Origin of the sequence: Achromobacter sp. SIMBA_011 (genome assembly GCF_046535435.1) — a bacterium.
GTDB lineage: Bacteria > Pseudomonadota > Gammaproteobacteria > Burkholderiales > Burkholderiaceae_B > Achromobacter > Achromobacter dolens.
Genome location: NZ_JAWRWN010000011.1, coordinates 113,809 through 170,170 on the forward strand (window position 1 = coordinate 113,809; position 56,362 = coordinate 170,170).

General features: G+C 69.0%; 51 protein-coding genes and 1 tRNA gene (2 of these 52 running past the window's edge). 17 read left to right on the plus strand and 35 right to left on the minus strand.

What is annotated here, in order from left to right; all coding sequences use genetic code 11:
* The 3 genes in view from SB816_RS27130 to apaG are tightly spaced (at most 39 nt apart) and all read right to left on the minus strand, a layout consistent with a single transcriptional unit that may run on beyond the window.
* A protein-coding gene (locus SB816_RS27130) for a UbiH/UbiF family hydroxylase (RefSeq protein ID WP_054503623.1) crosses the window boundary here: on the minus strand, window positions 1-1,033 show its 5' portion. Its footprint begins 137 nt before the window's first position; 1,033 of the gene's 1,170 nt are visible here — the first part of the coding sequence; it begins with the start codon at window positions 1,031-1,033; its stop codon lies beyond the left edge, outside the window.
* Window positions 1,030-2,331 (minus strand): murein transglycosylase A, encoded by a 1,302-nt coding sequence (locus SB816_RS27135; RefSeq protein WP_054503624.1) that lies wholly within the window; start codon window positions 2,329-2,331, stop codon window positions 1,030-1,032. The genes SB816_RS27130 and SB816_RS27135 overlap by 4 nt, the downstream gene beginning before the upstream one ends.
* Before the next feature lie 39 nt (window positions 2,332-2,370).
* On the minus strand, window positions 2,371-2,745 hold the full coding sequence (gene apaG, locus SB816_RS27140; RefSeq protein ID WP_054503625.1) for a Co2+/Mg2+ efflux protein ApaG: 375 nt from the start codon (window positions 2,743-2,745) through the stop codon (window positions 2,371-2,373).
* Between the two features lie 45 nt (window positions 2,746-2,790).
* On the opposite strand from apaG, the gene rpe reads away from it, so the two are divergent.
* From rpe to trpC, 6 genes are all read left to right on the plus strand, one after another.
* Window positions 2,791-3,510, plus strand: coding sequence for a ribulose-phosphate 3-epimerase (gene rpe, locus SB816_RS27145; RefSeq protein WP_049070804.1), 720 nt, complete (start codon window positions 2,791-2,793; stop codon window positions 3,508-3,510).
* A gap of 11 nt (window positions 3,511-3,521) precedes the next feature.
* Complete coding sequence (locus SB816_RS27150; RefSeq protein WP_026385137.1) at window positions 3,522-4,229, plus strand: phosphoglycolate phosphatase; 708 nt, start codon at window positions 3,522-3,524, stop codon at window positions 4,227-4,229.
* 276 nt (window positions 4,230-4,505) lie between these two features.
* Window positions 4,506-6,026, plus strand: a complete 1,521-nt coding sequence (gene trpE, locus SB816_RS27155) for an anthranilate synthase component I (RefSeq protein WP_395757298.1) — start codon at window positions 4,506-4,508, stop codon at window positions 6,024-6,026.
* A 58-nt stretch (window positions 6,027-6,084) separates the two neighbouring features.
* The gene (locus SB816_RS27160) at window positions 6,085-6,651 is read left to right on the plus strand and encodes an aminodeoxychorismate/anthranilate synthase component II (RefSeq protein ID WP_049077392.1); all 567 of its coding nucleotides are present in this window, start codon (window positions 6,085-6,087) and stop codon (window positions 6,649-6,651) included.
* A 12-nt stretch (window positions 6,652-6,663) separates the two neighbouring features.
* Complete coding sequence (trpD, locus tag SB816_RS27165; protein ID WP_049070803.1) at window positions 6,664-7,695, plus strand: anthranilate phosphoribosyltransferase; 1,032 nt, start codon at window positions 6,664-6,666, stop codon at window positions 7,693-7,695.
* Window positions 7,692-8,480 carry an indole-3-glycerol phosphate synthase TrpC gene (gene trpC, locus SB816_RS27170; protein WP_410547791.1) on the plus strand — a complete coding sequence of 263 codons (789 nt, stop codon included), beginning with the start codon at window positions 7,692-7,694 and terminating at the stop codon, window positions 8,478-8,480. Before trpD ends, trpC begins: the two co-directional genes overlap by 4 nt.
* Before the next feature lie 119 nt (window positions 8,481-8,599).
* Here trpC and SB816_RS27175 read toward each other — a convergent pair whose 3' ends face one another.
* A complete protein-coding gene (locus SB816_RS27175) occupies window positions 8,600-10,483 on the minus strand; it encodes a sigma-54-dependent Fis family transcriptional regulator (protein WP_410547792.1) in 1,884 nt (627 codons plus the stop codon).
* Between the two features lie 226 nt (window positions 10,484-10,709).
* Here SB816_RS27175 and adh point away from each other — a divergent pair, with 226 nt between their 5' ends.
* Window positions 10,710-12,239, plus strand: coding sequence for an aldehyde dehydrogenase (gene adh / locus SB816_RS27180; RefSeq protein WP_054503629.1), 1,530 nt, complete (start codon window positions 10,710-10,712; stop codon window positions 12,237-12,239).
* 89 nt (window positions 12,240-12,328) lie between these two features.
* Window positions 12,329-12,706 carry a DUF779 domain-containing protein gene (locus SB816_RS27185; protein WP_269874348.1) on the plus strand — a complete coding sequence of 126 codons (378 nt, stop codon included), beginning with the start codon at window positions 12,329-12,331 and terminating at the stop codon, window positions 12,704-12,706.
* A gap of 36 nt (window positions 12,707-12,742) precedes the next feature.
* Here the strand turns inward: SB816_RS27185 and SB816_RS27190 are convergent, their stop codons facing one another.
* The 3 genes from SB816_RS27190 to SB816_RS27200 form a co-directional block, all read right to left on the minus strand.
* Complete coding sequence (locus SB816_RS27190) at window positions 12,743-12,871, minus strand: hypothetical protein (RefSeq protein ID WP_410547793.1); 129 nt, start codon at window positions 12,869-12,871, stop codon at window positions 12,743-12,745.
* Window positions 12,872-12,986: 115 nt separating this feature from the next.
* Complete coding sequence (locus SB816_RS27195; RefSeq protein WP_054503631.1) at window positions 12,987-13,631, minus strand: 2-hydroxychromene-2-carboxylate isomerase; 645 nt, start codon at window positions 13,629-13,631, stop codon at window positions 12,987-12,989.
* On the minus strand, window positions 13,628-13,885 hold the full coding sequence (locus tag SB816_RS27200) for a DUF2917 domain-containing protein (protein ID WP_054503632.1): 258 nt from the start codon (window positions 13,883-13,885) through the stop codon (window positions 13,628-13,630). The genes SB816_RS27195 and SB816_RS27200 overlap by 4 nt, the downstream gene beginning before the upstream one ends.
* A 144-nt stretch (window positions 13,886-14,029) precedes the next feature.
* On the opposite strand from SB816_RS27200, the gene SB816_RS27205 reads away from it, so the two are divergent.
* On the plus strand, window positions 14,030-14,956 hold the full coding sequence (locus tag SB816_RS27205) for a LysR substrate-binding domain-containing protein (RefSeq protein ID WP_116792723.1): 927 nt from the start codon (window positions 14,030-14,032) through the stop codon (window positions 14,954-14,956).
* 240 nt (window positions 14,957-15,196) lie between these two features.
* Window positions 15,197-17,269 (plus strand): LTA synthase family protein, encoded by a 2,073-nt coding sequence (locus tag SB816_RS27210; protein ID WP_240317371.1) that lies wholly within the window; start codon window positions 15,197-15,199, stop codon window positions 17,267-17,269.
* 67 nt (window positions 17,270-17,336) lie between these two features.
* Here SB816_RS27210 and selD read toward each other — a convergent pair whose 3' ends face one another.
* Window positions 17,337-18,398: a selenide, water dikinase SelD gene (selD, locus tag SB816_RS27215; RefSeq protein WP_410547794.1), complete on the minus strand. Its 1,062-nt coding sequence runs from the start codon at window positions 18,396-18,398 to the stop codon at window positions 17,337-17,339.
* 141 nt (window positions 18,399-18,539) lie between these two features.
* On the opposite strand from selD, the gene SB816_RS27220 reads away from it, so the two are divergent.
* Together SB816_RS27220 and SB816_RS27225 are read left to right on the plus strand one after the other, a co-directional pair.
* Window positions 18,540-19,637 carry a transglutaminase-like domain-containing protein gene (locus tag SB816_RS27220; protein WP_054503635.1) on the plus strand — a complete coding sequence of 366 codons (1,098 nt, stop codon included), beginning with the start codon at window positions 18,540-18,542 and terminating at the stop codon, window positions 19,635-19,637.
* A gap of 12 nt (window positions 19,638-19,649) precedes the next feature.
* The gene (locus tag SB816_RS27225) at window positions 19,650-20,189 is read left to right on the plus strand and encodes a TlpA disulfide reductase family protein (RefSeq protein ID WP_054503636.1); all 540 of its coding nucleotides are present in this window, start codon (window positions 19,650-19,652) and stop codon (window positions 20,187-20,189) included.
* A 7-nt stretch (window positions 20,190-20,196) separates the two neighbouring features.
* On the opposite strand, the gene SB816_RS27230 is transcribed toward SB816_RS27225, so the two are convergent.
* From SB816_RS27230 to fdnG, 8 genes are all read right to left on the minus strand, one after another.
* Window positions 20,197-21,231, minus strand: a complete 1,035-nt coding sequence (locus SB816_RS27230; RefSeq protein WP_144656679.1) for a glycosyltransferase — start codon at window positions 21,229-21,231, stop codon at window positions 20,197-20,199.
* 195 nt (window positions 21,232-21,426) lie between these two features.
* Window positions 21,427-21,522 (minus strand) — tRNA-Sec (locus tag SB816_RS27235).
* A gap of 12 nt (window positions 21,523-21,534) precedes the next feature.
* Window positions 21,535-23,472: a selenocysteine-specific translation elongation factor gene (gene selB, locus SB816_RS27240; protein WP_410547795.1), complete on the minus strand. Its 1,938-nt coding sequence runs from the start codon at window positions 23,470-23,472 to the stop codon at window positions 21,535-21,537.
* The gene (gene selA, locus SB816_RS27245; RefSeq protein ID WP_144656673.1) at window positions 23,469-24,929 is read right to left on the minus strand and encodes an L-seryl-tRNA(Sec) selenium transferase; all 1,461 of its coding nucleotides are present in this window, start codon (window positions 24,927-24,929) and stop codon (window positions 23,469-23,471) included. Before selA ends, selB begins: the two co-directional genes overlap by 4 nt.
* Window positions 24,930-24,931: 2 nt before the next feature.
* Window positions 24,932-25,867 carry a formate dehydrogenase accessory protein FdhE gene (gene fdhE / locus SB816_RS27250; protein WP_116792717.1) on the minus strand — a complete coding sequence of 312 codons (936 nt, stop codon included), beginning with the start codon at window positions 25,865-25,867 and terminating at the stop codon, window positions 24,932-24,934.
* Between the two features lie 126 nt (window positions 25,868-25,993).
* Complete coding sequence (locus SB816_RS27255; RefSeq protein ID WP_049070779.1) at window positions 25,994-26,641, minus strand: formate dehydrogenase subunit gamma; 648 nt, start codon at window positions 26,639-26,641, stop codon at window positions 25,994-25,996.
* Window positions 26,634-27,533, minus strand: coding sequence for a formate dehydrogenase subunit beta (gene fdxH, locus SB816_RS27260; RefSeq protein WP_054503641.1), 900 nt, complete (start codon window positions 27,531-27,533; stop codon window positions 26,634-26,636). Before fdxH ends, SB816_RS27255 begins: the two co-directional genes overlap by 8 nt.
* Window positions 27,534-27,543: 10 nt before the next feature.
* Complete coding sequence (gene fdnG, locus SB816_RS27265; protein WP_144656670.1) at window positions 27,544-30,612, minus strand: formate dehydrogenase-N subunit alpha; 3,069 nt, start codon at window positions 30,610-30,612, stop codon at window positions 27,544-27,546.
* Between the two features lie 271 nt (window positions 30,613-30,883).
* On the opposite strand from fdnG, the gene SB816_RS27270 reads away from it, so the two are divergent.
* Both SB816_RS27270 and SB816_RS27275 read left to right on the plus strand, forming a co-directional pair.
* Window positions 30,884-32,377, plus strand: a complete 1,494-nt coding sequence (locus SB816_RS27270; protein WP_336236081.1) for a DUF1254 domain-containing protein — start codon at window positions 30,884-30,886, stop codon at window positions 32,375-32,377.
* Between the two features lie 77 nt (window positions 32,378-32,454).
* Entirely contained in the window at window positions 32,455-32,952 is a 498-nt protein-coding gene (locus tag SB816_RS27275; protein ID WP_054503644.1) for an acyl-CoA thioesterase, read from the plus strand.
* 269 nt (window positions 32,953-33,221) lie between these two features.
* On the opposite strand, the gene SB816_RS27280 is transcribed toward SB816_RS27275, so the two are convergent.
* The 19 genes from SB816_RS27280 to SB816_RS27370 all read right to left on the minus strand — a co-directional run bounded on the left by SB816_RS27280 (window position 33,222) and on the right by SB816_RS27370 (window position 52,727).
* Complete coding sequence (locus tag SB816_RS27280; RefSeq protein ID WP_116792715.1) at window positions 33,222-34,235, minus strand: sterol desaturase family protein; 1,014 nt, start codon at window positions 34,233-34,235, stop codon at window positions 33,222-33,224.
* A gap of 2 nt (window positions 34,236-34,237) precedes the next feature.
* A complete protein-coding gene (locus SB816_RS27285; protein WP_410547796.1) occupies window positions 34,238-35,032 on the minus strand; it encodes a polysaccharide deacetylase family protein in 795 nt (264 codons plus the stop codon).
* Window positions 35,016-35,960 carry a YncE family protein gene (locus tag SB816_RS27290; protein ID WP_410547808.1) on the minus strand — a complete coding sequence of 315 codons (945 nt, stop codon included), beginning with the start codon at window positions 35,958-35,960 and terminating at the stop codon, window positions 35,016-35,018. Before SB816_RS27290 ends, SB816_RS27285 begins: the two co-directional genes overlap by 17 nt.
* Window positions 35,961-36,170: 210 nt before the next feature.
* Complete coding sequence (locus SB816_RS27295) at window positions 36,171-37,046, minus strand: DUF2950 family protein (RefSeq protein WP_144656663.1); 876 nt, start codon at window positions 37,044-37,046, stop codon at window positions 36,171-36,173.
* Between the two features lie 23 nt (window positions 37,047-37,069).
* Window positions 37,070-38,371 carry a DUF3300 domain-containing protein gene (locus SB816_RS27300; RefSeq protein ID WP_410547797.1) on the minus strand — a complete coding sequence of 434 codons (1,302 nt, stop codon included), beginning with the start codon at window positions 38,369-38,371 and terminating at the stop codon, window positions 37,070-37,072.
* A gap of 120 nt (window positions 38,372-38,491) precedes the next feature.
* Window positions 38,492-38,707, minus strand: a complete 216-nt coding sequence (locus SB816_RS27305) for a molybdopterin-binding protein (protein WP_006227327.1) — start codon at window positions 38,705-38,707, stop codon at window positions 38,492-38,494.
* A gap of 92 nt (window positions 38,708-38,799) precedes the next feature.
* Window positions 38,800-39,705 carry an ATP-binding cassette domain-containing protein gene (locus SB816_RS27310; RefSeq protein ID WP_100503793.1) on the minus strand — a complete coding sequence of 302 codons (906 nt, stop codon included), beginning with the start codon at window positions 39,703-39,705 and terminating at the stop codon, window positions 38,800-38,802.
* 25 nt (window positions 39,706-39,730) lie between these two features.
* A complete protein-coding gene (locus SB816_RS27315; protein ID WP_020925496.1) occupies window positions 39,731-40,564 on the minus strand; it encodes a MetQ/NlpA family ABC transporter substrate-binding protein in 834 nt (277 codons plus the stop codon).
* A gap of 16 nt (window positions 40,565-40,580) precedes the next feature.
* Entirely contained in the window at window positions 40,581-41,243 is a 663-nt protein-coding gene (locus SB816_RS27320) for a methionine ABC transporter permease (protein ID WP_410547798.1), read from the minus strand.
* Window positions 41,243-42,052, minus strand: a complete 810-nt coding sequence (locus tag SB816_RS27325) for a methionine ABC transporter ATP-binding protein (RefSeq protein ID WP_175143681.1) — start codon at window positions 42,050-42,052, stop codon at window positions 41,243-41,245. The genes SB816_RS27320 and SB816_RS27325 overlap by 1 nt, the downstream gene beginning before the upstream one ends.
* A gap of 28 nt (window positions 42,053-42,080) precedes the next feature.
* Complete coding sequence (locus SB816_RS27330) at window positions 42,081-43,310, minus strand: acyl-CoA dehydrogenase family protein (RefSeq protein ID WP_064525974.1); 1,230 nt, start codon at window positions 43,308-43,310, stop codon at window positions 42,081-42,083.
* 25 nt (window positions 43,311-43,335) lie between these two features.
* Window positions 43,336-44,121, minus strand: coding sequence for an aliphatic sulfonate ABC transporter permease SsuC (gene ssuC / locus SB816_RS27335; RefSeq protein WP_144656654.1), 786 nt, complete (start codon window positions 44,119-44,121; stop codon window positions 43,336-43,338).
* Complete coding sequence (ssuD, locus tag SB816_RS27340) at window positions 44,121-45,293, minus strand: FMNH2-dependent alkanesulfonate monooxygenase (protein ID WP_054434985.1); 1,173 nt, start codon at window positions 45,291-45,293, stop codon at window positions 44,121-44,123. The genes ssuC and ssuD overlap by 1 nt, the downstream gene beginning before the upstream one ends.
* A 17-nt stretch (window positions 45,294-45,310) precedes the next feature.
* Entirely contained in the window at window positions 45,311-46,276 is a 966-nt protein-coding gene (locus tag SB816_RS27345; protein ID WP_410547799.1) for a sulfonate ABC transporter substrate-binding protein, read from the minus strand.
* 17 nt (window positions 46,277-46,293) lie between these two features.
* Entirely contained in the window at window positions 46,294-46,887 is a 594-nt protein-coding gene (gene ssuE, locus SB816_RS27350; RefSeq protein ID WP_054419216.1) for an NADPH-dependent FMN reductase, read from the minus strand.
* A gap of 48 nt (window positions 46,888-46,935) precedes the next feature.
* Entirely contained in the window at window positions 46,936-47,742 is an 807-nt protein-coding gene (locus SB816_RS27355; protein ID WP_054517921.1) for a MetQ/NlpA family ABC transporter substrate-binding protein, read from the minus strand.
* A 1,130-nt stretch (window positions 47,743-48,872) separates the two neighbouring features.
* Window positions 48,873-50,243, minus strand: coding sequence for an LLM class flavin-dependent oxidoreductase (locus tag SB816_RS27360; protein WP_020925504.1), 1,371 nt, complete (start codon window positions 50,241-50,243; stop codon window positions 48,873-48,875).
* A 20-nt stretch (window positions 50,244-50,263) separates the two neighbouring features.
* Window positions 50,264-51,481: an SfnB family sulfur acquisition oxidoreductase gene (locus SB816_RS27365; protein ID WP_410547800.1), complete on the minus strand. Its 1,218-nt coding sequence runs from the start codon at window positions 51,479-51,481 to the stop codon at window positions 50,264-50,266.
* 4 nt (window positions 51,482-51,485) lie between these two features.
* Window positions 51,486-52,727, minus strand: coding sequence for an SfnB family sulfur acquisition oxidoreductase (locus tag SB816_RS27370; RefSeq protein ID WP_410547801.1), 1,242 nt, complete (start codon window positions 52,725-52,727; stop codon window positions 51,486-51,488).
* Between the two features lie 226 nt (window positions 52,728-52,953).
* On the opposite strand from SB816_RS27370, the gene SB816_RS27375 reads away from it, so the two are divergent.
* The 3 genes in view from SB816_RS27375 to SB816_RS27385 are tightly spaced (at most 34 nt apart) and all read left to right on the plus strand, a layout consistent with a single transcriptional unit that may run on beyond the window.
* On the plus strand, window positions 52,954-53,781 hold the full coding sequence (locus SB816_RS27375; RefSeq protein WP_410547802.1) for a hypothetical protein: 828 nt from the start codon (window positions 52,954-52,956) through the stop codon (window positions 53,779-53,781).
* 34 nt (window positions 53,782-53,815) lie between these two features.
* Complete coding sequence (locus SB816_RS27380) at window positions 53,816-55,504, plus strand: ABC transporter substrate-binding protein (RefSeq protein WP_175143676.1); 1,689 nt, start codon at window positions 53,816-53,818, stop codon at window positions 55,502-55,504.
* 12 nt (window positions 55,505-55,516) lie between these two features.
* A protein-coding gene (locus SB816_RS27385; RefSeq protein WP_020925509.1) for an ABC transporter permease crosses the window boundary here: on the plus strand, window positions 55,517-56,362 show its 5' portion. 132 nt of this gene lie beyond the right edge of the window; the window shows 846 of its 978 coding nt (coding positions 1-846); the start codon lies at window positions 55,517-55,519; the stop codon falls past the right edge of the window.

Consider the following 56,362-nt stretch of genomic DNA (forward strand, 5'->3'; position numbering starts at 1 on the left):
GCCGCAACGCCAGCACCGGCTCGGCGCGGGCGCGCTGGTAACGGTGCAGCACGCGCAGGTCGCCGGCCTGGCGGTAGGGTTCGCGTCCGGCCACGGTGCGGGCCAGCGCCTCGACGTCGCCCAGGCCCAGGTTCAGGCCCTGCCCGGCCAGCGGGTGCAGGCGATGCGCCGCGTCGCCGGCCAGCGCGATGCCGGGCGCCACCATCTGGGCGCGCTCCAGCGTCAGCGGGAAACCGTGCAGCGTGCTGCGCACCTTCAGGCGGCCCAGGCGGCCCTGCGCCGCGTGTTCCAGCATCGATTCGAGCCGCGCGGCCTGCTCCTCGGCCGGCAGCGCCAGCAATTCCCGGGCCTGCGCGTCGCGCATCGACCAGACCATCGACACCTGCGGGCCGTCGGCCGTGTCCGGCAGCGGCAGCAGCGCCAGCACGCCGTCGTCGCGGAACCACTGGAAGGCGGTGCCCTGGTGGGCGCGCTCGGCGTCCAGGTTCACCACCAGCCCGGTGTCGTGGTAGGACACGGCCTCGTGCTTGAGGCCGGCGGCGGTGCGCAGCGGCGAAGCGGCGCCATCGGCGCCGACGAACAATTCGGCCTGGATGCGGGCGCCGCTCTCGGTTTCCACCGTGCCAGCCTGGTAGCCGGTGCAGCGGTCTTCCAGCCAGGGGATGCCGAACATGCGCACGGCCTGGATCAGCACCCGCTCGATCTCGCCGGACTCGACGATCCAGGCCAGTTGCGGCAGGGCCGCCTGCCAGGCGTTCAGGTGTACCAGGCCATCGGCGTCGCCATGGATCTCCATGGCCTGCACCGGCGTCAGGCGGGCCGACGGCAGCGCGTCCCACACGCCCAGCTCGGCCAGGAAACGCTGGCTGGCGGGCGAAATGGCGTAGACGCGCGCGTGGTAATGGTTGGGATCGGCCGGCGGCACGCTCATGCGCGGCGCCAGCAGGGCCACGCGCTGGCCGCGGCGGGCCAGCGCCAGGGCCGAGGACAGGCCGACGATGCCGGCCCCGCAAACCACGATCTGGTGTGTCATCTTGCGCTCGGCTCCCCGGCCTGTTTCGGCCACAGCAGCCACATCTGGCCGCGCTGCTTCATGCGCCCGGCCTGCTGGCCGGCCTCGTCGCCGTAGCCCCAGTAGAAGTCGGCGCGCGCCGCGCCGCGGATGGCGGTGCCGGTGTCCTGCGCGAACACCAGGCGCTGCAACGGCCGGTCGGAGGCCGGGAAGGTGGTGGCCAGGAACACCGGCGTGCCCAGCGGCACGAAGCCGGCGTCCACCGCGATCGCGCGTTTCGGCGCCAGGTTGACGCCATAGGCGCCCTTGGGGCCGAGTTCGGGGTCGATCACCGGCTCTTCGCGGAAGAACACCACCGCCGGGTTGGCGTTGAGCATCTCGGGCACGCGCTTGGGATTGCGCTGCGCCCACGCGCGGATGTTCTGCATCGAGGCCTGGTCGGCCGACAGCTCGCCGCGGTCCGCCAGCCAGCGGCCGATGGACACGTAGGGCTGGCCGTTATGGTCGGCGTAGGCCACGCGGATGGTCTTGCCGCTGTCGGGGCCGTCGGTCAGCAGCACGCGGCCCGAGCCCTGCACCTGCAGGAAGAAGTTGTCGACCGGGTCGTCGACCCACACCACCACCGGCGGGCGGCGGCCGGTCGACTCGATGGCCGCGCGGGTGTCATAGGGCACCACGCGCTTGCCGTCGAGCTTGCCGCGCACGCGCTTGCCGGCCAGTTCCGGATAGACCGACCCCAGGTCGATGGTCAGCAGGTCGGCCGGCACCGCGTACAGGGGCCATTGGTAGTTGCCGCCCTGGCGGCGCGAACCGCGCACCAGCGGCTCGTAATAGCCGGTGACGGTGTTGGTGGCCGGCTTGCCGTCGGCCGCGTTCAGGCGCCAGGGTTGCAGGTAGGTCTGCAGGAAGCGGCGCACGCCCTCGGGGTCGTTGGCGGCCGGCGCCCGCGAAGGATCAGCCGCCGCGGCGCACACCGGCTGCCAGGCGCGCGGTGTGGCGCGCGCCGGCGCGGCCAGGTTGCCGCTGGTCGGGCGCATCAGCCCCTTGCAATTGCGCAGAAACAGGGGCCAGATCTGTGCCAGATCGTCATTGGTCCAGCCCGGCATCTCGGCCCAGGTGCCGGCCTTGTACTTGCCGGCCAGGGCGCGCGGCGGCGTATCGGGAAGGGACGACAGCGCCGGCACCACCAGCGGGCCGTCGACGGAGGCCGGGCGGGCGCCGGACGCGCCGGGTTCGCCGGATTCGGGCGGAATCTCGGAAGGGGTGGTACATGCCGCCAGCAGGACCGACAGCACGGACAGGCTAAGAATGCGCTTCATGAGCAGATGGAAAACCGTACAACGTATGACCGCGCCCCGTCAGTGCAGCGTGCGCGGCATGGCCAGGACGAATTCGGATATCGGCACTTCGAACGGAATGCCGTTCTCGCCGACGCAATGGTAGGTGCCGCGCATCGTCCCGACCGGCGTGGGCAGGGGACAGCCGCTGGTGTACTCGAAGGTCTCGCCGGGCGCCAGCAGGGGCTGCTGGCCCACGACGCCCAGCCCGCGCACTTCCTGCACGCGCTGGTTGCCATCGGTGATAATCCAGTGGCGGCTGATCACCTGGGCCGGATGTTCCCCGGTGTTGGTGATGCGCACGGTATAGGCGAACACGAATTGCTGCTCGCCGGGATCGGACTGTTCAGGCACGAAGCGCGGAGTGACAGAGACGCTCAGGTCGTAGGGTTTCACAGTCCTTTCCTGTGTGGCACGAGCAAGCTGCAATAATGGCACATTATGCCTTCACCCACCCCGAACACCATGTCTACCACCACCCGCATCACCCCCAGCATCCTGTCCGCCGACTTCGCCCGCCTGGGCGAGGAAGTGCGTGACGTGGTCGCCGCCGGCGCCGACTGGATCCATTTCGATGTGATGGACAATCACTACGTGCCCAACCTGACCATCGGCCCGATGGTCTGCGCGGCGATCCGTCCCCATGTTTCCGTGCCGATCGACGTGCACCTCATGGTCGAGCCGGTGGACGCCCTGGTGCCGATGTTCGCCAAGGCCGGCGCCAACTACATCAGCTTCCACCCGGAAGCCAGCCGCCACGTCGACCGCACCCTGTCGCTGATCCGCGAGAACGGCTGTAAGGCCGGCCTGGTGTTCAACCCCGCCACGCCCCTGTCGTACCTGGACCACGTCATGGACAAGGTCGACCTGGTGCTGATCATGTCGGTCAACCCCGGCTTCGGCGGCCAGAGCTTCATCCCCGGCGCGCTGACCAAGCTGCGCGAGGCCCGCGCCCGCATCGACGCCTGGACCCAGGCTGGCGGCCACGAAATCGTGCTGCAGGTGGACGGCGGCGTGAAGATCGACAACATCGCCGAAATCCGCCGCGCCGGCGCCGACACCTTCGTGGCCGGCTCGGCCATCTTCGGCAAGCCCGACTACCCCGGCATCATCAAGTCCATGCGCGAGCAGATCGCCATCGGCGAAACCACCGCCGTCTGAGGAACCCCGCCATGACTCCCTTCCGCGCCGCGCTGCTGGACCTGGACGGCACCCTGCTCGACTCCATCCCCGACCTGGCCTTCGCGGCCAACGCCATGCGCGTGGAACTCGGCATGATCGCGCTGCGCGAGGATGTCGTGGCCACCTTCGTCGGCAAGGGGGTGGACAATCTGGTGCGCCGCAGCCTGGCCGGCAGCCTGGACGCCGCCGACCCCTCGCCCGAGGACTTCGCCCGGGCGCGCGAGGCCTTCTACCGCCACTATCACCTGGTCAACGGCGAACGCGCCCAGGTCTACCCGGGCGTCATGGAAGGGCTCAAGCACATGCGCGACCAGGGCCTGAAACTGGCCGTGGTCACCAACAAGCCCACCGAATTCACCCTGCCGCTGCTGCAACGCACCGGCCTGGCCGGGTTCTTCGACGCGGTGGTGTGCGGCGACACCTGCGCCCGCCGCAAGCCCGACCCCGACCAGGTGCTGCACGCCTGCGAGCTGCTGGGCGTGACGGTGGCCGAGGCCGTCACCATCGGCGATTCCATCAACGACGCCCAGGCCGGCCGCAGCGCCGGCACCCAGGTGCTGGTGGTGCCGTATGGTTACAACGAAGGCCGTGACGTGCGCGAGCTCGATGTCGATGGTATAGTGGACACGCTCGTCAACGCCGCCCAGTGGGTGGAGCTCTGGAATCAGAACCAGAACGCCGCGAAAGCCCAGGCCTGAAGCCGGGGTCCGCGCCCTTGACGGCATACCTGACTATCGAACCGATATCCTCCTGATGAACGTTTCCATCCAGAACCAAATGCTCGGCGCCTCGTGGCGCTGGTGGCGTTTGTCTTCCGGGTGGCGATGATTCCCTTCCCGGCCCTGGACGCGTCCCCGCCTCCCAGCGCCGATACTGTGTAGAACACAGAGCCAAGCCCGGAACCAGTAACCTGGACCGGGCTTTTTGTTGTGCGCCCGGTCCCAAGCAGATACCCATCGCCCACGAGACCCGCCATGACCGAAATCGAATTCAAAGCCCTCGCCGCCCAAGGCTACAACCGCATCCCGCTGGTGGCCGAGACCTACGCCGACCTGGACACCCCGCTGGGCATCTACCTGAAGCTGGCCCATGCCGGCCCGCAGGCCGGCCGCATGACCTGCCTGATGGAGTCGGTGGTGGGCGGCGAGCGCTTCGGCCGCTACTCGTTCATCGGCCTGCCGGCCCGCACGGTGATCCGCGCCAGCGGCACCCGCACCGAAGTGCTGCACGACGGCAAGGTCGTGGAAACCCATGACGGCGACCCGCTGGCCTTCATCGAGCAGTACCAGGCCCGCTTCAAGGTGGCCCTGCGCCCCGGCATGCCGCGCTTCTGCGGCGGCCTGGCCGGCTACTTCGGCTACGACACCGTGCGCCACATCGAACCGTGCCTGGGTCCCGCCGTGAAGCCGTTCCCGGCCGGCATGGAAGGCGGCACGCCCGACCTGATGCTGATGCACGTGGACGAACTGGTCATCGTCGACAACCTGGCCGGCCGCATCTACCTGATGGTCTACGCCGACCCGGGCCAGCCCGAAAGCTACAGCCGCGCCCAGCAGCGCCTGCACGACCTGCGCGCGCGCCTGCGACGCCCGGTGGAAATTCCCTACAGCCACGCCAGCATGCAGACCGAGGAGCGGCGCGACTTCAAGAAGGAAGACTACCTGGCGGCCGTGCACCGCGCCAAGGAACACATCGCCGCCGGCGACCTGATGCAGGTGCAGATCGGCCAGGTCATCGCCAAGCCGTTCCGCGACTCCCCCCTCTCGCTGTACCGCGCCCTGCGGTCGCTCAATCCCTCCCCCTACATGTACTTCTGGAACTTCGGTGATTTCCAGGTGGTGGGCGCCTCGCCCGAAATCCTGGTGCGCCAGGAGCGCGTGGTGGTGAACGGCGCGCCCAAGTCGCAGGTCACCATCCGCCCGCTGGCCGGCACCCGCAAGCGCGGCGCCACGCCCGAGGAAGACGCCGCCCTGGCCGCCGAGCTCAAGGCCGACCCCAAGGAAGTGGCCGAGCACGTGATGCTGATCGACCTGGCCCGCAACGACGTCGGCCGCGTCGCCGAGGTGGGTTCGGTCAAGGTCAGCGACACCATGGTGATCGAGCGCTATTCGCACGTGATGCACCTGGTGTCCAACGTCACCGGCAACCTGAACCCGGGCATGAGCAGCATGGACGTGCTGCGCGCCTCGTTCCCTGCCGGCACCCTGACCGGCGCGCCCAAGGTCGAGGCCATGAAGATCATCGACGAGCTCGAGCCCGTGCGCCGCGGCATCTACGGCGGCGCGGCCGGCTACCTCAGCTACGGCGGCGAAATGGACGTGGCCATCGCCATCCGCACCGGCGTCATCAAGGACGGCACGCTGTACGTGCAGGCCGCCGCCGGCATCGTCGCCGACTCCAACCCCGAAGCCGAATGGGCCGAGACCGAGGCCAAGGCCCGCGCCGTGCTGCGCGCCGCCGAGCAGGTCCAGCACGGCCTGGACGAGCCCATCTGAGACGCCCGCCGCCCCAATGACCGCCCCGGGCCGCGAATCGGCCCGCCTGGAGAAAAAAATGCTGCTGATGATCGACAACTACGACTCGTTTACCTACAACCTGGTCCAGTACTTCGGTGAACTGGGCGAGGACGTGCGCGTGGCGCGCAACGACCAGATCACCCTGGAAGAGATCGCCGCGCTCAACCCCGACCGCATCTGCGTGTCGCCCGGCCCGTGCTCGCCGGCCGAGGCCGGCATCTCGGTGCCCGTCATCCAGGCCTTCGCCGGCAAAAAGCCGATCCTGGGCGTATGCCTGGGCCACCAGGCCATCGGCGCCGCCTACGGCGGCAACATCGTCCGCGCCCAGCAGATCATGCACGGCAAGACCGTGCGCATCTCGCATACCGGGACGGACATCTTCACCGACCTGCCGACGCCGTACACTGTCATCCGCTACAACTCGCTGACCATCGACCCGGCGACGCTGCCCGAGTGCCTGGCCGTGACCGCCACGGCGCCGGACGGCGACATCATGGGCGTGCGCCACAAGACGCTGCCCCTGTACGGAGTACAGTTCCACCCCGAATCCGTGCTCAGCGAACACGGCCACGCCCTGCTGCGCAATTTCCTGAACCTCGCCTAAGAAGGACGCACCGTGACGATCTCCCCCTCCGAAGCGCTGACGCGCTGTATCGAACACCGCGAAATTTTCCACGACGAAATGCTGCATCTGATGCGCATGCTGATGCGCGGCGAGATGTCGCCGCAGATCGCAAGCGCCCTGCTGATGGGCCTGCGCGTGAAAAAGGAAACGGTGGGTGAAATCACCGCGGCCGCACAGGTCATGCGCGAGTTCGCCACGCCGGTGGTCACGCCCAACCCCGAAGACCTGCTCGACATGTGCGGCACCGGCGGCGACGGCAGCCACACCTTCAACATCTCCACCACCGCCATGTTCGTGGCGGCGGCGGCCGGCGTGCCGATCGCCAAGCACGGCAACCGTAGCGCGTCCTCGTCGAGCGGCAGCGCCGACGTGCTGGAAGCGCTGGGCGCCAACCTGGTGCTGACGCCCGAGCAGGTGGCCGAGTGCATCCAGGCCACCGGCATCGGCTTCATGTTCGCGCCCGCCCATCACGGCGCCATGAAGAACGTGGCCGCGGTGCGCAAGGAACTGGCGGTGCGCACCATCTTCAACATCCTCGGCCCGCTGACCAACCCGGCCGGCGCCGCCAACCAGTTGATGGGCGTGTTCCACCCCGACCTGGTCGGCATCCAGGTGCGCGTGCTGGAACGACTGGGCTCGCGCCACGTGCTGGTGGTGCATGGCAAGGACGGCATGGACGAGGCCTCGCTGGGCGGCGCCACCATGGTGGGCGAACTCAAGGACGGCAAGGTCAGCGAGTACGAGATCCACCCCGAGGACTACGGGCTATCCATGATGTCCAACCGCAGCATCAAGGTGTCCAATCGCGAGCAATCGCGCGAGCTTGTCATAGAGGCGCTGGACAATGTCGAGGGCACCGCCCGCGACATCGTCGCGCTGAATGCGGGTCTCGCCATTTACGCAGGCAATAAAGCCGATTCCATTCCCGCAGCGTTAGCGCTAGCATTTGAACTGATTTCCACCGGCGCGGCGCGAGCCAAGCTGGAAGATTTCTGCGCATATACCCGGAAATTCCAGAAATGAACGATATTCTCGCGAAGATCCTCGCCGTCAAGGTCGAGGAAGTCGCCGCCGCCCGCCAGATGCGCAGCGAAGCCGAAGTCCTGCGCGAAGCGCAGGCGCGCCAGGACGTGCGCGGCTTCGCCCAGGCCATCGAAGACAAGATCTCGCAGGGCAAGGCCGGCGTCATCGCCGAAATCAAGAAGGCCTCGCCCTCCAAGGGCGTGCTGCGCGACACCTTTCAGCCGGCTGAAATCGCGGCCTCCTATGCCGTGCACGGCGCCGCCTGCCTGTCGGTGCTGACCGACGTGCAGTTCTTCCAGGGCTCGCACGACCACCTGCGCCAGGCGCGCGCGGCCTGCTCGCTGCCGGTGCTGCGCAAGGACTTCGTGATCGATCCCTACCAGATCATCGCCGCGCGCGCGATGGGCGCCGACTGCGTGCTGCTGATCGTCGCCGCGCTCACGCCCACGCAACTGCGCGAGATGGAAACGCTGGCCATGGAACTGGGCATGGACGTGCTGGTGGAAGTGCACGACGCCCAGGAACTGGACATCGCGCTGACGCTGAAGACGCCGCTGCTGGGTGTCAACAACCGCAACCTGCGCACCTTCGAGACCAGCCTGCAAAACACGCTGGATCTGCTGCCGCGCATTCCCGCCGGCAAGCGCGTGGTGACGGAAAGCGGCATCCTCAAGCCGGAAGACGTGAAGCTGATGCGCGCGCACAAGGTCGACGCCTTCCTGGTGGGCGAGGCCTTCATGCGCGCCGCGGACCCGGGCGCCGAGCTGGCGCGCGTGGTCGGCTGAGCCGCCGCCGGTCCCGCGCCACGCGCGATACGGGGCGCGGCCCGCCAGGGCGTCCTTGCATGTTCATGCCTGCGTGTTGATGCATGCGTGCTCTTGCATGCGCGTTCACGCAGCGTCGTTCAACCTGGCCGTGCCAGCCCCAGCGCCGCCGCGCGTCGGTACAAGGTGCTGCGGTGCACGCCCAGCGCGCGCGCCGCGGCGCTGACGTTGCCGGCGTGCGCGGCCAGCGCCGCGCGGATCGCGTCGTCGGCCATGGCCTGCAGGCTGGCCGCGCCCGCGGCCGCCTGCGCCGCCGGCATGCCGCGGATGTCCGCCGGCAGCATTTCTTCATCGACCCTGCCGGACGCGCCCGCCAGCACGTGCAGCGTGCGCAGCACCGCCGCCATCTGGCGATAGTTGCCGGGCCAGGCGTATTGCGCCAGCGCGTCCTCGATGCCCCCCGGCAGCGCCGGCCCGCTGCCCTGCGCGGCCCACAGCGTGCGCAGTAATTCGCGCAGGTCGGGGCGGGCGCGCAGCGGCGCGAGCGTCACGGTGTATTCGGCGATCCGGAAGTACAGGTCGGGGCGCACCGGCGCGTCCGGGCCATCGTGCGCCAGCGCGCGATGGGTCGCGCACACCAGCGCGAAGTCGACCGCCACCGGCCGCGCCGCGCCCAGCGGCGACACCTCCCGCGACTGCAGCACGCGCAACAGGCGCGCCTGCAGCGCCAGCGGCATGTCGCCGATCTCGTCCAGGAACAGCACGCCCCCGTGTGCCTGCCGCAGCAGGCCCTTGCTGCCCTGGCGGCGCGCGCCGGTGAACGCGCCGTCTTCATAGCCGAACAGCTCCGACTCGATCAGGCTTTCGGGCAGCGCGGCGCAATTGACCGCCACGAACGGGCCGGCCGCGCGCCGGCTGCGCGCATGCAACTGGCGCGCGAAGACCTCCTTGCCCGCGCCGGTCTCGCCCTGCAGCAGGATCGATACGCCCGCGTCCGACAGATGCACCGCGCGCGCCAGCGCGCCCAGCGTGGCCGCGTCGAAGCTGGCGGCATCGCGCTGGGCCAGGGGCGCCGGCAGCGCGGGCGTGGCCGGCAGGCGCAGCGCCGGTTGCGGGGCGACCGGCGGCCGCGACCGGGGCAGGCGCAGGCGCGCGTGGTAGACCGCGCCGCCGCGCGCCTGCACCCGCCCGGCCGCGTCGGGCGCCTGTTCCATGACGCCCTCGAACAGGTCCGCGTAGCGATAGACGCCCAGCGCCGTGGACGCCAGGCCCAGCACCTGCATGGCGCGGCGGTTGGCGCCCACCAGCAGGTCGCCCTCGAAGGCCAGCAGGGCCTCGCCCGGCGTGCCCAGCGCGGAACGGTCGGCATGCAGGCGCAGCACCGCGCAGGGTTCGTGCGCGCTGTCGAACAGCCGGTGCTCGATCAGGTCGACGGCGGCCCGCACCAGCGCCAGCACGTCGGGGCGCACCTCGCGCGCGGGACTGGAAAGATCCAGCACGCCCAGCATGCGCCCTTCGCTGTCGGTGATCGGCACCGCGGCGCAGGTCAGGATGCGGTTGGGTTCGAAATAGTGTTCGGCGCCGTGCACCACCAGTGAACGGCCTTCCACCAGCGCGGTGCCGATGGCGTTGGTGCCCGCGGCGGCCTCGTCCCAGGCCGCCCCGGGCATCAGCGCGACGCGCGAGGCGCGTTGCGCGAAATCGATGTCGCCGTCGCTGTCCAGCACCAGGCCCTGGGCGTCCGACAGGATCACCAGGCCGTCGCTGCCGCCTTCGCGGCGCAGCAGCGACATGGCGGGTTCGGACAGCCGCCGCAAGGCCTCGTTGCGCTGGCGTGCCTCGCGCAATTCGGCGGCGGTCATGGGCTCGGCGCGGCGCTTGCCGCGCATGTCGAAACCCAGGTCGGCGCAGCGGCGCCAGGATCGCAGGATGGGTTCGGCGACCAGGCCGCCGGGCACCACGCCCTGCTGGTTGAACAGCTGGCGCGCTTGCGTCAGCGGGTGCCGACCGGATTGAGTGGCCATGCATGTCTCCTTGGACGGTGTTCTGCGACACCTGTTCCGCGACAGTGTCGCGAAACGCGACACACGGTAGCGGCGAAACGCCGCCCACGCCCCTGCCGGCGCGTGGCAATCTACTTTCGCACGCGGCATGCGCGCTTGTCCAGCCGCGTCCCCGGACATGGCACGCGGTTTGCTTGATACGAAGCAGGCACCCGACTGCCGTTACACCGACTATACGGAGACAAGCATGGACATCGCGACCCGCGTCACCCCCGAATCCTATGGCACGCGCCTGGACCTCAGGACGCAGTACGACAACTTCATCGACGGCAAATGGCAGAAGCCCGCTGACGGCGAGTACTTCGACAACGTCACGCCGGTCACCGGCCAGGTGCTGAGCCGCAACGCCCGCTCGAAAGAGCGCGACATCGAGCTGGCGCTGGATGCGGCGCATCGCGCCGCGCCCAAATGGGGTGCGACCCCGGCCGCCGAGCGCGCGCAGATCCTGATGCGTATCGCCGACGTGATGGAGGCCAACCTGGAACGCCTGGCCACCGCCGAGACCTGGGACAACGGCAAGCCGATCCGCGAGGCCCGCGCCGCCGATATCCCGCTGGCGATCGACCACTTCCGCTACTTCGCCTCATGCATCCGCAGCCAGGAAGGCGGGCTGTCCGAGATCGACCACGACACCGTCGCCTACCACTTCAACGAGCCGCTGGGCGTGGTCGGCCAGATCATCCCGTGGAACTTCCCCATCCTTATGGCCGCGTGGAAGCTGGCGCCGGCGCTTGCGGCGGGCAACTGCGTGGTGCTCAAGCCGGCCGAGCAGACGCCGCTGGGCATCCTGCTGCTGATGGAACTGATCGGCGACCTGCTGCCCCCGGGCGTGGTCAACGTGGTCACCGGCTTCGGCCTGGAAGCGGGCAAGCCGCTGGCCTCCAGCAAGCGCATCGCCAAGATCGCCTTCACCGGCGAGACCACCACGGGCCGCCTGATCATGCAGTACGCGTCGCAGAACATCATCCCCGTGACGCTGGAGCTGGGCGGCAAGTCGCCCAACATCTTCTTTGCCGACGTGGCGGCGCAGGACGACGACTTCCTCGACAAGGCGGTCGAGGGCTTCGTCATGTTCGCGCTGAACCAGGGCGAGGTCTGCACCTGCCCCAGCCGCGCGCTGATCCAGGAATCGCTCTACGACAGGTTCATGGAGCGCGCGCTCAAGCGCGTTGCCGAGATCAAGCAGGGCAACCCGCTGGACGCCGACACCATGCTGGGCGCGCAGGCCTCCACCGAGCAGTTGGAGAAGATCCTGTCGTACCTGGACATCGGCAAGCAGGAGGGCGCGGCGGTGCTGGCCGGCGGCGCGCGCGCCCAGTTGCCGGGCGCGCTCGAAGGCGGCTACTACGTGCAGCCCACCGTCTTCAAGGGGCACAACAAGATGCGCGTGTTCCAGGAAGAGATCTTCGGGCCGGTGGTGGCGGTGACCACGTTCAAGGACGCCGACGACGCGCTGGCGCTGGCCAACGACACGCTCTACGGCCTGGGCGCGGGGGTCTGGTCGCGCGACGCCAACACGTGCTATCGCATGGGCCGCGCCATCAAGGCCGGGCGGGTCTGGACCAACTGCTACCACGCCTATCCGGCGCACGCCGCGTTCGGCGGCTACAAGCAGTCCGGGATCGGCCGCGAGAACCACAAGATGATGCTCAACCACTACCAGCAGACCAAGAACCTGCTGGTGAGCTACTCGCCCAAGAAACTGGGTTTCTTCTGACCCACGGGCGATGCCCGCCGGTGCGTCGCGGATCGACCCATGCCAGGTCGTCCCGCGCCGCGTCGGCGCGGCGTCGCGGGAGTTGCATCATGCCAGGACCCACTCCGCGCGTGGTCGGCACCGACGCGGCGCGCGCACTGATCGAAACCTTGCGCGCCAAGCACGGCCCGCTGATGTTCCACCAGTCGGGCGGCTGCTGCGACGGCAGTTCGCCCATGTGCTACGCGCAGGGCGAATTCCTCGTCGGCGGCTCGGACGTGCTGCTGGGCGAACTGGAAGGCTGCCCGTTCTACATGGGCGAGGACCAGTTCGCCTACTGGGAGCACACCCAGCTCATCATCGACGCCGTGCCTGGACGCGGCGGCGCGTTTTCGCTCGACAGCGCCGAAGGACAACGCTTCCTGCTGCGGTCGCGGCTGTACTCCGACGACGAGTGGGCCCACGTGGCCCCGGTCACGCGCGGCTGAAACCGGCCTGCGGAGCCGCCCGGCGGGCATGGCGCGTCAGGAACGCCGCGGTCCGCCGCCCTTGCGTGCCAGCTCGGCGCCACAGGTCACCTGCTGTTGCCACTGGAACGACACGCGGCGGATGCGCGCGGCGCGGAATTGCGTGAACGAACGGCCACCCGGCATGGGTGCGCCACGTAGCGGACTGCTGCTGTTTTTCATTGTGGGAAAAGCGTTGGCGGAGAAATTCTGCAAGATTGCCGCGTGGCCGCGGCCAGGAGGAAAAGCGGACCTGGCGGCCTCAGCCGGCCGCGGGGGCCCAGGCGCTGACGGGCGCGCGGCGGGTCCATTCGAGCGCGTCCTCGAGGCGGTCGTTGCCCCAGAACATTTCGCCATCCACCAGGAACGTCGGCGCTCCGAACAGGCCCAGGTGACGAGCCTCATCGACCCGGCGGCGCAGCGCTTCCTTGGCGGCTTCCGACTTGGCGCGCGCGATCAGCCCGTCGGCGTCCAGCGACAGCTCGGTCAGCAACGCGTGCACCACGTCCTCGGCCTGGATGTCCTCGTCGCGCTGGAAATTGGCGCGGAACACCGCCAGGCAGAAATCACGGCCCCAGGGTTGGTCCTCGCCCAGCAGCGCGATGCGCGCCGGCAGCACGCTCATGCGCGGGAACAGGCGCGGCCGGTTGTAGGGCACGCCGTACTTTTCGGCCAGACGCGCGATATCGCGCATCATGTAGGCGCCCTTGCCGGGAAACAGGCGGAACGGCGTGTCATTCCAACCCTGGGCCTGGAAGATCGGACCCAACAGGAACGGTCGCAGGTCGACGCGCACGTCCGCCTGCGCCGCCAGGCCGGCGATGCGCTCGATCGCCAGATAGCTGTAGGGGCTGGCGAAATCGAACCACATCTCGAGGCGGGGCGTGGTGGACAGGGGCGCATTCATGGCACAAGCTCCAACGGCTGGGAAACCAGGGCGACCCGCGCATCCGGCAGGCCGCTGAGGACGACGTCTCGATCGCTGTCCACCGTGATGGACTCGCCGGCCCGCAGCACGCTGTCGTCCGGGCAACGGTATTCGGACAACCAGACCGTGCCGGCATGACACTCGATACGCAGGCCCGAGGCACGCTTGAGCAGCATAGTCGAACCCCGGGTCAAATGAAATGACATTCCCGCAGTGCAACATAACCGGATCATGGCGCATCCTCCGCCGCAACGGCGTCCAGCGTGCCGGGCGCGGTTGGCGTGTTGCCGCTTCGCCCGTCGTCTGAGTCATATTGGACGCCGCAGGCGTTATATTGCACAAGCGACATTTCCGCCGCCTACGCATGAGTTTTACGCATGTCATACCCGCTAGCCAAACTTCCCCCGCTTGATCTGGTGCGAGGCTTCGTCGCCGTGGGCCGGCGCATGAGCATCACGCTGGCGGCACAGGACCTGCACGTGACGCAATCGGCCGTCAGCCGGCAGATCCGCGCGCTGGAAGCGCACCTGGGCGTGCCGCTGCTGTTGCGGGGCTTTCGCAGCGTCTCGTTCACGTCCGAGGGCGCACAGTTGTTCCGCATGGCGGACGGATGGCTGAGCCAGCTCGGCGACCTGACCGAGCAGTTGCGCGCGCCGGAGCGCCGCACCCCGGTCACCGTCACCACCACCATCGGCGTGGCCTCGCTCTGGCTGCTGCCGCGGCTGGGCGACTTCCAGGCCGCCTATCCCAATATCGACGTGCGCGTCGCGGCCGACAACCGCGTCATCGACATCGATCGCGAGAGCGTCGACATCGCCATTCGCTACAGCCTGCGCGACACGGTGCCGGACGGCGCCGTCTGGCTGTTCGGCGAGTCGGTGGTGCCGGTGGCGCATCCTTCGCTCAAGGCCCGCGCCCTGGACGCGCGCGAGCTGCAGCGGCACGTGCTGCTGGAATTCGACGACCCCACCCGCCCCTGGCTGCAATGGTCGGAATGGCTCAACGCGCGCGGCCTGGGCCGCGTGCGGCCAAAGGGCATGCTGCGCTTCAACCAGTACGACCAGATCGTGCATGCGGCGCTGGCCGGCCATGGCATCGCGCTGGGGCGGCTGGCGCTGATCGCGCCGATGCTGGCGGACCGGCGTCTGGCCACGATCGGCGGCCAGCCCGCCGATGCCACCGAACACGCCTACTGGTTGGTGCGCAATGCGCGCCGCAGCACCCCCGACGCCGAGATCGTGACGCGCTGGCTGATGCAGCAGGCCGCGGCCACCGCGCGCCTGTTGACCCCTGAACAAGACTGACAAATGCGGTTCGCCCGCGGACATGCCGGCCTTTTCAGACCAACGCACCGGCCGATGGTCTGGGCAGCCCGCTACAAGTTCTATACAAACCTTCATAGATTCGCGTTGCCCCTCCTGTAGATTGCGGCCTGCATCCCCGCACGGCTCCGAGCTCCCCTGCGAATGAACCCCGTACCCACCGTCCCGACGGCGGGCGCGGCCTGTTGCCGCCGTTTCGCGGCAACGCCCCGCATTTCTTTCATGACGCAGATGAAGCGCTTCCGTTCCGCGGACGCCTGGCAAGCCTGGTTCATCAACTTCCAGCGTTCCTTCCTGATCCTGCTGGCGCCGTGGCTGGTCTCGGTGCTGGCGCAAGGCGCCGGCCGCGTCTACCTGCTGGCGACCTATGCGCCGCCGGGCGCCTACGCCGCTTTGCCGCAGGACATCAACCGCACCCTGGCGATCGGCCTGCTGTTCGACATCAAGGTCGCGGCCATCGCGTTCTCCGCGCCGCTGCTGGCCGCCCTGCTGCTGGCCGCGCGGCCGGCGGCGCAGGCGCTGTGGCTGCGTTGCCTGCCCTACCTGGGCGCCGTGATGGCGACGCTGTTCGCCGCCAGCACGGTGGTGAGCGTGTGCTACTTCGCCACCTTCTCGCGCTCGATCGACATCTTCGTGTTCGGCCTGATCGATGACGACACCCGCGCCATCGTGGCGACGTTGTGGCACGGCTATCCGGTGCTGCGCACGCTGGCGCTGCTGGCGGCGGTGCTGGCCGCGACCAGTTGGCTGGCGTGCCGCTGGCGCGCCCGGGTGCTGCGCGCGCGCCTGGCGCGGCGGCCGCTGGCGCCCAGCGCCTTGCGGATGCTGCTGATCCTGGGCGTGACCGTGCTGGCCTGCCGCGGCTCGCTCGGCACCTTCCCGCTCAACAAGGACGACACGGGCATTTCCTCGCTGCGGCTGCTCAACGACATCGCGCCCAACGGCATTTCGGCTTTTTTCTGGGCGCTGTCCGAGCGCGACAACGACAAGCGCTTCACGAACGTCACCGACGAGGAGGGCGCGCGGCTCTACCTGCGCTTCCTGGGTCGGCCGGACCACGGCCTGAGGCCCTTCATGGCCACGACCGGCGCCAACCCGCGGGCGCGCGAACGGCCGCCGCACATCGTGCTGCAGGTCATGGAAAGCATGGGCCACCACATGAACATGTACGACCGCCCCGGCCGCGACCTGCTGGGCGCGCTGCGGCCGCACTGGCGCGAGGACTGGCGCTTCGACCGCTTCCTGTCAGAGGGCAACGGCACCATCGACAGCCTCAGCCGCCTGCTGGTGCGCAGCCCGATACCTGCCACGAGCCAGTCGTCGGCGGCCAGCGCCACCTTCGCCAGCAACGCCTTCGCGCCGTTCCTGGCGCGTGGCTACCGCGTGGTGTTCGTCACCTCGGGCACGGCCACCTGGCGCAACCTGGGCCGCTTCGCCAGCCATCTGGGCGCGCAGGAGTTCGTCGACCAGTTGGGGTTGCGGCAGCACTACCCCGAAGCGCAGCCCGGCGTCTGGGGCGTGCCGGACGAATACATGTTCCGCTATATCGGCGAACGACTGGCGCGGGCCGACCGCGACGGCGAGCGCCTGCTCATCATGGCCCTGTCCACCACCCACCATCCGCCCTTCCTGGTGCCCGAGGGCGGCCAACGCGGCGGCCTCGACCTGGGCGAGATCGAACGGCTGCCCTACTACGCCAACTGGACCGGCCTGGACGAAGCCTTCGACACGTTGCGCTACGCGAATGATCAATTGGGCCGCTTCCTGACCGGTCTGAAGGCCTCGCCGAGCGGTGCCCGCACCATTGTCGCCGTCACCGGCGACCACAACATCCTGGGCGTCGACTATGCGCTCGACAGCGACGCCGTGCTGGCACACGCGGTGCCGTTCTACCTGTATGTCCCACCCGCCTATCGGGGGCAATCGACCTATGACCCGTCGCGTCCCGGCAGCCACAAGGACATCCTGCCGACGCTCTATCACCTGAGCCTGCCGGACACGCCCTATTTCCGCAGCGGCTGCGACCTGCTGGCCGCGCGGCCAGACCCGCAGTGGTGCTTCGGCTTCAACAATCCGCGCCTGCTGATCACGCGCGAGGGCGCTTACCAGCGCGACCGTCCCGGCCGCATCCGGCCGTGGGCGGACGGCACCGGCCTGGCGCTGGCGGACGAGCGCGACGCCACGCCGGAGCAGGCCGCCGAACTGGCCCGGCTCGACGCCTACGGCCCGCTGCTGCAATGGCAGATCAACTACCAGGTGCAGCACCAACTGCCATCGCGCCCGGAGCGGCCTTGAGCCGCGTCGCCGCGCGCCGATCGCAATCCGGCCGCCGGCAAGCCGGGCAGCGTTGCCGCAAGACCCGCTAGTCCACGCGCACCAGCGCGTCTCCCGCCGTCATCTCGCCGATTACCGCGGCGTCGGCGAAGCCCTGCTCGCGGAACAGGTCCAGCACCGCTTGCGCCGCTTGCGGCGCGCACGCCACCAGCAGGCCCCCGGAGGTCTGCGGATCGGTCAGCAATGCCCGTTCGACGTCGGTCACGCCCGCCCCCAGCCGTACCGATTCGCCGTACGAGGCCCAGTTGCGTCCGGAGGCGCCGGTGATCACGCCGTCGGCGGCCAAAGCCTGCACGCCCGGCAGCCACGGCAGGGCCTCGCGCCGCAGGGCCGCGGTCAGCCCCGCGCCGCGCGCCATTTCCAGCGCGTGGCCAAGCAGGCCGAAGCCGGTGACGTCGGTGATGGCGTGCACGCCGTCCAGCGCCGCGAGCGCCGCGCCTGGTCGGTTCAGGCGCGTGGTCATCTCGATCATTACGCGGTAGCCATCCGCGTCCAGCCGGTTTTTCTTGAGCGCCGCCGACAGGATGCCCACGCCCAGGCCCTTGCCCAGCACCAGCACGTCGCCGGCGCGCGCGTCGGCGTTGCGCTTGATGCGGCCCGGATGCACCAGCCCCATGGCCGCCAGGCCGTAGATCGGCTCGACCGAATCGATACTGTGGCCGCCGGCCACCGGAATGCCGGCGTCCTTGCAAACCGACTCCCCGCCGCGCAGGATGTCGGCGATGACGTCGTGCGGCAGCACGTTGATGGGCATGCCGACGATCGCCAGCGCCATGATCGGCGTGCCGCCCATCGCATACACGTCGGACAGCGCGTTGGTGGCCGCGATGCGGCCGAAATCGTAGGGATCGTCGACGATCGGCATGAAGAAGTCGGTGGTCGCGATCAGGGCCTGCTCGTCGTTGAGGCGGTAGACCGCCGCATCGTCGGCCGTCTCGGTGCCCACCAGCAGGTTGGGATAGCTGGCGGCCGGCCCGAAACGGGCCAGCAATTGCGACAGCACGCCGGGCGCGATCTTGCAACCGCAGCCGCCGCCGTGCGAGAGCGAAGTCAAGCGCGGCACCGCCGCGGACGCTGCATCCTGGGTCATGTCAGTCTCTCCGTAAGTGATGGGAAAAGGATAGCATCGCGCCCCCGAATGGCCCTATGATGATCCGGCAGCAGGCAGCAACGGACGGCCGCCCGCCACCGGGCGCACCGACAGCCAAACTTCACCGTGCGTGAGGGCTATATGGATCGCCGACTCTTCCTCCGTTTCTCAGGCGCCCTGTGCGCCGCCCAGGCGGCCTTGCCCCTGGCCGCGCGCGCCGAACAGACGCCCGTCAGCGCCGACTGGCGCAGCTTCGAACTGACCACCCACATCCAGGTGCTGGACCCCGGCGCCCATCCGCGCCTCTGGATCCCCCTGCCCTACGCCACCGACACGTCCTACCAGCGCGGCGCGCAAAGCGCCTGGCTGGTCAGCGGCGGCGGCAGCGCGCAACTGGCGCAGGCGCCAGGCTACGACGTGCGCATGCTGGCGGTGCAATGGCCCGACGCCCAGGCGCCACGGGAAGTCACGGTGACCAGCCGCTTCCAGACCCGCAACCGCCGCATCGACCTGACCCGGCCGCCGTCAGGGGCCCCGCGCGAAAGCGTCGCCACCCTGCGCGAATTCATTCAGCCCACTGCGCTGCTGCCCACGGACGGCATCGTCAAGGCCACTGCGGACCGCATCACTCGCGGCCACCAGGGCGCGCTGGCGCGAGCCCGCGCGATCTATGACTGGGTGGTCGACAACACCTGCCGCACCGCCTCCACCCGCGGCTGCGGCACCGGCGACGTGCGCTACATGCTCACCGCCAACGATCTGAACGGCAAATGCGCCGACATCAACGCGTTGTTCGTCGCCCTGGCGCGCGCCGCGGGCATTCCCGCCCGCGATGCCTACGGCCTGCGCGTGGCCGACTCGCAGCTCGGCTTCAGGAGCCTGGGCAAGGCCGGCGACGTCACCCGCGCGCAGCACTGCCGCGCCGAGTTCTACGCCGACGGCTATGGCTGGATTCCGGTCGACCCGGCCGACGTGCGCAAGGTCATGCTGGAAGAGCCGCCTGGCGACCTGCCCGCCACCGACCCGCGCGTGCGCAGCGCCCGCGTCATGCTGTTCGGCGCCTGGGAAATGAACTGGGTCGCCTACAACCACGGCCACGACGTCGCCCTGCCGGGCTCCGCCCACGGCCCGGTGCCGTTCCTGATGTATCCCAACGGCGAAACCGTCGACGGCCGGCTGGACAGCCTCGACCCCGACCGCTTCCGCTACACCCTGACCGCGCGACCCCTGTCCGCCTGAGCAGGTCACGCCATGCTCAGTCGCCGCCAACTGCTGCAATCCGCCCTGTCGCTGGCGGCCCTGCCCGCCTGGGCGGGCGCCGCCAGCGACAGCGCCCTGAAGCTCGCCACCGGTCCCGACTGGGCGCCCTGGACCGCCGCCACCCCGCCCCTGGTGCTGCCCGACCTCGCCGGCCGCGAACAGAAACTCGGCAACTGGCGCGGCAATGTCGTTATCGTCAGCTTCTGGGCGACATGGTGCGACCCGTGCCGCGACGAAATCCCCCTGATGTCGGCCATGGCCAGGCGCCACCGCGAGGAAGGCCTGCGCCTGGTCGCCGTCAACGTCGGCGAGGCCCTCGGCAAGATCACCACCTTCCTGGCCAAATGGCCCGTCGCCGGCGCGGTGCTGCACGACCGCAACAGCACCGTTTCCAAGAAATGGGACGCCATCGGCCTGCCCGCCAACTACCTGGTCGACCGCGGCGGCAGCATCCGCCACTGGCACCTGGGCGCCCTGGACTGGAAGGCGGAGAACGTCAGCGGCGTCGTCACCCGGATGTTGCGCGCGTAGGGCCGGGCTACCGGCTGGCGGCCACGTCCGCGGCGACGGGGCCTGCGGCCCGGGCCATCCGTCGCAGGCGCCAATACGCCTTGAGCAGGCGCCGCAGATCGGTGAAACCACGCGCGTGGCGAACCAGGCGCGGCCAGGCGCGAAGATCGAGCATGGCCCGCGCGAGGTGGGCGCGCATCTGGGGACTGTCCACGCCCTTGCGAAGCAGATCCACGAAGCACAGCAGTTCATGCTGCGCATGGCGGACAATCGAAATCCGGGTGCCGCGGTCGAGTTCTCGCCGCAAGGACCGGACAAGCAGCGTGCCGATGATATGGATGTAGCTGACGCCGCGCCACTGGCGGACCTGGGGCGACGGCGAGAGCGTGGTCGAATCGGGGTTGCGGCGATAGCCGTACACGGGCTCGGGCGCGAAGCCGATCCGCCTGGCCGCGAGGGCGAGGTCAACGGTCCAGAGAATGTCTTCGTGGAATATCGTGGGATCGAACGCCAGCCCGTGCCGGCGGATGAGGTCACGCCTGATGAGTTGCAGGCAGACGTAGTGCGGCCATTCGCCGACGCCTACGCAGTGGACGATCCAGTCCGTGCCGGCCATCGTCCGGCCCACCGGTTGCCGTGTCAGGACCGCGGGCCGGGGCGCGGGAGGCGGCGCGTCCGTGAACCGATATGCGTTACCGACCAACACGTCCAGCTCCTGTGAGACGGCCTGTTCGTGCCACGCCGCGAGCCCCGCCACGGGCAGTACGTCGTCGGCGTCGGCGAACGCGATCCAGGTGCCACGCGCCGCCTGCAAGCCCGCATTCCTTGCGGCGCCCTGCCCGAGATGGGCCTGCCTGATGATGCGCAGGCGCGCATCCTTGGCGGCATAGGCCTGCAGGATCGCCATGCCGCCATCGGCGGAACCATCATCGACCGCGATCACCTCCACGTCCATCGCGGCATCGCCCAACAGCGCATCCAGTTGGTGGGCAAGATACCGCTCGCAGTTGTAGACGGGGACGATCAGGCTGATCTGTGGCGCAATGGGGTCGACGTGGTTCATATCCGGTGATGCGTAGGCGCGTGAATCCTCGCGCCCTGAACCGGGTCTTGCCATTGGTCTTCGATATTCGATCCATCGTCCAACAGGCGCGGGTGGATCGGTACACTACGCCGTATCACGAGGCCAGAGGGACCAGACTCATCAATACAAGACCGGTCCGCCTGTTTCTGGCCGGACGACCATCGCGGAAAAGAATGGCGGAAGGCAGCAGGAGTCGAACCTACCTGGGAACGTCTGACGCCCCCAACCGGGTTTGAAGCCCGGCCGTGCCACCGGACACGGATGCCTTCCTCGAAAACCCGCCTATGATACCGCCTGCCCGGCCCCCAGATACGCGCTGTCCGTGCGCAGCACGTGCGTGTCACGCACCCGCCGTGTCAGCCCCGTCCGATCGAAGAATTCCAGGATCTGGATCGCGCGTTTGCGCCCCAGGCCGGTGGCATCCCGGAAGGCCGCCGCGTTCAACCCTTCGGGTTTGCCGGCAAGCGCGACCGCCAGCGCCGCCAGCTCCACTACCCGCTCGCGGTGATAGAACAGATCCTTCACCACCTGCGCCACCTCGCCACGCCGCAGCAGCTTGCGCAGCACCTGCCGCACGCGCTCCTCGGGCTCGCCCTGCGCGCGCGCCAGATCGCGCACCCAGGGAGGGTCGTAGGCGCCCGCGGCCAGCAGCGGCAACAGGCGTTGCGCCAGTTGCGCCTCGGCCTCGGCCAGCGCCGCGGTGTGGCCCGGCAGATGCAGCCACGGCCCGTTGCGCAACACCCGGCCCTGCTGCTGCAGATCGTCCAGCAGCCCCTGCCACAATGCCTCCGGCGCAGCCGGCAGCGCCATGCGGCGCAGGCGCGAGCCGTCCGGCCCGGGTTCGTCCGGCGCGCCCTGGTGAAAGGTCGCCAGCGCCTGCTCCACCCGCGCCCGCAGCGCTTCCCAGTGCGCGGCCAGGATCAACGTGCGCGCGCCCTGCGGCGTGCGCGGCTCGATCCAGATCGCACCCTCGGGCGCGGCCAGGTCGCGCACCGCCCTGCCGGTCAGGCGTTGCAGCGCCGTCTCGTCCAGGCCCAGCGCAGCCTGCGCCAGCAGCGGTTGCAGCCCGCCACCGTCCAGCATGTCCGCCACGCCTTGCAGCCATTGCATTCGCGCCGGCGCGCGGCGCTTGCGGTCCGGCGCGTTCGGATCGAGCACGCGGCCGCCGCCGACCGTGCGCGTGGCCTGCGCATTGCGCACGATGTAGCGGTCGCCGGGCATCGCGCACACCAATTCGTCGAATACCAGTTGCACCCGGCCCGACTGGCCCGGCGCCAAGGCATCGGCCGACAGCGGCACCACGTGCGCCACGTGGCGCGCCGCGCCGATGTGCACGTGCAGCGGCGTCCAGGCCCGCAGCGGCGCGTCGGCCGAGGGCAGCAGCGTCAAGGCCACATCGACGTGGCGCGACGGCAGAAAGCAGCGCGCATCGGCAATCCAGTCGCCGCGCGTGATGGCGCTCTTGTCGATGCCCGCCAGGTTCAGCGCGCAGCGCTGGCCAGCCGCGCCAGTCTCGCTCGGCTGGTTCTGCGCGTGGATGCCGCGCACCCGCACCCGCGTGCCCGCCGGCATCAGGCGCAGGTCGGCGTCGTCGTCGCCGACGCGGGCGCGGCCGCCGTGCGCGGTGCCGGTGACCACGGTGCCGTGGCCGGCCAGCGTGAAGACGCGGTCCACCGCCAGCCGGAACAGGCCCGCGCCGTCGCGCGCGCCCAGCGCCTGCGCCGCGTCATCCAGATGCTGTTTGAGGCGCGCCACGCCATCGTCGCCGACGCGCGCCGCGCACACCTCGAACACGGGCGCATCCCGCAGGAAGGTGTCGGCCGCCAGCGCCGCGATCTCGCCGCGCACCGCCGCCAGCCGGGCCGGGTCGGCGCGGTCGGCCTTGGTCAAGGCCACCGCGCCGCGCGCCACGCCCAGCAGCGACAGGATCGCCAGGTGTTCGCGGGTCTGCGGCATGACGCCGTCATCGGCCGCCACCACCAGCAGACCGAAGTCGATGCCGCTGGCGCCCGCCGCCATGGTGTGCACCAGCTTCTCGTGGCCCGGCACGTCGATGAAGCCCAGCACGTCGCCGTTGGGCAGGGGCGTGTAGGCGTAGCCCAGTTCGATTGAAATGCCGCGCGCCTTCTCTTCCTTGAGACGGTCGGTGTCGACCCCCGTCAGCGCCCGCACCAGCGTGGTCTTGCCATGGTCGATATGGCCGGCGGTGCCGACGATCATGCGCGCGGCTCCGCGGATTGCGGCGCCGCTGGCGCGGCGGAGGGTTCAGCGAGTCTTCCGGCGAGTTGTGCGGTGAAGGCGGCCTCGTCGCGCGCCTCCAGGCAGCGCAGGTCGAGCCACAGCGCATCATCGGCGATGCGGCCGATCACCGGCACAGGCAGGTTGCGCAAGCGCGTCTCCAGGCGGTCCAGATGGCGGCCGGGGCGGCCCTTGCCGCGATAGCGCACCGCCAGCCCGTAGCTGGGCAACTGGTCCACCGGCAATGCGCCGCTGCCGATCTGGCTGAACATCGGCACCGCCTCGACCTCGTAGTCCGCGCCCGCCGCATGCGCCAGCGGGCCGCGCAGTCGTTCGGCCAACGGCTGGATCTCGCGCTGCGGCCGCGTCAGCAGGCGCAGCGTGGTCAGGCGCTGCGCCAGGAATTCCGGCGCGCGGTATAGCTGCAATACCGGTTCGAGCGCGGCCAGCGTCAGCTTGCCCACGCGTAGGGCGCGCTTGAGCGGGTTCTTCTTGATCTTGCGGATCAGGTCGGCGCGCCCCACCAGCAGGCCGGCCTGGGGGCCGCCCAGCAATTTGTCGCCGCTGAAGGTGACCAGGTCGGCGCCGGCGGCGATGGTCTCGCGCACCGTGTCCTCGCGCGGCAGGCCGAACTGGGTCAGGTCCACCAGCGTGCCGCTGCCCAGGTCCACCGTGGCCGGCAGGCCGCGCGCATGCGCCAGCGCCGCCACCTCGGCCACGCTGACGCTCTTGGTGAAGCCGGTGACGGCGTAGTTGCTGCAATGGACCTTCATCAGCATCGCGGTGCGCGGGCCGATGGCGTTCTCGTAGTCGGCGGCATGGGTGCGGTTGGTGGTGCCCACCTCGACCAGCCTGGCGCCTGCGCGCTTCATGATGTCGGGGATGCGGAAGGCGCCGCCGATCTCGACCAGCTCGCCGCGCGACACCACCACCTCGCGGCGGTCGGCCAGCGCGTTCAGCATCAGCAGCACGGCGGCGGCGTTATTGTTGACCACCGTCGCGGCCTCGGCCCCGGTCAGTTCGCACAGCAGGTCGTCGATCAAATCGTCGCGGTCGCCGCGGCCGCCGCTGTCCAGGTCGAACTCCAGGTTGGCGGGCGTGGTCAGCGCGCGCAGCACCGAGGCCACCGCCTCGTCGGGCAGCAGCGCGCGGCCCAGGTTCGTGTGCAGCACGGTGCCGGTCAGGTTGTAGACGGCGCGCAGACGCGGGGCGGCGGCACGCGCCAGGGCGCCGTCGACGGCGGCGGCGACGGCGGCTTCCGCCAGGTCCGCGCGCGGCAGCTCGCCGGCCAGGGCGCGCTGCCGCAGGGCGTCCAGGTGCTGGCGCAGGGCCGCCACCACCTGCGTGCGGCCATGCGTGTCCAGCGTCGTGGCCAGCGCCGGCGCGTTCAGCAGCCGGTCGAGCGCGGGGATGTCGGCGGCGGCGGCGAACCCGGTCATGGCTATTCCTCCTCGGCGCCGTGCCACAGCAGCGGATTGCCGCTGGCGCGCGAATAGCCGGCCTCGCCCACCAGCACGTCCAGCATCAGGCTGGCGAGGTCGTCGGCCACCGGCTCCACGTGCAGGTCCTTGTCCTGGTAGAAGATCTTGCGGTAGGTATGGCAGCGGTCGCAGGTCTCGGCCTTGATGGCGGGCGCGCGGCCCTCGATGGCCTGGTAGGCCACGGATTCGACGTCCTCGCAGTGCGAACACTTGACCCGCACCATGTGCCACTGGGTCGCGCACAGGCTGCAGCACAGGTAGCGGTAGCCCTCGAACTGCCCGCCCACCCGCACCACGCTGGCCACCGGCAGGCTGGCGCAGACCGGGCAGACGCCGAAGGGCGAGGCCACCGGCAATTGCTTTTCGTCGAAGCGGCTGGCCAGGTCGGTCCAGTACACCTGCAGGGCGGCCATGACGAACGGCGCGGCGGCGCCGTCGACGCCGCGATGCTGTTCCGACAACACCGCCTCGGCCAGGTCTTCGAGCGATTCGGTGTCTTCATCGAGCGCGCGGCGCAACGCCGCGCAGACGTCCAGCGCCTCGGCCGGCACGTCCTGGCCGCCGGCGACCTCGTCGACCAGTTGGCGCAGGATGTCGCGCCACAGCGGGTCGCGCGGCCAGCCCACCGCCTGCAGCGGCGGCATGCCATGGGCCTGCGCCAGGGCGATGCGGTCTTCCGAGGCCGGCGGCGCGTTGCAGCCGCGCAGGGCATTGTGCTGGGCGTCGACCAGCCGCGCCATCAGCAGCAGATAGTCGGCCACCGGGCTATCCACGGCCAGTTGCCGCAGGCGCGCCGCGCGCGTCGCGAAAACCGAATCGCGCGCCGGCAACTGGATGCGGGGGATGGTGTTGTGGTCTAGCGCTTCGATCTCGCCGCGCGGAAGAATTCGCTGCAATTGCGTCTCCAGATAAACGAACACGGCTGCCGCCCCGACAGGGGGAGGCAGCCGTGCGGTGGGATCGGGCGGGATCCTCCCGGCGGCGCCGCCACCGCCAGGTGGCGCCCGCCGCGCGAGGCCCGCTTACTTCGTCGTGGACTGCTTGCCGATTTGTTCCCGGAACCAGGCGCGGTGGTGCTTCCATGCCCAGCCCGCGGTCACGTAGCCACGCAGCATCGCCGTGAGCGAGCCCTTGACCCAGATCGCCGCATAAATATGCACAATGATCGCGCAAATCAGCACCAATGCACAAACGGCATGCAGCACCGAGGCGGCGCGCACCACCCAGATCGGGAAATAGAAGGCGAAGAACTCGCGCCAGATCACGATGCCGCTGACGAACAGTCCCAGCATGCACAGGATCAGCACATAGAACAGCAGCTTCTGGCCGGCGTTGTACTTGCCGACTTCCGGCAGCTTGTCCTCGCGGTTCTCGACCACGTCGTTGAGCTGGCTGAGCCACTGGCGGTCGGCCTTGGTCATCAGATTGTGGCGCCACATATGACCGGCGAACACCACGAAGCAGAAGAACATCACCAGCCCGATGAACGGATGCAGGATGCGGGTCCAGGGACCGCCGCCGAACAGGTTGGTGAGCCAGAACATCGATGGATGGAACAGCGCCAGCCCGGACAGCGCCAACAGGATGAACGTGAGGGCGATGATCCAGTGGTTGGTGCGCTCGCCGGGGGAATAGCGCTTGATCCGGCGGTGATGGCGGTCGTCACTCATGGCGGATCTCCTGTTCGGCGCGACGTTCGTCTTCCTCGTCGACCTCGTTGCGGCCGACGCGGGCGTAGTGGAAGAAGCCGGCCAGCGCCGTCAACGCCATGGCGGCCACGCCCAGCGGCTTGGCGATGCCCTTCCACAGCGAGACCATCGGGCTGATCTGCGGGTCCTTCGGCAGCCCGTGGTACAGCCCGGGCTGGTCGGCGTGATGCAGCACGTACATCACGTGCGTGCCGCCCACGCCCTGCGGGTCATACAGGCCCGCCTGCTCGAAACCGCGCGATTTCAGGTCCTCGATGCGCTCGGCGGCGTGCTGCTTCATGTCGTCCTTGGTGCCGAACACGATGGCGCCGGTGGGGCAGGACTTGACGCAGGCGGGCTCCTGGCCGACGGCCACGCGGTCGGAACACAGGGTGCACTTGTACGCCTTGTGGTCCTTCTTGCTGATGCGCGGCACGTTGAACGGGCAGCCGGTGATGCAGTAGCCGCAACCGATGCAGTTCTCTTCGTGGAAGTCGACGATGCCGTTGTTGTACTGGATGATCGCGCCCGGGGACGGACAGGCCTTCAGGCAGCCCGGGTCTTCGCAGTGCATGCAGCCGTCCTTGCGGATCAGCCACTCCAGGTCGCCCTGCGGGTTCTCGTATTCCGAGAAGCGCATGACGGTCCAGGAATGCTCGGTCAGGTCGGCCGGGTTGTCGTAGACGCCGACGTTGGTGCCGATCTCGTCGCGCAGGTCGTTCCACTCCATGCACGCGCTCTGGCAGGCCTTGCAGCCGATGCACTTGGAGACGTCGATCAGCTTGGCCACGGACCCGGTGATGGGTTCGCGGATGCCGGGCGGCGGCGTGGTGGTGGCCGAGCGCCGTTTGATGTCGAGGGATTGCATAGACATGAGCGCTCTCCTAGATCTTCTCGACCTGCACCAGGAACGACTTGAATTCCGGTGTCTGCGAATTGCCGTCGCCCACGAACGGGGTCAGGGTGTTGGTCAGGAAGCCCGGTTTGGCAATGCCGACAAAGCCCCAGTGGATCGGGATGCCGACGTGGTAGACGGTCTTGCCCTCGATGGTCAGCGGGCGCAGGCGCTTGGTGACCAGCGCCACCGCCTTGATGTAGCCGCGGTTGGACGACACCTTCACGCGCGAACCGTTGGCGATGCCCAGTTCCTTGGCCATGACCTCGCTGATCTCGACGAACTGCTCGGGTTGCAGGATCGCGTTGATGCGAACGTTCTTGGTCCAGTAGTGGAAGTGCTCGGTGAGGCGGTAGGTGGTGGCCACGTAGGGGAACTTGTCCACCGTGCCCATCGCCGCCAGGTCGTCCTTGAACACGCGCGCCGCCGGGTTGCTGGTGACGCCCTTGGCCTTCGGATACAGCGGGTTGTAGCCCAGCGGCGTCTCGAACGGCTCGTAGTGTTCCGGGAACGGCCCTTCGGCCATGCCGGCGCGCGCGAAGAAGCGCGCCACGCCCTCGGGGTTCATGATGAACGGGCCCATGCCGCCGTCGGGGTTTTCATCCCCCTTGAAGTCGGGGATGTCGGCGCCGACCCAGGCCTTGCCGTTCCACGAGATCAGGCTGCGGCGCGGATTGAACGGCTTGCCCGCGACGTCACAGGAGGCGCGGTTGTACAGGATGCGGCGGTTGGCCGGCCAGGCCCAGGCCCAGTTCAGGGTCTGGCCGATGCCGGTCGGGTCGCTGTTGTCGCGGCGCGCCATCAGGTTGCCGCCGGGCCCCCAGGCGCCGGCGAAGATCCAGCAGCCGCTGGCGGTGGAACCGTCGTCGCGCAGCTCGGCAAAGCCGGCCAACTGCTCGCCGCCCTTGCGCGTGACCTTGGTCGGGTCCTTGGGGTCGACCAGGTCCACCAGCGCCTTGCCCGAGTATTCCTTGGCCAGCTCTTCCGCGGTCGGGCTCTGCGGGTTGGAGTACGGCCAGGACAGGTTGACGATGGGGTCGGGGTACTTGCCGCCCTCTTCCTGGTACATCTTGCGCAGGCGCGTGAAGATCAGCGACATGATCTCGATGTCGCTCTTGGCCTCGCCCGGAGGCTCGGCGCCCTTCCAGTGCCATTGCAGCCAGCGCCCGGAGTTCACCAGCGCGCCGTCTTCCTCGGCGAAACAGGTGGTGGGCAGGCGGAACACCTCGGTCTGGATCTGCCTGGGATCGACGTCGTTGGCCTCGCCGGCGTTGCGCCAGAATTCCGAGGTCTCGGTGACCAGCGGGTCCATGATGACCAGGAACTTGAGCTTGGCGAAACCGGCGTTCAGCTTGGCCTTGTTGGGCGCGGCCGCCAGCGGGTTGAAGCCCTGCGCCAGATAGCCGTTCATCTTGCCCTGGTTCATCAGCTCGTAGACCTGCAGCATGTCGTAGAGCTTGTCGAGCTTGGGCAGGTAGTCGAACGCCCAGTTGTTCTCGGCGGTCGCGGCCTTGCCCCACCAGGCCTTCATCAGGCTCACGTGGAACTTGCCGTAGTTCTGCCAGTAGCTGAGCTGGTTCGGCCGCAGCGGCTTGAGCGCGCGCGCGGCGATGTACTTGCCGTAGTCCTGCTCGGGCTCGTTGGGCAGCGTCATGTAGCCGGGCAGCAGGTTCGACATCAGGCCCAGGTCGGTCAGGCCCTGGATGTTCGAGTGCCCGCGCAGCGCATTCATGCCGCCGCCGGCGATGCCGATATTGCCCAGCAGCAGTTGCACCATGGCGCCGGTGCGGATGATCTGCGAACCGATCGAGTGCTGCGTCCAACCCAGCGCGTACAGGATGGTGGCGGCCCGGTCGGTGGTGGCGGTGGACGCCAGCATCTCGCAGACCTTCAGGAACTTGTCGCGCGGCGTGCCGCAGACGCGTTCGACCATCTCTTCGGTATAGCGCGAGTAGTGCTTCTTGAGCAGTTGGTAGACCGAACGCGGATGCTCCAGCGTCGGATCGGTCTTGACGTAGCCGTCGTCGCCGCGCTCGTAGTCCCAACTGGCCTTGTCGTAGGTCCGCTTCTCGGCGTTGTAGCCGGAGTACAGGCCCGCGTCGAACGCGAAGTCCTCGCGCACGATGTAGGAAAAGTCGGTGTAGTTGCGCACGTACTCGTGCTGGATCTTGTCGTGATCCAACAGGTACTTGATGACGCCACCCAGGAAGATGATGTCGGTGCCGGTGCGTATGGGCGCGTAGAAGTCCGCCACGGATGCCGAGCGCGTGAAGCGCGGATCCACGACGATCAGCTTCGCCTTGTTATGGGCTTTCGCTTCCGTGACCCATTTGAACCCGCACGGGTGGGCCTCGGCGGCATTGCCGCCCATGATCAGTACTACGTCCGCGTTCTTGATGTCGACCCAATGGTTCGTCATCGCTCCACGGCCAAACGTCGGGGCAAGACCTGCCACCGTCGGGCCATGTCAGACACGGGCTTGGTTGTCGAACGCCAGCATCCCCATGCTGCGCACGGTCTTGTGCGTGATGTAGCCGACCTCGTTGCTGCTTGCCGAGGCGGCCAGCATGCCGGTGGTCAGCCACCGGTTGACCGTCTTGCCGTCGTCGGTCTTTTCGACGAAGTTGGCATCACGGTCGGCCTTCATGAGCTTGGTGATGCGGGTGAGCGCGTCGTCCCAGGAGATCCGTTCCCACTTGTCCGAACCGGGCGCCCGGTATTCCGGGTACTTCAGGCGGTTGGGGCTGTGGATGAAGTCGATCAGGGCCGCGCCCTTGGGACAGAGCGTGCCGCGGTTGACGGGGTGGTCGGGGTCGCCCTCGATGTGCATGATGCTGGCGCGGGCATTCTTGGCGCCATCGCCCAGGCCATACATCAGCAGACCACAGGCGACCGAACAGTAGGGACAGGTGTTGCGCGTTTCCGTCATGCGCGCAAGCTTGTACTGGCGCACCTCGGCCATGGCCGTGCCGGGGGCTACCCCCAGCAATGCCAGGCTCGAGCCAGCCAGCGTGGTACCGGTCACCTTGAAGAACTGGCGGCGGTTCATGTTGACCATGAAGCACTCCTCTCCGGGTGAATAAGGGGAAAGCGCGGGCCGGTCCGGGGAAAAGCCCTACGATTTCCAAGGATTTGCAAGCAAGTATAGGCGCAGCGCGGGCGAGTTGCCATGCCTTGCGTCCCCGGAACGCAAAATCGGTCAATGAGAACGATTTACGCCCAGGATCGGCGTTTTTCGCGGATTTTGGATGATCGCGAGACTGCTACCATTGCCGGCGGCGGGTTCCGGCCCGCTTTTCCGCCCGTCCCGCATTCCCGTTGGAGCGCCGATGCGCCGTCTTGCCCCCCTGGCCCTGTCCCTGTCGCTGGCCGCCCCCAGCCTGGCGCCCGTCCCCGCGACCGCCACGCCGGCGCTGAGCCCCGCCGCCGCCGCCACCGAGTCCGCCCGCGAAGCGGCGATGGAAGGCTATCTGTACTTCTATCCGCTGCTGACCCTCGACCTGACCCGGCGCCAGTTCACGCACCCCGCGCAAGGCGCCGACGGCGCGCCCGCCAACACCTTCCAGCACACGCGCACCCTGCCCCGCCCCGGCGCAGCCGCGCCCTGGGCCAACCCCGACATGCTGCGCAGCGCCGCCTGGCTCGACCTGACGGCGGGTCCCGTGGTGCTGTCGACGCCTGACAGCCATGGCCGCCTTTACACCCTGACCCTGCTGGACATGTGGAACGACGCCTTCGCCACGCTGGGCAAGCGCAGCACCGGCACGGCGCGCGGCAACACGGCGATCGTGCCGCCGGGGTGGAGCGGCACGCTGCCCTCCGGCATGCCGCGCATCGACGCGCCCACCGCCTACGTCTGGGCCCGCGTCCTGATCCAGGCCGACGGCCCGGCCGAGTACGCCGCGGTCAACGCGCTGCAGGACGGCTTCACGCTGACTCCGCTGGCGCAATGGAACCTGCCGCCGCAATCGCAGCGGATCAAGGCCGACCCCTCCCTGGATCTGAAGACCCCGGTGCGCGAGCAGGTCGATGCCATGCCGACCGACGCCTTTTTCGTCCGCGCCGCCGAGCTGCTGCGCCGCAACCCGCCGCACGCCACCGACCAGCCGGTGCTGGCCAAGCTGCGCCGGGTCGGGCTGATCCCCGGCCGGCCGTTCGATTTCGACAAGCTCGACAACCCGGTCAAGCAGGGCCTGCGCCGTGGCCTGCGCGAGGCGCGCGAACGCATGGAAGCCGCCGCTGGCGCCACCCTCAAGAGCGTCAACGGCTGGCAACTGGAGACGGCCAGCCTGGGCGTCTACGGCAATGCCTACCTGCGCCGCGCGCTGGCCGCCCAGGCCCAGCCGGGCTCGGGCCTGCCCGAGGACCTGACCGCATTGCTGCTGGCGGCCGACAGCCTGGGCCGACCGCTGGATGGCGCGCATCGCTATGTGCTGCATTTCGACAGCGGCCAGTTGCCGCCGGCCAGCGGCCTGTGGTCGCTGGCAGCCTATGACGGCCAGGGCCTGCCCATGGCCAATCCGGTGGACCGCTACTCGCTGGGGAGCCGCGATCCGCTGCAATACAACGCCGACGGTTCGCTCGACCTGGTGCTCAGCCGCGCCGCGCCGGAGCCCGGCGCCCAGGCCAACTGGCTGCCGCTGGCGGCCAGCGGCCCGGTCTACGTGCTGCTGCGCGCCTACGGCGCTGGCCCGGCGCTGTTGGACGGGCTGTGGACGCCGCCGCCCGCGGTGCGCGACGAGCCGGCGCCCGAACCCGAGGCGCAACCGGAGCCGGCGCCAGCCGCCCAGCCTCCGACGCCCGCGCCCGCGAAGAAACCCTGACAAACCTGCTGGGGACGGCGATATGACAGGGTTTCGCCACTACCATAGGCGTTTTGTCGCCGAGTAGAACGCCCGCCATGGACGAAGCCTTTAGCCACCAACTGTCGATGACCATCCTGATGACGCCCGATATGGCGAACTTTTCAGGCAATGTGCACGGCGGAACCATCCTCAAGTACCTGGACCAGGTCGCCTACGCCTGTGCGAGCCGCTACGCCGGCCAGTATGTGGTGACGCTGTCCGTCGACCAGGTCGTGTTCCGCGAGCCGATCCACGTCGGCGAGCTGGTGACCTTCCTGGCGGCGGTGAACTACACCGGCCGCACCTCCATGGAAATCGGCATCAAGGTGGTCACCGAGGACATCCGCAGGAAGCTGGTGCGCCACACCAATAGCTGTTACTTCACGATGGTGGCGGTGGACGACAACGGCGCCCCCACCGCGGTGCCGCCGCTGGCGCCGCGCAACCTCGAGGAAAGGCAGCGCTTCGAAGCCGCCCGCCTGCGCCGCGAGCTGCGCCAGGAAATGGAACGGCGCCACGACGAAATCAAGCGCGAAACCACCCATGAGGGGTGAATGCCCCCACGCCGCGCGCGCTTCGCGCGCTAGCTGCCCCCCAAGGGGGCTGCCCGCCCTTGGGGCGGCCCGGCGGGCGGAAGGAAAGGGCCCCCACGCCGCGCGCGCTTCGCGCGCTAGCTGCCCCCCGCGGGGGCTGCCCGCCCTTGGGGCGGCCCGGCGGGCGGGCGGCTATTCTTGCGATGAGCGGCGTCCAGGTCGCAGGTGAGCGGACATGAAAACCGGGCCTTGAGGCCCGGTTTTTTTTGGCGACGGCGCAACGCGGCGCGTCACGCGCCTTCGGCCGCGCCCGGCGGGCGCGATGGCGGCGTCGTCACGGCCGGTTCGCGGTCGCGGCCGACCATGCGCTTGAGGCCCAGCCACTGTTGCGACCAGAAGCCCTGGCCGTAGTCGCGGCCGCCCAGTTCCGGCTGCTGGTCATGGATGCCGGTGGGGCCATAGCCGACGCCGAAGCGGGCCGAGCGGAACAGTACGTCCCAGACCGGGAACAGCGCGGCGAAGTTGTAGCCGCCGGCCGGGCCCGGCGTCGAGGCGTCATAGGCGATGGAATGGTGATGGCGGTGGAAACGCGGGCTGACCAGCAGGCGTTCGCCGATGGCGCCGAAGTGCATGCGCAGGTTGGCGTGCGAGAAGCTCTGCGCAAGCTGCGTGATGGCCACGATCGCCACGAACTGCGCGGGCGGCACGCCCACCAGTTGCGACACGAACACCACCACGACGTCGCGCAGCATGTCGTCCAGCAGGTGGTTGCGGTCGTCGCTCCACATGGTCATCTGGCGCTGGCTGTGGTGCACCGCGTGCAGCGCCCAGAGCCAGGCGAAACGGTGCTGGGCGCGGTGGTACAGGTAGTCCACCAGGTCGAACAGCAGCAGGTAGATGATCAGGCTGACCCAGGCCTGGTCGGTCACGCCGGGCCAGTACTGGTCGAGCTGGAACGGCGCGAAGCCCCAGATGTGCAACTGCCCGAAGATGCTGTCCCAGAACGGATCGATGGTGAAGAACAGCGCCAGGCGGAACACGCCCAGGCGATGAATCAGCGTGTAGAGCACGTCGATGCCGATCTGGCGGCGGTCGGTGACCGGCTCGACCGGGCGCAGGCGCTGCAGCGGGCCGAACACCAGCAGCAGCACGGCCACCTGCAGCAGGCCGACCAGCAGCCACATGGTGGCGTCGTAGCCGTCCTCGATGAAATTGCTCAGGCCCAGGTGGAACAGCGCCGGCTGCACCAGGGTTTCGAACAGCCATTGCTGGCAGTTCCCGAACCATTGACTAAGCGTATCCATGATCAGTGATGCGTGGCGATCCAGTCGCGGTAGGCGGGATGCGTATCCAAAGTGGCAAAACAATAGCCCTTGCGCTGCAGGCCTTCAATCAGCGGCTCCAGCACGGCGGGCGCCCAGGGGTCCTGGCGCGACCAGATGCCCAGGTGGGCCAGCAGGATGTCGCCGGGCTTGATGGTGCGCAGCGCCTGGTCCAGCAGCTTGGCGTTGGAGTACTTGTCGCTGGGCAGTTCGTCGCCCAGGAAGCCAGCCGGCGCCCAGCCCACGTGCTCGAAGCCGCAGGCCTTGGCCGCGCGCAACAGGGCCGGCGAGGTCTTGCCGCCCGGCGCGCGGTACAGCGGCAGCATCTGTTTGCCGGTCATCTGCGTGAAGCGGGTGGCGGAGCGCTTGATCTCGGCGCAGTACTGCTCGGCGGTCCAGGTCTCGCGCTTGCCCGTGTCGGGGCCGGCGCTGGGCTTGACGCGGAACTTGCCGTCCGGCAGGTCGCCCTGCCAGTAGACGTGGTCGTAGGTGTGCGAACCGAACACGTGGCCCTCGGCCGCGCGCGCCTTCCACCACGGCGCCCACTGGTCGTCCAGGCTGCTGCCGTCGGTCAGGGTGCGCTCGTTGGCCAGGAAGAACGTGACCTTGACGTGGTGGCGCGCCAGCACGTCGGCGATCAGCGGCGCCACGCCCATGTGGCCGGTGTCGAAGGTCAGGTAGACCGGCTTGTCACAGGACGCGGGGGCCGCCGTGGCGGCCTGCGCCGCCAGCGCCAGGCAGACGGCGGCGGCCAGTTGCCGTTTAGCGGGTCGGCGCATGGTTCAGCGTCCAGACGCCGTGCGGCGACTTGCCGACGTTGACCTGCTTGACGACCTTCTTCTGCTCCAGGTCGACCACGGTGAGCTTGCGGGCCCAGCGCGACGTGACCAGCAGGGTCTTGCCGTCGGCCAGCACGTCCATGCAATCGGGGCCGCCCGGCACCGGGAAGGTGTCGACCACGGCCAGCGTCTGCAGGTCGATGCGGCTGATGGAGTTGGCGGTGCGGTTGCTGACGAACAGGTGGCGCTGGTCGCCCTGGGCGCGGAAGGCGTGCGCGCCGGCGGCGGTCTTGATGCGCGAGATCAGCTTGGCGGGGCCTTTGCTGAGGTCATAGGCCTCGACGTAGGAATCGCCGGTCAGCGCCACCAGCAGCGTTTTCTGGTCGGGCGTGAGGAACACGTCGGCTGGCGTCTTGCCCACGGAAACGGTCCACTTGGGCGTCTGCGTGGCCAGGTCGATGGCGATGAGCTGGTCGCTGTCCTGCAGCGTGACGTACGCCGTGGTGCTCTTGGCGTCGATCATGATGTGGCTGGGCGTCTTGCCGGCCGGGATGCGCTTGACCAGTTTCAGGTCGAAGCCCTTTTCCAGCGGCTTCCAGGCGTAGATGTCGATGTGGTCCAGGCGGTTGGCGGCCGTGACGAACCACTTCATGTCCGGCGAGAACTGCAACTGGTAGGGATCGACGATGCCGGTCAGGGTGCGCTGCACCTCGCCGGTCTTGGGATCCATCAGCGTGATCGAGTCGCCGGTGGCGTTGGCCACCATCAGCGACTTCTTATCAGGCGTGAGATACAGGTGGTGCGGTTCCTTGCCCGTGGGGACGCGCCGCAATTCCGTGTACGTGGCGGGATCGACGATGCTGACGTTGGCGTCCAGGGAGTTCAGGACGAAGATCGGGGCCGACGCCGCGGCGGCGCTGAGCGCCATCCCTGCGCCCAGGATGGCGCAGCGGACAAAATGCAAGGGATTCAATTTCCAGGTCCGACAAAAGGGGATCGGGCACCGATCCCAGCGCTCGCCATTTTGGCATAGCCGCCTGTCAAAAAACCGTAAATCCGACCGTCCGGGCCATGCGACAGCCAGGTTGCGGCACGGCTACAACGCTCGCGCCGCCACACCTGCAACAATCGTAAAAAATCATTTGGCGCCAATGGGTTGCGGCGTGATGTTGTTCCAGGTTCCGAACGACACATCGGTGCCCTGGAGCGTGGCCGCGCGGCGCGCCGTGGCCGGGCCCAGGTCAGCCTCGCGCAGCTCGCCACGCGCGTCGATGACAAAGCTGCCGATGCCGGTATGGCCGTAGCGGGCCGGCCAGGCCAGGATCCAATAGCCGTCGCCGCCGCGCGCCGGCAGCACCTTGTAACGGTAGCCGTAATAGGCATCCGCCACCGGCACCTCCGGCCCCATTGCCAGCGCGTCCGGACCATAGGCCTGCGCCGGATAACCGGGCAGTTGGGGCCAGTACAGTCCGTCCAGCGCGCCGGGCCGGCTCACCAGCCGGTCGGCGTAGCGGCCCTGGCCCACCCCGTCGCGGTACCGGATCTGGGCCGCGTGCAGTTCGCGCAGGGTGTCGATGGTGTTGAGCTCGTTGCGTCCGATGGCGCGGCGCGCGATCTCCGCCTTGCCGGCGGCCGGGTCGAACCGCCAGCCCTGCGACACGCGCACGATCGGCACCGGCATGGTCCAGCCGGAATCGCCCACGCTCAGCCAGGCGCGGCGTTCGCCGTCGGCCACCACCTCGTGCTTGCGGGACCAGGCCGCCAGGAAACGATAGACATCGTCCTGCCCGACCCCGCCCGGCACGATCTGGCGATGGTCCGGCCCCAGCACCTTGGCCAGGGCCACGGGGTCGCTGGTGGCCAGCGCCTCGCCAAAGGCATCGGCCGCGGCCTCGGGCGTGGGATAGACGCTTTGCGCCGCGACGGGCGTGGCCAGCAGCGCCAGCGCCAGCCAAGCGACGCTGGCGGCCCGGCGCGACCACCGGCCGGGGGCACGGACGAGCGCATTCATCATCGAAACTCCGCTGATCATGGTGACTACCTCCGTCCGCCGAAATGTCCGCCACCGCCGCCGATATGACCGCCGCCTCCGCCATGCCAGCCTCCGCCCCCGCCGCGTGGCGCGACCCGGGACTCGCCGCCGCGCTGCACCTGCTGCCGCATGCGATCGCCATTGCCGGCGTCGCGCAGGGCGCTGCCGCCGTTGTTGACGCGGGCGCGGTCGCGCGCGGCGGCCGCGTCGGCGCGCTGCCGCTGCGCCGCCGCCTGCCGGTCCTGCGCCGGGAGGTGGCTCGGGCCCTGCGCCCGCGTGCCCGCGCCGCCCTGCCCCAGGTTGCCGCCGCGCGGTCCGCCATGGCCTTCGATGGGCTGGCCAGTGCGCCCCTGGAACGATTGCGCGGCGCGCTCGCGGGCCGCGTCGCGCGAGCCCGGCGCAGGCGTGGGCCGTCCCTGCGCCCGGTTCCGCAGCCCGGCCTGGCGCTGGCCGTCGAACTTCTGGCGAGTGGCCGCATCCGCGTAGGGCGCGTTGCCGCGGTTGGCGGCGTTGTGCTGCCAGGCGACGTGGTTGCCATTGATGTTGGCGGCGTTGATGCGCTGGTTGACGTTGATGTTGTTGTAGCGGTTGACGTTGATGTCCACGTCGTTGTGGCCCCAGTCGAAACCGCCCCACAGGGAATCGACCGCGGCCACGCCCAGCCCAAAGCCGATGCCGGCCACCAGCGAGGTGGCGAACACCGAGCCCGGCGGCGGCGGGTAATAGGCGGGAGGATAGGCCGGATACGGCCAGGCGCCATAGACCACGGTGGGGTTGTAGCTGGGCACGTAGATCACCTGCGGATCGGCCGGCTCGATCACCACCACGGTCTTGCCGCCGGTATCGGTCGAGGTGACCTTCTGCTGCGGCGTGCTCTTGAGGTTGCCGGCCTGCTTGGCCTGAGCCCGCAGCCGCTGCACCGAGTCCATGACGGCGTCAGGCTGCGCCAGGAAGGCGTCGCCCACCGATTTCACCCAGGCGGGCTGGCGCCCCATCATGTCCATGACCGAGGGAAACGCCACCAGTGACTTGACGCTGGGATCCCAGGATTCGCTCTCGACGGCCTTGACGGCGGCGTCGCCCGACTGGCCGGCATGCGCGGCCGACCATTGCGCCGCGGCGGCAATGTCGTCGGGATAGGTGGCTCCCATGAGGACCTGTGACAGAAGGGAGTCGGGGTAGAGCGCCACCGGCGCCAGCAGCTGGTCCAGCTGCCCCTTGTCCAGCTTGGTCTGCGCCGTGGCGGGCAGGCAGATCGCCAACCCGAGGCACAGACAGCCGAGGAACCACGCTTGCAGTCGACGCATTTCCCGTTCTCCGTGATCGCAACACAAAAGCCACAAACCTGGAGTGAACCGCCGGATACCGCGCAGACAATATATACCGAAACCGGCGCCGGACAAGCGCCGGTTTCAGGTGGCGGACGCCTACAGCTTGGCGACCGAAACCTCGGTGGCCTTGACGAAGGCCAGCACCTCGGTGCCCACCTGCAGGTCCAGCTCCTTGACCGAGCGGGTGGTGATGACCGACGTGACGATGCCGGCGGGCGTGTCCACGTCGACCTCCGAGACCACCGGACCCAGGATGATTTCCTTGATCTTGCCGCGGAACTGGTTGCGGGCGTTGATAGATTGAATGCTCATGGTCCTGCTCCTGAAAAAATGGAAGGATTTCCGTTGGGTCCCGCTCGCGCCCGGGCGGCGCTTGCCAGGAAAACCGCCCCCGCGGCCGTGGACTAAACCGCGAGCCGCAGGTGCCGTATCTGTATGACCGGCGCCAGGGGCCTGTCCCCCGCCGCCGGCGCTTCCTGCTTCATCACCACCCGCAGCACCCGCGCCTCCAGCGCCGCGAAGGCGGCCGATCCCCGCGAACGCGGCCGCGCCAGCTCGACGCGCTCGTCCAGCACCACGCGGCCCTCGTCGATCACCAGGATGCGGTCGGCCAGCGCAACCGCCTCGCCCACGTCGTGCGTCACCAGCACCGCGGTGAAGCCGTCGCGGCGCCAGATGTCCTCGATCAATTGCTGCATGCCGATACGGGTCAGCGCGTCCAGGGCGCCCAGCGGCTCATCCAGCAGCAGCAGGCCCGGCCGGTGCACCAGCGCGCGGGCCAGCGCCACGCGCTGGCGCTGGCCGCCGGACAGTTGCGCCGGCCAGTCGCCGCCGCGGTCGCCCAGGCCCACCTGCCGCAGCACTTCGGCCGCCTGGGCTCGTGCCTGGCCGGGCAGGCCCAGCGCCACGTTCTGCGCCACGCTTTTCCAAGGCAGCAGGCGCGCGTCCTGGAACATCATCCGCACCCGGCTGTCGGCCGACCATTGCGGAAAGTTGTCGAACAGCACCGGCGAGCGCGACGGCACGCCGCCCTGCGCCGCGCTGGGCGTCTCCAGCCCGGCCAGCAGGCGCAGCAGGGTGCTCTTGCCGCAGCCGCTCTGTCCCACCACCGCCACGAACTCGCCCGGCGCGATATCCAGGTCCAGCCCCTTGAGCACCAGGCGCTCGCCATAGCGCTTGGACAGCTGGCGCAGGGTCACGCGCAGCGCGGCCCGGGCCGGCACCACCTCGTCGGCGGCCGGTTCGCGATCGGCGCGCCCGGGCACGTCCAGGTGCTGCAGCAGCTCGAACTCGTTGGGGTTGACGAACATGGCGTGGCCTCCGGGCGCCGCGTCCTCAGCGGGACGCCGCCAGCTTCTGCTGATAGTCGGTCTTGACGAAGCCGGCGAACGATTTCTCGGTCACCGCCAGGAACTCGGGCGAGGCGTAGGCGGCGGCGATGTCCTTGACGAAAGGCTTGTCCAGGTCGGCCGTGCGCACCGCCACCAGGTTCTGGTAGGTGGGCGTGGTCTTTTCCAGCGCCAGCGCCTCGGTCAGCTTCAGGCCCGAGGCCAGCGCGAAGTTGCCGTTCACGAACGAGTAGTCGGTGTCCTCCAGCGAGCGCGGCAACTGCGCCGCCTCCAGCGGGATAAGCTTGATCTTCTTCACGTTCACGGCCACGTCCTTCTCCGATACCCGCAACGGGTCGTAGCCTTCGCGCAGCTTGATCCAGCCCAGCTCCTGCAGCACCACCAGCGCGCGCGCCTGGTTGGTCGGATCGTTGGGCACCGCCACGCTCACGCCCTCGGGCGCGGCGTCCACGCTCTTGTACTTGCGGCTGTAGATGGCGATGGGCGCGGTCGGCACCTTGACCAGTTCCGACAGCTCCAGCTTGTTCTTGGCGGCGAAGTTCTGCAGGTACACGATGTGCTGGAACGCATTGGCGTCCAGCGCGCCTTGCGCCAGGGCGAAGTTCGGCTGCACGTAGTCGTTGAACTCGACGATGCGCACGGTATAGCCCTGCTTCTCCAGGATCGGCTTGATGCCGAGCTTGATCTGGTCGCTGTAGGGGCCGGCGGTGGCGCCGAAGACGATTTCCTTTTTGGCGGGATCGGCGGCCAGCGCGGCGCCGGACAGCGACAGGACGGCGGCGGCCAGCGCCAGGCTCAGGAGATTGCGTTTGACGGACATGGGATTCCTCTCGGGATCAGCGTTTGTCGATGCGTCGCGCGACGGTATTGCCGGCGAACTGGATGATCTGCACCAGCACCACGAGCAGCGCCACGGTCAGCACCATCACGTCGGTCTGGAAGCGGTAATAGCCATAGCGGATGGCCAGGTCGCCGATGCCGCCGCCGCCCACCACGCCGGCCACCGCGGAATACGACAGGAAGCTCACCGCCAGCACGGTCAGGGCCAGCACCAGCCCGGACCGCGCTTCCACCAGCAGCACCCGGCGCACGATCTGCAGTTCGGATGCGCCGGCGGCGTGCGCGGCCTCGATGACGCCGCGCGGCACTTCGCGCAGGCACTGCTCGACCAGCCGGGCGAAGTACGGAATCGCCGCGAACGACAGCGGCACCGCCGCCGCCACGGGGCCGATCGAGGTGCCGACAATGACGCGGGTGAACGGCACCAGCGCCACCAGCAGGATGATGAAGGGGAATGAGCGCACGGTATTGACCGTCCAGCTCAGCAGCCGGTGCGCCAGCGGACGGTCCAGCGACTGGCCCGGACCGGTCAGGAACACCAGCACGCCGAGCGGTCCGCCCAGCAGGATCGACGCGGCCAGCGCGATGCCCAGCATCAGGAAGGTCTGGCCGACCGCCACGCCCAGTTCGGGCAGCAATTGCACAAAGGTGTCCAGCATCAGGCGACCTCTTCATAGGGATGGCTGGCTTCGCGGATCAGCTCGCGGCCGAGCGCCGAGGTCAAGTGCACGCCGGCGCCGGAGATCTCGGCCTGCTCCAGCACCTGGCCGTTCTCCATCACGGCGACGTGGCGGCACAGCGCCCGCACCACCGCCAATTCGTGCGTGACGATGACGATGGTCACGCCCAGGCGTTTGTTGATGTCGCGCAGCACGCTCAGCACCGACCGCGTGGTTTCGGGATCGAGCGCCGAGGTCGGCTCGTCGCACAGCAGCACCGCCGGCTCGCTGGCCAGCGCGCGCGCGATCGCCACGCGCTGCTTCTGGCCGCCGGAAAGCTGCGCGGGATAGCTGGCGGTCTTGTCCGTCAGGCCGACAATCTCCAGGCACTCGCGCACCCGCGCCGCGATCTGTTCGCGGCCGCGGCCGCCGTGCACCCGCAACGGGAAGGCCACGTTCTCGAACACGGTCTCGTTCTGCAGCAGGTTGAACTGCTGGAAGATCATGCCGATGTTCTGGCGCGCGGCGCGCAACGCCGGCTTGCCAAGCGCGGTCAGCTCGGTGCCGCCGACCCGCACCGTGCCCTGGTCGGGGCGTTCGAGCAGGTTGATCAGGCGCAGCAGCGTCGACTTGCCGGCGCCGCTCTTGCCGATGATGCCGAAGGTGTCGCCGGCGCGGATCGACAGCGACACGTCGCGCACCGCATCGAAGCGGCCGGCGCGGGTGGCGAACGACTTGCTCACCGCGTCCAGCCGGATCAGCGGCTGCGGCAGCGAGGCCAGGTCGGGAAGGGAAGAAAGATCGGTCATCGGCGAATCAGGGTGAGAGTCATGCGCATCAGGAATACGCGGTGGGTTCGGGGATCTGGTCCAGCAGCGCGTAGCGGCCCAGGTCACGGATCTTGTAGGCCACGGGGTCGTGCAGGGTGTGCACGCGCGCGTTGCGCCAGTAGCGGTCGTAGCCATAGCGCGCCGCGGTGGACGAGGCGCCGGTGACGTCGAACAGGCCGTTGCCCACCTCCAGCGCGGCGCGATGCGCCAGCACCTTGGCCTGAGCGCCGGCCACCGCCACCTCGCCGCGCTCGTCCGCCGTCAGCGACGGCCCGCGCGCCAGCGCGGCGTCGAGCCTGAGGCCGGCCACGTCGGCCAGCGCCTGCGCCGCCTGCACCCGCAGCCAGAATTCGCCGAAGCGCTCCTGCACGTAGGGGTCGTCGGCATGGCGCTGCACGCCCGACGCGAACCAGGGCCGGGCGTCGTCGCGCACATAGCGGCGCGCTTCGCGGAAGGCGCCGCGGGCGATGCCCAGGTACAGGTTGGTCATGATCAGTTGGGCCACCTGCGAGCGCAGCGTGGCGCGCGGCGTGGGCGCGACACCAGGCGCCTGCAGCACCTGCACAGGCTCCAGGCGCACGTGGTCGAAGCGCACGGTGCCGCTGTCGGTCTGGCGCTGGCCGAAGGCGTCCCAGTCGGGATTGACGGTGATGCCCTCGGCGCGGGTCGGCAGCGCGGCGATCAACGCCGTATCCGAGGCCTTGTGCCAGGCGGAGAATGTCAGCAGGTCGGAGCCGACGGAACCGGAGCTGAAGTTCTTGACGCCGTCGATGCGGTAGCCGTCCAGTTCCGGCCGCGCCACCACCCGCCGGTCCAGCGGATTGAGCGCGTTGCCCCAGAACAGATTGCGTTCGACCGTGGGTTTCAGGAAATACGCGTGCTGTTCAGGCGTGCCATAGAGCAGCACACCCGCCACTTGCAGATGATGGAAGCCGAACACGTGCGCCAGCGCGCTGTCGGCCTCGGCCAGCGTGCGCACCGCCGCCAGCACGGTCGACCAGTTCGCGCCCGCGCCGCCATATTGGGTCGGCACCGACAGGCGCAGCAGGCCGCTGGCGCGGATCTGTTCGCGCTCGGCCGCGGCGTGGCCGCCCTGGCGGTCGCGCTCGACGGCGGTGGCGGCCAGTTGATCGGCCAGGGCCTGGACGGCGCGCGGGATGTCGTCGGCCGCGCGCGCCGGCGCGGCGCCGGCGGCAGGCGCGCGTGCGGTATCGGGGTCGGTCTGGATCTTGGCCATGGAATCTCTTCGTCGGTAAGGCGGGTCAGGCCGGCCGGTAGGCCGGGTTCCAGCGCAGCAGGCGGCGCTCCAGCAACCGCGCCAGGGTGTCGGCCACCTTGCCCAGCAGCGCGTAGAGCAGGATGCCCAGCAGCACCACGTCGGTCTGCAGGAATTCGCGCGCGTTCATCGTCATGTAGCCGATGCCCGATTGCGCCGAGATGGTCTCGGTCACGATCAGGATCACCCACACCAGCCCCAGCGCGAAGCGCAGGCCGACCAGGATCGACGGCAACGCGCCCGGCAGGATCACGTCGCGGTACAGGCGCCATCCCGTCAGGCCGTAGGAGCGCCCCATTTCGATCAGCGCCGGATCGACCGAACGGATGCCGTGGAAGGTATTCAGGTAGACCGGGAAGAACACGCCCAGCGACAGCAGCGCCAGCTTGGCGGTCTCTTCGATGCCGAACCACAGGATGATCAGCGGAATCAGCGCCAGCACCGGAATGTTGCGGATCATCTGCAAGGTGGTGTCCAGCAAGGTCTCGGCGGTGCGCGAGGAACCGTTCAGCAAGCCCAGCGCCAGGCCAAGCCCGCCGCCCAGCAGCAGGCCCCACAGCGCCCGCAGCGCGCTGATGCGCACGTGCTGCCAGAGCTCGCCCGACGCCGCCAGCGACCAGGCCGCGGCCGCCACCGCCGACGGGGCCGGCAGGATGCGCGACGACAGCCAGCCGGCCTGCGCGGCCAGTTGCCACAGGCCCAGGATCAGGGCGGGGACCAGCCAGGGCGCCAGCGCCGCGCGCCAGCCGCCGGGCTTGCGGGCGTCGGCCATCAACTGGCCGCTTCCTTGGGCACCAGTTCGGTGGCCATGACCTCGCCGAACGGCCCCGTGAGCACCGTGTTGCCGACCTGCTTGCCGCCCTTGCCGGGCAGCAGCGGGAACACCAGCTCGGCAAAGCGGTACGACTCTTCCAGGTGTGGATAGCCGGAGAAGATGAAGGTCTCGATGCCCAGGTCGGCGTATTCCTGGATGCGCGCGGCCACGGTCTCGGGATCGCCCACCAGGGCGGTGCCCGCGCCGCCGCGCACCAGGCCGACGCCGGCCCACAGGTTGGGCGAGATCTCCAGGTGCTTGCGGCCGCCATGCTCGTCGTTGAGCTTGCCGCCGTGCAGCGCCGCCATGCGGCGCTGGCCTTCGGAATCCATTTTCGAGAATGCCGTCTGCGCGGCGCGCACGGCGTCCTCGCTCAGGTGGCTGATGAGGGCGTCGGCGGCGGCCCAGGCGGCCGCCTCGGTCTCGCGCACGATCACGTGCAGGCGGATGCCGAAGCGCACCGTGCGCCCATGCCGCGCGGCGCGCGCCTTGATGTCGGCGATCTTTTTCGCCACGGCCTCGGGCGGCTCGCCCCAGGTCAGGTACACGTCGAGCTGCTCGGCGGCCAGTTCGTGCGCGGCCTCCGATGAGCCGCCGAAATACAGCGGCGGATACGGCTTCTGCACCGGCGGGTAGATCACCTTGCCGCCCTTGGACACCAGTTGTTCGCCTTCGAAGCTGTACCCCTCGGCCTCGTGGCTGTTCTCCAGGATGCCGCGCCAGATGCGCAGGTAGTCGGCGGTGATGGCGTAGCGCTCGTCATGGCTGACGAAGACCCCGTCGCCCTCCAGCTCGCCGGGGTCGCCGCCGGTCACCACATTGACCAGCAGCCGCCCTTCGGACAGGCGGTCGAAAGTGGCGGCCATGCGCGCCGAGAACTGCGGCGAGCTGACGCCGGGGCGGATCGCCACCAGGAACTTCAAGCGGCGCGTGGCGCCGATCAGGCTGGACGCCACCACCCACGCATCCTCGCAGGAGCGGCCGGTGGGCAGCAGCACGCCGTCGTAGCCCAGCGTGTCGGCGGCCACCGCCACCTGGCGGAAGTAGTCGTAGCCGGCCGCGCGCGCGCCGCGGCTGGTGCCGAGATAGCGCGAATCGCCGTGGGTGGGAATGAACCAGAAGACGTCCATGGAATGCCTGCCCTTGTCTATTTCAGGCCCGACGGCGCGGCGTCGAACACGTTGAGGGGTTTGGGAATCAACTTGAGCGCGTGGAACGCATCGGCCACCTGCTGCTGTTCCAGCAGCACTTCCCGGGTGATCGGCTGCACGCCGTAGGCCAGCCGCTCGGCGGCCAGTTCGACCACCGCCTTGTCCAGTCCCAGCACCGGCTGCAGCAGCGCCACGGCCTCGGCGCGATGATCGCGGGCCCACAGGTCGCCCTTGCGGATTTCCTCCAGCACGGTCTGGATCACTTCGGGATGCGCCTGCTGGTACGGTCGCGCGGCCAGGAAGAACTGGTAGTTCTTGACCACGCCGGTGCCATCGGCCAGCACCCGCGCGCCCAATTGCTTCTCGGCCGCGGCCTGGAACGGATCCCAGATCACCCAGGCGTCGACCGATCCGCGCTCGAACGCCGCGCGGGCGTCGGCCGGCGTCAGGTAGGCCACGTTCACGTCGGCATAGGGCACGCCGGCGCGCTCGAGCTGCTTGAGCAGCAGGTAGTGCACGTTGGAGCCCTTGTTCAGCGCGACTTTCTTGCCCTTCAGGTCGGCGACGCTCTTGATCGGCGAATCCTTGGGCACCAGGATTGCCTCGCTGGTGGGCGACGGCGGTTCGTTGCCGACGTACACCAGCGCCGCGCCGGCGGCCTGCGCGAACACCGGCGGCGCCTCGCCCACCGTGCCGAAGTCGATCGAGCCGACGTTCAGTCCTTCCAGCAACTGCGGGCCGGCGGGAAACTCGGTCCACTTCACCGTGATGCCCTGCGCCGCCAGTCGCTTGTCCAGGTCGCCCAGGGCGCGCACGATGGTCAGCGTGCCGTACTTCTGGAAGCCGATGCGCAACGTCTTGGCGTCCTGCGCCTGCGCGGCGGGCCACAGCAACGCCGCGCACAGCAGCGCCGCCAGCCAGCGGAAGACGGAAAGACGCGAGATCCAGATCATGCTGCGCATGGAAACCCCTTTTTGGTTCAGACGCTGAAGCCGCCCGCGAGCGCGAGCCGGCCGAGATCGAAGGCTTCATTGACGACCACCCCGCGCGGGCGCAGTTGCTCGGCCAGGCGCTCCACCGAATCCTCCAGCCGCGTGCGCACGTCGTCATCGATATGGCTGACGCCATCATCATCGACGCGCACCTGCTTGTCGGTGGCGTAGACCCCGGCAAGGATGTGGCGCGCGCCCAGCGCCGACAGCACCGGCTTGAGTCCGTATTCCAGCGCCAGCAAATGCGCCGGACTGCCGCCGGTGGCGATCGGCAGCACCACTTTGCCGGCCAGCGCCTTCTCGTCCAACAGATCCAGCACGGCCTTCAGGCCGCCGGAAAACGAGGCCTTGTAGACCGGCGTCGAGATCAGCACGGCGTCGGCCGCCGCCACGCGGGCGCGCAGCGCATGGGCCGCCGGCCCGGCGTAATGACCTTCGACCAGGTCTTCGGCGGGCACGTCGCGCAGGCCCAGCTCGCTGATGCCCAACCCACGCGCGCGCAGCAATTGCGCGGCATGGCGCAGCAGTGCGGAGGAACGGGAACGCTGCGACGGGCTGCCCGCCAGGGTAAGAATGCTCATGTTGGATGCCGGTGTTGCGTTGGAGGATCGTGCGCGGCGCAGGCCGGCTCAGAAGGCGGGAATCAGCGAGCCCTTGAATTCGGTTTCGATGAAGGTGCGGACTTCGGGCGACTGGTAGGCGGCCACCAGCTTCTTGACCCAGGGCTGGTCGCGGTCCTTGGTGCGCACCGCGATCACGTTGGCATAAGGGCCGTCGGCGGCCTCGCGGCCGATGGCGTCGCGCGCCGGCACCAGGCCGGCCTGGGTGGCGTAATCGTTGTTGATCGACGCCGCCGTCAGGTCGTCGAGCGAGCGCGGTAGCTGCGCCGCGTCCAGCGCCACCAGCTTGAGCTTGCGCGGGTTGGACACCACGTCCAGCGGAGTGGCGTTGTTCTTCTGCTCGGCCTCCGGCTTGAGGGTGATGAGCTTGTAGGCGGCCAGCAGGCGCAGGGCGCGGTTGCCGTTGGACGGATCGTTCTGGATGCCCACCGACGCGCCTTCGGGCAGGTCGTTGAGCGACTTGATCTTGCGCGAGTAGAAGCCCAGCGGCGCGGTGACAGTCAGGCCGACGGGCACGATGTCGAAGCCGCGCGCCTTGATCTGGTTGTCGAGAAAGGGCTTGTGCTGGAAGGCGTTGGCGTCGAGGTCGCCGGCGTTGAGGGCGGCATTCGGAAGTTGGTAGTCGTTGAACTTGACCAGCTTGATCTCCAGGCCTTCACGGGCGGCGACCTGCTTGACGACGTCGAAGATCTTTTCGGTGGTGCCGACGGAGATGCCGACGGTGATGGTCTTTTTCTCTTGCGCGTCGGCGTGGGCCGTACTGGTCAGGGCCAGGGCGAGGGTGGCGGCGGTGAGCAGGTGGCGGGTGAAGGACATCGTGTTTTTTCCGACGGGATTCGAATGGGATGACTGGATTCTGTCATTGCGAAATCCTTGGGAAAAATACTTAGTGGGTATGAGGATATGTGTTGTGGGTTGGTGGTTGGGGTTGTTTTGTCGTTTTGGAAATATGACGTTATTGCTGGGGGTTTTGTTTTTTTGGGGGCCGGGAGGTTTGAGTTCTTAAGGCGCGCGTGGCGGGGTCGGTGGGGGATGGCGGGGCTACGATTGCGGTCCGGAGCGTTCGCTCCGGACTTCCCCGTCGTCAACCTCGTCCGCCTTCGGCTCCCTACGGTTTCCCTCGGGCGCATCTACACGCCCCGCCATCCCCCACCGACCCCACCACGCGCTCGCGATGAGACTTAGCCTCGGGCGCTGGGACGGGTTGTGTGCTTGGCATGCTGGTGACCGTCATGATGCGGGGAGAGGGTCTTGCGGGGCCCGCCGCAAGCCGGCCGCGCGGGCGGCCTTTTGCGGCTTACGCGATGTCTTGCGTCGGGATGATGGCGCTCTCGCGTGTGGGGACGGCGGAATCGTTTGCTATTGATAGTCTGTTGGCATCCCGACGGCTTGTGGTCGGCGGGAGGGCGCGTCATGCGTAACATGCCGCCGAGTCAGCACGAGCAGCCTGGCGGCATGGGCACATCGCAATCATGCGCCAATGAAACACCGCCCGCACCACGCCTGTTTGTGGTCGGCGCGAGAGGTCGTCACGCGCAACATGTCTGATGCCGCGCCGACCACCACCGCCCCCCCCTGACGTGCGGAACCATTAGAAAACCGCCCACCGCCAGCGCGCAGCGCACCCGCAACACGTTCAAATGAACAGACGCCAGTTGTGGCCGCCCGGGCGGCCGCAACTGGCAGCCCCGCAGATTCCATTCCCTGCACACAGGTCCAGCAGCGCGGCAAGCCCAGACGCACGCAGCCCCTCGGGCGGGCGGACCCGATGGCGGGCAACCTCGATGCGCCCGACGGAATCCGAAGGAGTCGCCGAAGGCGAGGACGAGGATGAGGATGGGGCAGTCCGGAGCGAACGCTCCGGACCGCAATCGTGGGCGCCCGCCATCGGGTCCGCCCGCCCGAGGGGCGACCTACGAAGCACAAACTCACCCGCCAAAAAAAACCTAAGCCACCACCCTCCGATACTCCCCAGCAGCATGCCCCCCCGCCAGCAACGCCCGCCCCGCCCCAAACAACTTCTCCCGCAAAGTCCCCTCCGCATAAGCCGTCTTGTACACGCCTCGCTCCTGCAACTCCGGCACCACCAGATCGACGAAATCCGCGTAGCACTCCGGCGTCACCGTCCGCGCCAGGTTGAAGCCATCGATGTCCGTCTCTTCGACCCACGATGCCAGCTCATCGGCCACCTGCGACGCGCTGCCCACCAGCGCCGGATAGCGTCCGCCCAGCGCCATGTCGGCCAACAGATCCCGCACCGTGCGGTCGGTGCGCGCCACCGTCAGGTTTTTCACCGCCGACTCGATCGCGTTGTTCTTCACATAACGGATCGGCTCGTCCGCCGCATAGCGTGAAAAATCGATGCCGGTGGAGCTGGCGTAGTGGGCCAGGCCGGCTTCCGGATTGGCATAGCGCAGGTATTCCGCGTGCTTCTCGCGCGCCTCGGCCTCGGTGCGGCCCACCACCGCCGTCACGCCCATGAAGAACTTGATGTCGCGCGGATCCCGGCCCTCGCGCGCCACCGACTCGCGCACGCCCGCCACCAGCTTGCGCAGGCCTTCCTTGGTCTGGCTCGACACGAATACGCATTCGGCGTGGCGGGCCGCGAAGGCCTGGCCGCGGCCCGAGGAGCCCGCCTGGTACAGCACCGGCGTGCGCTGGCGCGACGGCTCCGAAAGATGGTAGCCCTGGACCTTGTAGTACTTGCCTTCGTGATCGATGCGCCGCACGGCGGCCGGGTCCGCGTAGACACGCGCGCGCCGGTCGGCGCGCACCGCGTCGTCGTCCCAGCTTCCCTCCCACAGCTTGTAAGCCACTTCCAGGAACTCGTCGGCGCGGTCGTAGCGCTCGTCGTGCGCGATCTGTTCGGACAGGCCCATGGCGCGCGCCGCGCTTTCCAGGTAGCCGGTGACGATGTTCCAGCCGATGCGGCCATCGGTCAGGTGGTCCAGCGTCGAGAAGCGGCGCGCCAGCAGGTACGGCGCCTCGTAGGTCAGGTTCACCGTCACGCCGAAGCCCAGGTGGCGGGTCGCGGCGGCCATGGCGGAGACGGTCAGCAGCGGGTCGTTGACCGGCAGTTGGATCGACTCGCGCAGCGTCAGGTCGGCCGAGTCCTGGTACACGTCGTAGACGCCAACGATATCGGCCAGGAACAGGCCGTCGAACAGGCCGCGCTCCAGCAGGCGCGCCAGGTCGGTCCAGTAGTCCAGCGTCTTGTACTGCGTCGAGGTATCGCGCGGGTGGGTCCACAGGCCGTGGTTGATATGGCCGACGCAGTTCATGTTGAACGCGTTCAGGAGGATCTGCTTTTTCGCCATGGCGTGCCGTTCCGAGGAAATCAAGTGGTGCCGACGCGGCCGGGCGCGGCGTCGTTCAGGTAGTAGTTGCCGACCGCGTGGCGCTTCCAGCGCACCGGATCGTGCAGCGTGTGGGTGCGGGCATTGCGCCAGTGGCGGTCAAGATTGAGTTGATCGAGCGTGGCTTGCGTGCCCGCCAGCTCGAACAGCTTGGTACCCGCGGCCAGGGCCGATTCCGTGGTCAGGGCGCGGGCCTCGGCCACGGCGATGGCGGCGGCCGCCACCAGATGCGGCTGCGGATCGGCGGTGGCGACGTCGAGGATGCGGCCGGCGCGCGCTACCAACGCGCGGGCGGCGTCCAGGCGGATCGACAGGCGGCCGAACTCGCTGATGGTCAATGGATCATCGGCGGCGCGCTCGACGCCCGCGTCGATCCATGGCCGCGAACGCTCCCGCACGAAATCGAGCGCATCGGCCAGGGCGGCCAGGCCGATGCCCAGGTCAATGGCCGCATGGATGATCTGCGCCAGCGGCTTGATGGTGTTGGGCGGCGCGGAAGGGTCGACCAGCACCATCACGTCCTCGTCCGGCACCGCCACGTCCTGGAACAGCACCGTGCCGCTGCCGGTCACGCGTTGGCCGAAGCCCGACCAGTCGTCGATCACCTCCACACCGGGGCTGTCGCGGCGCACGAAGGCGAGCCGCTGCAGGCCGTCCTCGCCCACGGTCGCGGTGGGAATCCATTGCGCGTAGAGCGCGCCGGTGCAATAGAACTTGCTGCCGTTGATGCGCCAGCCGCCCTGGCCATCGGCCGACAGCCGCGTGCGGCGCTCGGCGGCGGTGCTCGTGCCGATCTCGGCCAGCGCGTTGCCAAAGCGTTCGCCCGCCAGGGCGCGGGCGTAGAAGCGGCGCTGCTGGTCGGCATTGCCGTTGACCCGCAGCACCTCCAGCGCGTAGTAATGGTTCTGCGGGATCTGCCCGAGCGAGCCGTCGGCGCCCGAGATGATCGCGGTGACCTCGGCCAGCGTCACCCGCGACACGCCGGCGCCGCCGTGCTCGCGCGGCACCGTGATGCCCCACAGGCCGGACTGCGAATAGCGCTCCAGTTCGGGCAGCGGCAGGCGCCGCTCGCGGTCGCGCACGGCGGCGTCGCGGGCGAAGTCCGCGGCCAGTTCACGCGCGACCGCGATCGCTTGCGCGTCGCTGTCGATGATCGCGGCGCGCCGCGGCGCCAGGGTCGAGATGGCGAGTTCGGTCATGGCATCAGATCCAGGAATGGCGGTTGGGGCGATGCCCGTTCAACAGGTAATTGCCGACCGCGTGGTATTTCCAGCGCACCGGATCGTGCAAGGTATGGGTACGGGCGTTGCGCCAATGACGGTCCAGGTTGAACTCCGCCAGCGAGGCTCGGGCGCCGGACAGTTCGAACAGCGTCTCGCTGGCCGCCAGAGCGATTTCCGTGGTCAACGCCTTGGCCCGCGCCACCGCGATCGACGCGGCGGCCACGTCGTCGGCATCCAGCGCGCGCGGCGTGGCTTCATCCAGGTGCGCCGCGGCTTCGGCCAGCACCGCCTGCGCCGCGTGCAGGTCGATGAACAGCCGGCCGACGTCGCCGATCACGTAGGGATCCTGCGTAGCGCGTTCGACGCCGGCCTCGGCCCAGGGCCGGGCGCGCTCGCGCAGGAACTTGACGGTGTCGTTCAGGGCAGCTTCGGCGATGCCGGCGTCGATGGCGGCCTGCATCAGTTGCGCGAACGGGCCCTGCAAGGCTGGCGCTTCCTGCACTCGCCAGGCGGGCAGCACGCTGTCCGCCTCGACCCGCACGTTGTCCAGCAGCACCGTGCCGCTGGCGGTGGTGCGCTGGCCAAAGCTGGACCAGTCGTCCACCACCGTCAGGCCGGCGGCGTCCCGTTCCAGCAACACCGTCACCAGGCGGCCTTCGGTGTCCAGCGCCTTGGTGGGAATCCAGTGCGCATACAGCGCGCCAGTGGAATAGAACTTGCGCCCGGACAGGCGATAGCCGTCGCCATCGGCCACCAGCCGCGCCTGCACGTCACGCGCATGGCGGGTGTGGCGCTCGGGCCCGGCGTTGCCCAGCCTGCGGCCGGCCAGCACACCCTCGTAGTAGCGCCGCTTCTGCCCCGGCGTGCCGACCTGCCGCAGCAGGTTGAGCGAACCGAAATGGTTCTGCGGAATCTGGCCCAGCGACGGATCGGCCGCGCTGAGGATGCGGAACACGTCCGCCAGCGTCACGTGCGACACCTGGGCGCCGCCGTACTCGCGCGGCACGGTGATGCCCCCCAGGCCGCTGGCCGAATAGCGCTCGATCTCGCGCCAAGGCAGGCTGCGGGTCTGGTCGCGGTGCGCCGCGCCCTGGGCGAAATCGGCGGCGAGGATGCGCGCGGCGTCGATGGCTTCGGCGTCATCGCGAATGCGGGCGGCGGGCACGACGCGCGGCGCGTCGTCATCATCGATGGGCTGGGAAGAACTCGCGGCTTGCGGCATGGAAGGGTGCGCACGGAGGGGAAAAGAACAGCCTATCGACACGCCGCGACGCACGGAAGGACGGATTTCTCATGCGGATATTTGGAATCGGTATATGCGCCGCGATCGCGCCAAGCGCCTCTATTAGCGATCCGCGAGCCGGCATATCCAAATCACGAAAGAGTGTTTGCGGCGCGCTTCGGCGCTTGCTTAGAGTCGAGCTTTTCCTCGAACGCCGCGCCACCCCATGCCCGAACTGGATCTGCCCATTGCCCTGGACTACGACGGCGCCCTGGAAGCGCGCCTGTTCGACGACATCCGCCTGGCGGTGGCCTCCAACATTCCCGCCGCGCGCAACGACCCGCCGCGCGACCTGGCCAGCGCCGAGGAACGGCGCGCGGCCGGCGAGTACGCCGTCTGGAACACCGTGCACGACCTGTTCATCACGCAGGTCGCGGCGCACGCCATCGCCGGCCTGTTCCGCGACGACACGGAGTTCCAGTTCGCGCTGGCGCGCCAACTTGGCGATGACGCGGCCCACGCCGAATTCTCGCTGGCACGCGCCAGCCTGCTGCTGGAGCGCGATGCCAGGCCCGAGGTCGAGCAGGGCGTGCGCGACGCCTGGGACCTGGTTGGCGGCTTCGCCCTGCGCAACTGGCAGAACTTCCTGGCCTGGCAGTTCCACTACGAGCACTACATCCTGGCGCGGCTGTTCGTGAATCGCCGCACCGCGAAGGTGCTGGACTTCGGCCACCGCGAATTCGGCGAAAACCGCATCCTGCCCGACGAGGAAGCCCACCGCATCCGCATCACGCAATGGTGGCTGCGCAAGCTGGCCGGCGCCAGCGACAGCGAGCGCCACGACTGGACCGAAGGCCTGGTCCAGGCCGACGAGGACGTACAGCGCCTGCTCGGCCCCTACCTGCGCGACTCCTGGCAACTGAACCTGCGCGCCACCGGCCTGGACACGCGCAACCACGTGGCGCTGTACGACGCCTGGCGGCGCGAACTGCTCGCCACCCTGCTGCGCGTGGCGCCCGACGACCTGCCTTCCCTGACCAGCCTGGCCGCCTGACGCGGCCGCTCCCCTTACGACCGAAGGAATCCGCATGACCCAGCCCTTGCCCCCGGCGCACGAGACCGACGCGCCGCAGGATACCGTCAACCCCTTGCGCCGCTGGCTGATGGGCGCCGGCGCGCTGATGGGCGTCGGCGCCCTCTTTCCCAACGTGATCATGGCGCCCGCCCATGCCGACACGCAGAGCCTGCCGAACACGCTGGACGGCGCGGTCAAGGGCGGCGTGCTGAACGCGGTGGTGCACCCCGAGCCGCCCACGCTGGCTTTCTACCTGAACTCATCCACCCCTACCGGCGCGGTCGCGAGCAAGATCTTCGACGGCCTGGTGGAATACGGCCCCGACCTGAAGCCGCGTCCGGTCCTGGCGGAAAGCTGGAGCGTATCGGAAGACGGCAAGACCCTCACCTTCAAGCTGCGGCAGGGCGTGCTGTGGCACGACGGCAAGCCGTTCACTGCCGCCGACGTGAAATGGTCGGCCGAAGAGGTCTGGCTCAAGCACGCGCCCAGCGCGCGCCGCGTGTTCCAGTACCTGCAGCGGATCGAGACGCCCGACGACCACACCGTGGTGCTGCACCTGTCGCAGCCCACCCCGGTGGCGCTCAATGCCGTCGACTCGCTGGGCGCGCCGATCCTGCCGCGCCACCTGTTCGAAGGCACCGACATCCAGAACAATCCGTACAACAACAAACCGGTGGGCACCGGGCCGTTCGTCTTCAAGGAATGGAATCGCGGCAACTACATCGTGCTCGAGCGCAACGAGCGCTATTGGCAGCCGGAGCGCCCGTTCCTGGACCGCATCGTCTGGAAGATCGTGCCCGACGTCTCCGGCCGCGCAACGGCGCTGGAGACCGGCGCGGTCTCGTATGGCGAGCGCAATCCGGTCGCCTTCACCGACGCCACCCGGCTCGCCAAACTGCCCAAGCTGGCGGTGGACACCGCCGGCTACAACGGCTTCGCGGCCTGGCTATGGCTGGAAACCAACCTGCGCGACCCGATCCTGTCGAACCTCAAGGTGCGCCAGGCCATTGCGCACGCCGTCAACAAGCAGGCGCTGGTCAAGACCGTGTGGAACGGCTATGCCGAGCCCTTCGTCAGCCCGGTGCCGTCGCTGGTCAAGCCTTATCACAACCCCAACGTGCAGCAGTATCCCTACGACCCGGCGCTGGCCGAGAAACTGCTGGACGAGGCCGGCTACCCGCGCGGCGCCGGCGGCTGGCGCTTCGCGCTGACGCACGACTACATCCCGTTCGGCGACGACTATCGCCGCACCGGCGAATTCGTGCGGCAGGCGCTGCGCAAGATCGGCATCGACGTGACGCTGCGCGGCCTGGACCTGGCCACCTGGACGCGCAACGTCTTCACCGACTACAACTTCCAGCTCATCAGTTCGTGGGGCACGGTATTGATCGACCCGCAACTGGGCGTGGAGACGCGCTACTGGAGCAAGGCGGAGGCGCGCGGCACCCCCTGGTACAACGTGTCCGGCTACAAGAATCCCGACATGGACCGCGTCATCGAGGCGGCCCAGGTCGAGACCGATCCACAGAAGCGCATCGAACACTACAACGAGCTGCAACGGCTGGCGCAGCGCGACCTGCCGCTGATCGGCCTGTTCGAGTTCCGCTGGTTCGGCGTGTGGGACAAGCAGTTGCGCAACGTGACCGACGCGTCGTCGCACTCGCGCAACAACTTCGCCCACGTCTGGCTCGGCAAGGCCTGAGGGGCCGGCGATATGCTTGCGCGCCTGCCCCGTCCCGTCCGCTACCTGCTGCAGATCCTGTTCGTGGTGGCCGCCACGGGGGTCGCCAATTTCTTCCTGCTCAAGCTGGTGCCGGGCGACCTGGTGGACGTGATCGCCGCCGAGAACAGCGGCATCACTCCTGCCCACGTGGCCGAGCTGCGCCAGGCCTACGGCCTGGACCGGGGCCTGCTGGCGCAGCTCGGCTACTACCTCAAGAGCCTGGCTTCGCTGGACCTGGGCTATTCGTTCCGCTATGGCGAACCGGTGGCAGACCTGATCTTCGGCCGCCTGCCGGCCACCCTGGCGCTGATCGGCACCGGCCTGGCCTTGTCGGTGGCATTGGGGGTGCTGCTGGGCGTGCTGGCGGCGCGGCGGCCGCACGGGCTGCTGGACACGCTGCTGTCCGGCCTGGCCACGGCGGGTTATTCGGCGCCGATGTTCTGGACGGCGTTGATGCTGATCGTCGGCTTTGGCGTGCACCTGGACTGGCTGCCGGTCGGCGGCATCCGCGACGTCGGCGCCGCCCATACCGGCGGCGCGCTGTGGCTGGACTACGCGCGGCACCTGGTGCTGCCGGTGGCCACGGTGGCGATCTACTACGTCGCCATCTACGCGCGGCTGTCGCGCGCGTCCATGATCGAGACGCTGCAGGAAGACTACATCCGCACCGCCCGCGCCCGCGGCAATGGGGAGGGCCGGGTGATCTGGCGCCACGCGCTGCGCAACGCCATCCTGCCGGTGGTCACCATGCTCGGCCTGCAGAGCAGCGCGCTGCTGGGCGGCAGCATCGTGGTCGAGACCGTGTTTGCCTGGCCCGGCCTGGGCCAGCTTTCGTTC

Bases quoted from the DNA above. Each gene is read 5' to 3' on its own strand.
- SB816_RS27135 (WP_054503624.1), bottom strand. From the start codon at position 2,331: ATGAAGCGCATTCTTAGCCTGTCCGTGCTGTCGGTCCTGCTGGCGGCA.
- rpe (WP_049070804.1), top strand. From the start codon at position 2,791: ATGCCTTCACCCACCCCGAACACCATGTCTACCACCACCCGCATCACC.
- SB816_RS27150 (WP_026385137.1), top strand. From the start codon at position 3,522: ATGACTCCCTTCCGCGCCGCGCTGCTGGACCTGGACGGCACCCTGCTC.
- trpE (WP_395757298.1), top strand. From the start codon at position 4,506: ATGACCGAAATCGAATTCAAAGCCCTCGCCGCCCAAGGCTACAACCGC.
- SB816_RS27160 (WP_049077392.1), top strand. From the start codon at position 6,085: ATGCTGCTGATGATCGACAACTACGACTCGTTTACCTACAACCTGGTC.
- trpC (WP_410547791.1), top strand. From the start codon at position 7,692: ATGAACGATATTCTCGCGAAGATCCTCGCCGTCAAGGTCGAGGAAGTC.
- SB816_RS27175 (WP_410547792.1), bottom strand. From the start codon at position 10,483: ATGGCCACTCAATCCGGTCGGCACCCGCTGACGCAAGCGCGCCAGCTG.
- adh (WP_054503629.1), top strand. From the start codon at position 10,710: ATGGACATCGCGACCCGCGTCACCCCCGAATCCTATGGCACGCGCCTG.
- SB816_RS27185 (WP_269874348.1), top strand. From the start codon at position 12,329: ATGCCAGGACCCACTCCGCGCGTGGTCGGCACCGACGCGGCGCGCGCA.
- SB816_RS27190 (WP_410547793.1), bottom strand. From the start codon at position 12,871: ATGCCGGGTGGCCGTTCGTTCACGCAATTCCGCGCCGCGCGCATCCGC.
- SB816_RS27195 (WP_054503631.1), bottom strand. From the start codon at position 13,631: ATGAATGCGCCCCTGTCCACCACGCCCCGCCTCGAGATGTGGTTCGAT.
- SB816_RS27200 (WP_054503632.1), bottom strand. From the start codon at position 13,885: ATGATCCGGTTATGTTGCACTGCGGGAATGTCATTTCATTTGACCCGG.
- SB816_RS27205 (WP_116792723.1), top strand. From the start codon at position 14,030: ATGTCATACCCGCTAGCCAAACTTCCCCCGCTTGATCTGGTGCGAGGC.
- SB816_RS27210 (WP_240317371.1), top strand. From the start codon at position 15,197: ATGACGCAGATGAAGCGCTTCCGTTCCGCGGACGCCTGGCAAGCCTGG.
- selD (WP_410547794.1), bottom strand. From the start codon at position 18,398: ATGACCCAGGATGCAGCGTCCGCGGCGGTGCCGCGCTTGACTTCGCTC.
- SB816_RS27220 (WP_054503635.1), top strand. From the start codon at position 18,540: ATGGATCGCCGACTCTTCCTCCGTTTCTCAGGCGCCCTGTGCGCCGCC.
- SB816_RS27225 (WP_054503636.1), top strand. From the start codon at position 19,650: ATGCTCAGTCGCCGCCAACTGCTGCAATCCGCCCTGTCGCTGGCGGCC.
- SB816_RS27230 (WP_144656679.1), bottom strand. From the start codon at position 21,231: ATGAACCACGTCGACCCCATTGCGCCACAGATCAGCCTGATCGTCCCC.
- selB (WP_410547795.1), bottom strand. From the start codon at position 23,472: ATGATCGTCGGCACCGCCGGCCATATCGACCATGGCAAGACCACGCTG.
- selA (WP_144656673.1), bottom strand. From the start codon at position 24,929: ATGACCGGGTTCGCCGCCGCCGCCGACATCCCCGCGCTCGACCGGCTG.
- SB816_RS27255 (WP_049070779.1), bottom strand. From the start codon at position 26,641: ATGAGTGACGACCGCCATCACCGCCGGATCAAGCGCTATTCCCCCGGC.
- fdxH (WP_054503641.1), bottom strand. From the start codon at position 27,533: ATGTCTATGCAATCCCTCGACATCAAACGGCGCTCGGCCACCACCACG.
- SB816_RS27270 (WP_336236081.1), top strand. From the start codon at position 30,884: ATGCGCCGTCTTGCCCCCCTGGCCCTGTCCCTGTCGCTGGCCGCCCCC.
- SB816_RS27275 (WP_054503644.1), top strand. From the start codon at position 32,455: ATGGACGAAGCCTTTAGCCACCAACTGTCGATGACCATCCTGATGACG.
- SB816_RS27280 (WP_116792715.1), bottom strand. From the start codon at position 34,235: ATGGATACGCTTAGTCAATGGTTCGGGAACTGCCAGCAATGGCTGTTC.
- SB816_RS27285 (WP_410547796.1), bottom strand. From the start codon at position 35,032: ATGCGCCGACCCGCTAAACGGCAACTGGCCGCCGCCGTCTGCCTGGCG.
- SB816_RS27290 (WP_410547808.1), bottom strand. From the start codon at position 35,960: ATGGCGCTCAGCGCCGCCGCGGCGTCGGCCCCGATCTTCGTCCTGAAC.
- SB816_RS27295 (WP_144656663.1), bottom strand. From the start codon at position 37,046: ATGATGAATGCGCTCGTCCGTGCCCCCGGCCGGTGGTCGCGCCGGGCC.
- SB816_RS27300 (WP_410547797.1), bottom strand. From the start codon at position 38,371: ATGCGTCGACTGCAAGCGTGGTTCCTCGGCTGTCTGTGCCTCGGGTTG.
- SB816_RS27305 (WP_006227327.1), bottom strand. From the start codon at position 38,707: ATGAGCATTCAATCTATCAACGCCCGCAACCAGTTCCGCGGCAAGATC.
- SB816_RS27310 (WP_100503793.1), bottom strand. From the start codon at position 39,705: ATGTTCGTCAACCCCAACGAGTTCGAGCTGCTGCAGCACCTGGACGTG.
- SB816_RS27315 (WP_020925496.1), bottom strand. From the start codon at position 40,564: ATGTCCGTCAAACGCAATCTCCTGAGCCTGGCGCTGGCCGCCGCCGTC.
- SB816_RS27320 (WP_410547798.1), bottom strand. From the start codon at position 41,243: ATGCTGGACACCTTTGTGCAATTGCTGCCCGAACTGGGCGTGGCGGTC.
- SB816_RS27325 (WP_175143681.1), bottom strand. From the start codon at position 42,052: ATGACCGATCTTTCTTCCCTTCCCGACCTGGCCTCGCTGCCGCAGCCG.
- SB816_RS27330 (WP_064525974.1), bottom strand. From the start codon at position 43,310: ATGGCCAAGATCCAGACCGACCCCGATACCGCACGCGCGCCTGCCGCC.
- ssuC (WP_144656654.1), bottom strand. From the start codon at position 44,121: ATGGCCGACGCCCGCAAGCCCGGCGGCTGGCGCGCGGCGCTGGCGCCC.
- ssuD (WP_054434985.1), bottom strand. From the start codon at position 45,293: ATGGACGTCTTCTGGTTCATTCCCACCCACGGCGATTCGCGCTATCTC.
- SB816_RS27345 (WP_410547799.1), bottom strand. From the start codon at position 46,276: ATGCGCAGCATGATCTGGATCTCGCGTCTTTCCGTCTTCCGCTGGCTG.
- ssuE (WP_054419216.1), bottom strand. From the start codon at position 46,887: ATGAGCATTCTTACCCTGGCGGGCAGCCCGTCGCAGCGTTCCCGTTCC.
- SB816_RS27355 (WP_054517921.1), bottom strand. From the start codon at position 47,742: ATGTCCTTCACCCGCCACCTGCTCACCGCCGCCACCCTCGCCCTGGCC.
- SB816_RS27360 (WP_020925504.1), bottom strand. From the start codon at position 50,243: ATGGCGAAAAAGCAGATCCTCCTGAACGCGTTCAACATGAACTGCGTC.
- SB816_RS27365 (WP_410547800.1), bottom strand. From the start codon at position 51,481: ATGACCGAACTCGCCATCTCGACCCTGGCGCCGCGGCGCGCCGCGATC.
- SB816_RS27370 (WP_410547801.1), bottom strand. From the start codon at position 52,727: ATGCCGCAAGCCGCGAGTTCTTCCCAGCCCATCGATGATGACGACGCG.
- SB816_RS27375 (WP_410547802.1), top strand. From the start codon at position 52,954: ATGCCCGAACTGGATCTGCCCATTGCCCTGGACTACGACGGCGCCCTG.
- SB816_RS27380 (WP_175143676.1), top strand. From the start codon at position 53,816: ATGACCCAGCCCTTGCCCCCGGCGCACGAGACCGACGCGCCGCAGGAT.